The organism is Rhizobium sp. SG570 (assembly GCF_012275345.1).
In the GTDB taxonomy this organism is placed as follows: Bacteria; Pseudomonadota; Alphaproteobacteria; order Rhizobiales; family Rhizobiaceae; genus Rhizobium; species Rhizobium lusitanum.
The window spans coordinates 109854-166189 of sequence record NZ_JAAZQI010000002.1 but is presented as its reverse complement, the minus strand read 5'-3'; the positions used below and the strand labels follow the sequence as shown (position 1 = coordinate 166189).

The following is a 56336-nucleotide window of genomic DNA, read 5'->3' as shown; positions in this document are numbered from 1 at the left end:
CAAGGCCAAGCCGATCATCGACATTGCCGTCGGCGTTCGGCGCTTCGAGGACGGCCTTGCCTGTATCGAGCCGATGGCATCCATTGGCTATGACTATGCCGGCAGCAATATTGTCCCCGACGATCACATTTTCGGCCGCGATGTCGCCGGGGATACCCGCACCCACCTGGTTCACGTCGTCGAACACGGCGGCACGAATTGGCGCCATTTCATCGTATTTCGCGACCACTTACGCAAGCGCCCGGATATTGCTCACGCCTATGAGGCTTTGAAGGTGGAGCTTGCGTCAAAATATGCCGACAACCGCGCGGCCTACACCGCGGCGAAGAAGGACTTCATCGACAAGATTCTGGCGGAGGCTGAATGAGCCTGGTTGCCGCTTCCCGGAACGGGAGCGGCAAAAGCGTCACGCCTTTTTCTCCCAGCGGCCGTCCTGGGTCTGCTGCCAATAGGTGAGGCTATGCCCCTCGCCTTTCAGACGCTTCCATTGGGCGCGCGCGCTTTCCAGCTGCTCCTGATCGTATCCGTCGAACATCAACACGACGCGCTGGTACGACTCGACGTCCGTGGCTTCTGCACCATCGATAAAGAATCGTACGCTGGCATTGTTGATGTTGTCGGGCGAGACCGTCAGCAGCACCGGCTGCCGGTCCGCCATTTCGCTTTCATCCGTGCCGTGCGGCAGGAAGCTGTCCTCGCGGTAGGTCCAGAGATGGGCATCGAGGAGATCGCGCCGCGCCCGCTCAAGCATCTGGACAGCAACCTGCCAGCCGCGCTCAACGCTTTTGTCGATCAGCGGCGGCAGGGCGTCCTCAAGTTTCGATTCCGTCAGGTGATAGAAGAGAACGTCGGTCATATCGCCTCTTCTATCTCACAAGGCCAGCCTGGTCACGATTCGTAGTTCGCACGGACCAGCTCGTCGAGCAGGCGCACGCCGAAACCGGAGCCCCAGGATTGATTGATCTCATCCTGAACCGAGCCCATCGCCGTTCCGGCGATATCGAGATGCGCCCATGGCGTTTCCCCGACGAAGCGCTTGAGGAACTGGGCGGCGGTGATCGAGCCGGCATGGCGGCCGCCGGTATTCTTCATATCGGCGAATTTGCTGTCGATCATCTTGTCGTAGTCCTTGCCGAGCGGCATGCGCCACAGGCGCTCATCGGTAACGAGACCAGCAGCTGTCAGCTCGTTCGCCAGCTTGTCGTCGTTGCTGAACAGGCCGGCTTGCAGATTGCCGAGGGCGACCAGGATCGCGCCGGTCAGGGTCGCCAGATTGATCATGAATTGCGGCTTGAAGCGATCGTTGGTGTACCAGAGCGCATCGCAGAGAACGAGCCGGCCTTCGGCGTCGGTGTTGATGATTTCGATCGTCTGGCCGGACATGGAGGTGACGATGTCGCCCGGCCGCTGGGCGTTGCCGTCAGGCATATTCTCGACGAGGCCGATGACGCCGATCGCGTTGACCTTGGCGCCACGGGCGGCGAGCGCGTGCATCAGGCCGGTGACGGCTGCGGCCCCGCCCATGTCACCCTTCATGTCCTCCATGCCGGCGGCCGGCTTGATGGAAATGCCGCCGGTGTCGAAGACGACGCCCTTGCCGATGAAGGCGACCGGCTTGTCTTTCGACTTGCCGCCCTTCCAGTGCATGATCACCAGGCGCGGCGGCCGGGCTGAGCCCTGCGCGACGCCGAGCAGCGCGCCCATGCCGAGCCGGCGCATCTCGCGCTCGGTCAGGATCTCGACCTCGACGCCGAGCTTTTCCAGCTCCTTCGCCTTGGCGGCAAACTCGACGGGACCGAGGACATTCGGCGGCTCGTTGACGAGATCACGCGCGAGAATCACGCCGCCGGCAATAGCCTCTGAAGCCGCGAAAAGCTTTTTGGCGGCAGCGGCCTCCTGGGTGACGATCGTGACCTTGACGGGCTTGCGGGCGCCAGCCTTCTCGTCGTCATCACCCTTCTTCGTTTTGTAGGTGTCGAAGCTATAAGCGCGCAGCAACATGCCCAACGCGAAATCCGCGGCCTCCCTGGCTCCGACCTTGATGGCCGGGGCATCGAGGAAGATGGCCACCTTCTCCACATTGCGGATTTTGGCCGCAGCACTGCCGCCGAGCTTCAGCCAGTCATGAACGCTCAGGTTCGTCGCCTTGCCGGTGCCGATGACGACGATCCTGTCGACCGGCGCGGCTTCGGGAGCGATAATATCAAGGCTGTTCAATGCCTTGGCCTTGAAGCCGGAAATGGGCGCGGCCTTGGCGAAAACATGAGCCGGATCGGCGCTCTCGGCACCCGCAGGCAGCTCACTATCGGTGTCTTTCAGGAGAATGGCCAGACCACCACTAAGGCGGACCGACTTGGCGAAGGAAATCTCGAATTTCACAGACATTTCGGCTCCGATTACCATGCGTATTACAAGAATAATTTCGGTGGTCATCATTCAAGGTTTGCCTAGGCAATACAAGCCTTTGGCAAAGCGTTCCCCGAAGAAACGGACTTCGCCGCTTCAAATCCCTGTCATTTAGCGCAGCTAGGCTCGGCGCATTGGTGTTTTCGCCGCCATCGGGCGGCGTCATTCTTTGCCGGAAAGCCACCTTGATCATAGACTTCAACAGCCTCGACCGCGAAGACCGCTTTCCTGAAAACCTGCGCCCGCGCACGGCGGGTGACACCTTCATCGCGCTCTTCTGTCTCTGGTGGATGCTGCTGGGTCTGTTCTCGCTCTTTCCGCAGATCGACCTCGCGGTCGCGAACGCGTTCTTCCTGCCCAAGCAATGCCTCGCCCTTGCCAGGCCCGATCAGATCTGCGGCATTTTCCCTTATGGTGACGATCAGCATCTGCGCCTGCTGCGGGAGGTGTTTTTCCAGCTCCCCTATATCTCGGCCGTCATCCTCTGTTGGATGCTGCTCCAGTGCTGGCAGCACCACGGTGCAACCTTCAACACGCTCAGAGCCCGCAACCTCAAGATCGCGCTCGGCTCGTTGCTGCTTGGTCCGGTCCTGATCGTCAATCTCTGGCTGAAAGCCTTTTCGGGCCGTCCCCGCCCCAGGCAAACCGATCTGTTCGGCGGCACGCTCGATTTCGTGCATGCGGGATCCTTCGCCGGCAAATGTGTCAGCAACTGCTCGTTCATCTCGGGTGAAGCAGCAGCCGCGGGTTGGCTGTTCTGCTTGATCTTCATCATCCCGCAACCGCTTCGTAGGGCCGTCGCCCTGCCGATCGCGACCGTCTCTGTCGTCATTCCGGCGCTCAGAGTGGCTTTCGGCGGCCACTACCTGTCCGATGCCGTCCTTGGCTGGCTCTCCTCGCTTGTCATATTCGCCGCGCTGCTGGCATTATCCCAAACGACACACAACAGAAGAATCTCGGAAAATTAACGATTTTTTTGCGAGTTGGTTGTCGCCAAAAAAACGCAAACAGCGTAGATGAGGATGAATCTCTGTCGGCTCGCTCGACGGGCGTTGCGTTTAAGGGCCGGCATGAAGTTATTCGAAACCTATATCGTACGGCGTGTCGGTATGATGTTCCTGGTGGCGTTGCTGCCAGTGCTCGCTATTATCTGGACGACCCAGGTGCTGCAGCGCATCAATCTCGTGACCGACAGCGGCCAGTCGATCGGGTCGTTCGCAAAGCTTGCGACCCTTATCCTGCCCACGATCATTCCGATCGTTCTGCCTTTCGCATTGGTCATCGGCATCACGCAGACGCTGACGGCGATGAACAGCGATTCGGAGCTTACGGTCATGGAAGCGGCCGGTGCGAGACGAAGCATCATCATCCGCCCGATCATGATTCTTGCCATAGCGATCAGTGTTTTCTCCTTCTTCGTTGATAATGTGGTTGAGCCCAAGGCTCGCGTCGCTGCCCGCCAGATGGTCGCGGAGGCCTATGCCGACCTTCTTTCCACCGTCATCGAAGAGAAGAACTTCCGGCGTATCGAGGATGGTCTTTACGTACAGATCAGCCAGCGCTTGTCGGGACGTATTCTAAAGGGGCTGTTCGTCGTTGACTCCCGCGATCCTGCCTTCGATCTCATCTATTATGCGAAGGAAGGCGCTGTCGATCCGAGCGGCACGTCGCTTTTGATGAAGGACGGCGAAGTCCATCGCAAAACAGCCGATGGCGATGTCTCGATCATAAACTTCGATTCCTATTCCTTCGATCTCTCCGACATGACGCAGAGCCGTGGCCAGGCGACCGTGCGCGCCAGCGACCGTGACCTCGGCTTCCTGTTGAATCCGGATCCGAACGACGCGGACTACAAGGCCAAACCTACCGGCTACCGGGCAGAATTGCACAGGCGCCTCAACGACTGGGCTCTTCCCGCCATATTCGCGCTGATATCGCTCGTCATCGCCGGCGACGCTCGGTCGCATCGCGAAGCACGTCTGCATCCCATGGTGTCGGCGCTGACCATAGCTTTTGCGCTGCGCTGGGCGGATTTCTATGCGGCCAACCAAATCGAGAATGCGCCTAAGTTCATTGGCGTTCTCTACGGCATCAACATCATCTCGGCTCTCATCGCGATCGTGCTGCTGTTCAGAAACCGGAAGATGACGATGCCGGTCTCGATCCGCAACCGGCTCAGCAACTGGAGACAGAAAGTCCAGGATCGCATGCCTGCAACACCCGGCAATTCCAACGGGAGCGGCGCATGATCTTCGGCACACTCGGGCGCTACTTCTTCACTCGCTACATCGTGACGACGTTCTGGTTTTTCCTGGGTGTCATCTCGATCGTCTATCTCGTCGATTTCAGTGAGACCGCCGGCCGACTCGCGGGACTGCCCGGGTATACCGTTCCCCTCGGTTTGGTGATGACGATGGTCAGGTTGCCGTTCATTCTGCAGCAGACCGTGCCGTTCATCGCCCTCTTCGTCGGCATGACGGTGCTGATCGCACTCAACCGGCGCCGCGAACTGGTGATAGCGCGCGCCGCCGGCATCTCGGTCTGGCAATTCATGATGCCGTTCATAATGGGCGCTTTCTGCGTCGGCCTGCTGACCATGTTCGCCCTCAATCCGGTGGCGGCATGGGGCCAGCGACAGGCTGAGACGATGGAAGCCGACCTGCGCGGCGACCCGTCCTATCACAATACACTTTCGGTACCGTGGCTGCGCCAGTCGAACGGCAAAGACGATGTGATCATTGGCGCCAAGGCCGTCCTGAACAATGGAACGACGTTGATGACCGTCGTCTTTATCCACTTCGATTCACAGGGAAATATCGTTCTCCGGCAGGATGCGCAGTCGGCAAAGTTGGAAGATGGTTACTGGCTTCTTAACAATGTCGTCGAACGGCGGCCGGGCGAAATCCCTGACCACAAGAGCTCGGTACAAGTCCGTACGAATCTGAAACAGGATTTCGTCTCACAGCGCCTTGCACAGCCGGAAACCATTGCTTTTTATGATCTTTCTAATCGAATAAAGGTCGCACGCTCCTTCGGCATATCGACCAATGCACTCCAAACCCAATTTCACTCGCTGCTATCGCAACCATTCCTTCTGGTGGCAATGACATTGATCGCAGCAACAGTCTCGTTAAAATTCAGTAGATTCAACCAATCGCGCTCCGTGATTCTGGGTGGAATCCTCTCAGGCTTCGTGCTTTATGTTGTCACCGTGCTTGTAAAGGCATTCGGGAGCAGCGGAGTGGTTCCTCCCTTCGTGGCGACATGGATACCCGTGATCGTCGCATTGGCATTCGGAGCAACGATCCTGCTTCATCAGGAGGACGGCTAAGTGGCGGCAGGCAACCGCAAGAGTATCAGGAAGTTTGTGGGTGCCCTCGTTACGGGCACGGCCGCAAGCGCGTATATCATGAGCCCTGTCGCAGTTTATGCCCAGGCCAACAACAACAATGGCGGTACTGGCGCCGTAACCGCTCCTATCCAGGTCAAGGTACCGGAGGGCTCTAAGCTTGTCCTCTCGTCCAATGAATTAGTCTATAACAAGGACGCGCAGATCGTCACCGCCAGCGGTGCCGTTCAGATCAACTATGGCGGCTATAGAATGGTCGCCCAGAGGGTTGAATATAATCAGAAATCCGGACGGATGACGGCCATCGGCAATGTCGAGCTGATCATGCCGGACGGCAATCGCATGTACGGTGACAAAATGGATGTCACCGACAGCTTCTCGGACGGCTTCGTCAACTCGCTGCGCATCGAAATGCCTGACAACACCCGCATGGTCGCCGAAAAGGGCGAGCGCGTCGGCGGCAATCAGTTGATTCTGACAAAGGGCGTCTATACGGCCTGTATGGCCTGCTCCCAGGAGGGCCGGGCGCCACTATGGCAGGTCAAGGCACGGCGCGTTGTCCAGAACGGCGTGACGCATACCGTGCGTCTCGAGCATGCCCGTTTCGAGCTGTTCGGCCTGCCGATCGCCTATGTCCCGTGGATCGAAGTTCCCGACAATACGGTGAAGCGCAAATCCGGCTTCCTGTTTCCGTCGGTAAGCGTCTCGCAGCACCTCGGTGTTGGCGTGAAGGTTCCATATTATTACGTCATATCGCCCAGCATGGATGCGACGGTCAGCGCCACAGGCTACACCGGCCAAGGCCTGCTGCTCGAGGGCGAGTTCCGTCAGCGCTTTGAAAACGGCACGCATGTCCTGCGTGTCGCCGGCATCAGTCAGATGGATCCCGGCTCATTCACCGCAGGGACCAGCGATGCCGAGCACAAGACGCGCGGCATGATCAGCTCCAAGGCGGACTTCAAGATCAATCCCCGCTGGACGTTCGGCTGGGATGTCACGGCGCAGAGCGACAACAATTTCTCGCGTACATATGGGCTCGAGGGTCTCAGCCAGAGCACCCATACCAACGACATCTACCTGACCGGTCTCGGAAAGCGCAATTATTTCGATATGCGCGCTTTCTATTACGACATCCAGGATGCCGACAACAACAGCACTGCGGAAAAGCAGCAAGCCGTCGTTTATCCGAGCATCGACTATCATTACGTCGATCCGAAGTCGGTCTATGGCGGCGAGTTGTCGGCGACGATGAATCTCACGCATCTGTCGCGTGACAAGGCCTCTGTGCTCGACAACGTCAACAACCTTGGCGACGCCAGCCTGAACGACCGCTTCCTTGGTCTTTCCGGAAGCGACACGCGCCTCAGCACCGAAGTGCAGTGGCAGCGCACCTTCACCACCGATGGAGGCCTTGTGCTGACACCGTTGGCAGCCGCGCGTGGGGACGTCTACGGCCTCGGCATGGATTCGCCTACCGGCCAATATTCCGGCAACTACGACACCAGCGATTACGCGACGCGTGGCATGGTGACGGCCGGCCTCGAAGCCAAGTACCCGTTCCTCATCACGACGAGCAACAGCACGCATGTGTTCGAGCCGATCGCGCAGATTTATGTGCGCCCGGACGAGCAACTTGCCGGCCAGCTGCCCAACGAGGATGCCCAGAGCTTCGTTTTCGACGCAACGAACCTGTTCGACCGTGACAAGTTCTCCGGCTTCGACCGTATAGAAGGCGGCACGCGCGCCAACGTCGGTTGGCGCTACACGGGCAGCTTCGACAACGGCTACAAGTTGCAGCACATCTTCGGCCAGTCGTACCAGCTTGCCGGTCGCAACTCCTTCGCAACCCCCGATCTGGCGGGTGTCGGCGCAGATTCGGGACTTGAAACAACCCGTTCCGACTATGTCACGATGTTCGGCCTGACGACGCCGCAGGGCATCTCACTGTCGACATCCTATCGCTTCGACGAGAAGAACTTCGCGTTCCGCCGCGGCGACACATCGGTCGGTTTTGCGAACGATATATTCCAGACGAATTTGATCTACACCCATATTACTGCTCAGCCGCAATATGGTTTCACGAGCGATCAGGATGAAATCCAGACGCGCGCGCAGATCAAGTTCAAGGAATACTGGTCGGTCTTCGGGACGGTAAGCTACGATATCAACAACAGCCAGGTCACCCGTCAGGGCATAGGCCTGTCTTACGAGGACGAATGCACGATCCTCAGCATTTCGTTCCTGAACAAGAAGGACACGACCGATCAGTCGGCAAGCAATTGGTCCGTCGGTGCCCGGCTGACCTTCCGCACGCTCGGGGACGTCAATCTCGGTAGCGTCCAAGACGCAACGTTCTGATATCTAGGAAAATTGCAAAGAGCCGGCTTCACAGCCGGCTCTTTCATTTTGAAACGGATCATCATTCCTCGCGTCATTGTTTCGCCGCAAGGATTTTGCAATTCATCGCGCTTGATGTAGACATGTGGCGCAAAGTTGCCTTATGGCGCCAATGGCGTTCCGATTTGGCACATGCCGACAAGAAAGACCTTTGGGAAGGGGTAGTTGATGTTTTCTGGAAAGACACCGATGCGCGCTCTGCTGTTCGGAGCCGCGGCCCTGGTTATGGCAAGCTTCGCCGTACCGAGCAGCGATGTTGCTTTCGCGGCAAGTGAGGTAAAGGTCGTTGTCAACAACCAGGTCATTACATCAGGCGACATTGCGAAGCGCGTCAACTTCCTCAAGTTGCAGCGCCAGAAGGGCGATCTTGCCAAAATGGCGAAAGAGCAGCTCATCGATGAGACGCTGAAGCGTGCGGAAATAGCGCGTCTGCGCATGTCGGTGTCTACGACGGAGGTCGACGCTGCCTTTGGTCGTTTCGCCGCCAGCAACAAGATGTCGCCACAGCAGCTCAGCCAGATCCTCGACAAGATGGGCGTGGGCGTCGACCACTTCAAATCCTACATTGCCATTTCCATGAGCTGGCCGCGCGTGGTGAATGCCCGCTTCGGTTCGAGCAACCGCATATCGAACGACGACCTCGTGACCCGCATGACGGAAAACAAGTCGAAGCCGGTCACGACCGAATACTTCCTGAAGCAGGTCATTTTCGTCGTTCCGACGGCGAAGCGGAACGCGATCCTGAATTCGCGCAAGGCCGAGGCTGAGGCGTCGCGCTCCAAATTCCCAGGTTGCGATCAGGCGAAGGTGTTTGCTGCGACCATGCGCGATGTTTCCGTTCAGGATCTCGGCCGCGTTCTGGCACCGGAAGTTCCGGAAATCTGGAAACCGTTGCTCGAAAAAGCCTCGGGCAATACGACAAGCTCCGTCGTGACGGACCGCGGTGTCGAATATATCGCGATCTGCTCGCAGCGTCAGGTGAATGATGACGTCGCAGCCGCGGCCGTCTTCCGTGCCGAGGATATCGGCAAGAACAATGCCAAGGGCGTCAACCCCAACGACAAGAAGTACATGGACGAACTGCGCTCCAAGGCGCAGATTGTCGATCGCTGACCGCTGCCTATGCCCTCGCGCTCTTCCATGCCCCTGGCGCTGACGCAAGGGGATCCGGCAGGCATAGGCCCCGATATCACGCTGGCCGCCTGGCTCCGCCGCGGCGAGCTTGGTTTGCCGCCCTTCCTGTTTCTCGGTGATGCGGGCGTTCTCGCGGCGCGAGCCTCCCAGCTAGGTCTCGACGTGCCTTTGCAAGAGGCCGACCCCGCTACCGCCTGCGATGTTTTCCATGATGCCCTGCCGATCCTGCCGATCGAGGCCGGTATGAATGTTATCGCCGGTCAGCCGCACGTCGGCACGGCAAAGGGAACGATCGCCGCTATTGAAATGGCCGTCTCCCTCAGCATGAGCGGCAAGACTTCCGCTGTTGTCACGAACCCGATCGCCAAGTCCGTACTCTATGACGCCGGCTTCGGCTTTCCGGGCCATACGGAGTTCCTGGCGGATCTCGCAACGCGCGCGACCGGCAAACGGGTCATGCCCGTCATGCTTCTGGCCGGTCCCAAGCTCCGTGCCATTCCGGTCACGATTCATATTCCACTGAAGGACGTGCCGCAGGCACTGACGTCCGATCTCATCATCGAGACCTGCAGAATTACCGATCACGATCTGCGCAGCCGCTTCGGCATCTCCAAGCCGCGGCTGGCGGTTGCGGGCCTCAACCCGCATGCCGGCGAAAACGGCGCCCTCGGCAAGGAGGATGACGACATCATCCGTCCGGCGATCGACGTTCTTCGCAGCGAGGGGATCGATGCCTTCGGCCCCCTTCCCGCGGATACGATGTTCCATGACGAGGCCCGCCGCCGATACGACGTCGCCATCTGCATGTATCACGATCAGGCCCTGATCCCGGCCAAGGCGCTCGGCTTCGACGATTCCGTCAATGTCACGCTCGGGCTGCCGTTCGTCCGCACCTCGCCGGACCACGGCACGGCCTTCGGCATTGCCGGCAAGGGGATCGCCAAGGAGGACAGCCTGGTGGCCGCTCTGAGGCTCGCCAACGAGATCAGCGGCAAGACTGGAAGCGATCACTGATGGCTGCACTTGACGGCTTGCCGCCTCTTCGCGACGTGATCCAGCGTCATGGCCTCGATGCGCGCAAGGCGCTTGGCCAGAATTTCCTTCTCGATCTGAACCTGACCCAGAAGGTCGCGCGCACCGCCGGCTCGCTTGAAGGCGTTACCGTATTCGAGGTTGGGCCAGGGCCTGGCGGGCTGACGCGCGCCATTCTGGCGCTTGGCGCCGCCAAGGTTATCGCCGTCGAGCGCGATTCACGCTGCCTGCCGGCGCTTGCTGAGATCGCCGATCACTATCCTGGCCGGCTTGACGTGATCGAGGGCGATGCCCTGAAGACGGATTTCGCTGCAATGGCACCGGAAGGTCCTGTCAAGATTATCGCCAACCTGCCCTACAATGTCGGCACCCAGCTGCTGGTCAACTGGCTTCTGCCGGCGCACTGGCCGCCCTTCTGGCAGTCGCTGACCCTGATGTTCCAGAAGGAGGTCGGCCAGCGGATCGTTGCGCAGGCAGATGATAATCATTATGGCCGGCTTGGCGTTCTCTGCGGCTGGCGCACGGAGGCGCACATGGCCTTCGACATATCTCCACAGGCCTTCACGCCGCCGCCAAAGGTGACGTCTTCGGTGGTGCATCTGACGCCGAGGGAAAATCCCATCCCCTGTGCCGTCGACAAACTGGAAAAGATAACGCAAGCCGCTTTCGGCCAACGCCGTAAAATGCTGCGTCAGAGCCTGAAGCCGCTCGGCGGCGAAGCGTTGCTGCTGAAGGCCGATATCGATCCGCAACGGCGTGCCGAGACGCTCTCCGTCGAAGAGTTTTGCCGATTGGCAAACTGCCTTTGATCGGATCAGAGCTTCCGATCAGCCTCAGCGCTTCGGCGTTTCTTCCAGCAAATCTCGAACGAAATCGAACATGCCGTGCCGGCGATCGCGGCGCAGGCGCTCGGCCTTGACGATCGACTGCACGGCGTCGAAGGCGACGTTAAGGTCATCGTTGACGATGACGTAGTCGTATTCGCGCCAATGCGCGATCTCGGCGCGGGAATTGGCGAGACGCATGGCGATGACCTCTTCCGAATCCTCGGCGCGGCGATGCAGGCGCGATTGCAGCTCCGTCATCGTTGGGGGCAGCACGAAGATGGAGACGACGTCCGCCGGCATCTTTTCCTGCAGTTGCTGGGCGCCCTGCCAGTCGATGTCGAAAAGCATGTCACGCCCTTCGGCCATCGCCGTCTCCACCGGTTCGCGCGGCGTGCCATAAAAATTGCCATGCACCTCGGCCCATTCGAGCAGCGAGTCGGAATCGCGAAGTCGCTCGAACTCGCGCTGCGAAACGAAATGATAATGCACACCTTCAATTTCGCTCGGCCGGCGCTGCCGCGTCGTGACGCTGACGGAGAGGCTTACCTGCTTATCCTTGTCCAGCAGGGTACGCGCGATCGTCGATTTGCCTGCACCGGATGGCGAGGAAATCGCGAGCATCAGCCCCCGGCGGGCAATCGGAATGGATGTGGATGTCGCCGGCTTCATAGCCTACTCCAAATTCTGGACCTGTTCGCGGAACTGATCGATGACCACCTTCAGTTCGATGCCGGCTGCGGTAACCGCGGCGGTATTCGACTTCGAACAGATGGTATTCGATTCCCGGTTAAATTCCTGTGCAAGAAAATCGAGCTTGCGGCCGACGGGGCCGCCTTTGGAAAGGAGATCGCGCGCCGCCGCCACATGAGCCTTCAGGCGGTCGATCTCCTCGCGAAGATCGGCCCTGGTGGCGAGAAGGGCAGCCTCGGCATGCAGCCTGTCGCGATCGAGGCCCGACGAGCCGTCCAGAAGCGTGGCAACCTGTGCCGCCAGCCTCACGGCGATCTCCCGCGGTGAGCGCGAGGGATCTTGCTCGACCACAGCTGTCAGCGCCTCGATGGTTGCGACCTGACCGAGCAGGATCTGGCCAAGCGCCCGGCCTTCCCGTCCGCGCATGTCGCTGAGATCGCCAAGGGCCTCCTCAAGACCGGAGATGATGTCGGCGTCGCGTGCCGCAAGCACTTCTTCGCCTTCTTCAGCCTCCTTGAACTCGACAAGCCCACGAACAGCCATGAGGCTATCCAGCCTCAGAGGCGCGGGATCGACGATGCCGGCAAGCTGATCGCGCAGCGCCAGCACGGCCGCCAGCGCCTCCTGGTTCACCACGACCTCCACCCGGCTTTCCTCGACGGATAGCGACAGGCCGACCTGCAGGTTGCCGCGCGAAAACCGGTCGGCAATCAGCTTGCGGACATCGGTTTCCAAACGCTCCAGTCCTGGCGGCAACCGCAGGCGGACATCCAGCCCCTTGCCGTTCACCGACCGCAATTCCCATGCCCAGCGACTGCGCCCGCTCGTACCTTCACGCCGGGCAAAACCCGTCATGGACTGCAATGCCATGCAAGCCTCCGATAATTCCTATCCATAATCCGCTGAAAATCATCGGATTATGGACCAATGTAAAGTGAATCCGCACCACCGCTTCAATGAAGCCATGGCGCAGCAAGGATCAGTTCGTCTTCTTTTTCTGCTGGGTGCCCGAACCGGTAGTGGTTGCGGCAGCGTCATCGGGCTGACCGTCAACCGCGATGGTGCTCGGATCTTCACCCTTTTCGGCGGCAAGCTTGCGCCAGCGCTTGACGTTGGCGTTGTGCTCTTCCAGCGTCGCGGCGAAGACATGGCCGCCCGTGCCATCCGCCACGAAGTAGAGATCCTGGCTCTTCCAGGGGTTGGCGACGGCTTCCAGTGCATCCTTGCCGGGATTTGCGATCGGCGTCGGCGGCAGGCCCTTGATGATGTAAGTGTTATAAGGCGTCTCTTTCTTCAGATCCGACTGGTAGATCGGGCGATCGGAAGGCTTCCCCTCCCCGCCGAAGAGACCATAGATGATCGTCGGATCCGACTGCAGGCGCATGCCCTTGCCGAGACGGTTCAGGAAGACGGAAGCGACATGGGCGCGCTCATCCGCCAGACCGGTTTCCTTCTCGACGATGGAGGCCAGCGTGACGAAATCCTGCTTGTTCGCCAGCTGCAGGTTCGGGTCGCGCTTATCCCAGATCTGCTCGACCAGCTTGTCCTGCGCGGCCGCCATCTGCTGGATAATTTCCGTGCGCTTGGTGCCGCGCGTGAACTTGTAGGTGTCGGGCCTCAGGCTGCCCTCCCCCGGCAGTGCCGATGGCAAGTCACCTTCGAGCACGGGATCGGCCTGCAGCTTGTTGAAGATCTGCCGCACGGTCAGACCCTCGGGCAAGGTGACCGAATAGAGGATGGATTTGCCCGATTTCAGCAGTTCCATGATGTCCTTCATGGAAGCGCTCGCCTTGATCTCGTATTCGCCGGCCCGCAAGGTTTCGCCGTCATGCAGATAAGTGGTCGTCAGCCAACGGAAGATGCGCTGGTCGCTGATGATGTTATTGGATTCGAGACGATTGGCTATTTCGTTCAAACCCGCGCCGTTACGGACGATGAAATTCGTATTGGTCGTCAGCGGGCCTGGGCTCTGGTAAACAGAGAAAGCATAATACGTGCCTGCTACGGCCGCGACGACGACGAAAATCGCCAACGTCATCAGGAAGTTCAGGAAGATCACCATCTGGCTGCGGGCTTTGCGTGAACGCTTCGGCGGATCCGGAACACGCTCCGGACGCAGGGCTTCGCTTGCCGATTTCGGTATGATCGGCCCCTTCTGTCCGTTCGGAGTTCCGTTGCTCTGGTTCGTATCGCTCACCGGCAATCCCTTCCTTTTCGTGATTGCCTGCTCTTTGGCCAAGCAATGCGGCAAAAAACAGGTTCAGAGGATAAGGCGGAGCCGTATGAAGCTTCGCCTTCGACCGATCAGACATTACCGCGGCGCATCCCCGGGATGCATGGGGCGCGATAAAATTCGAGGACAGCGCGCAGGCTTGCCGAAGAGCATTCCCGCTTTCGCAGTTACGCGCTGTTATTATGCCTCATAACGGCGCAGGACAAGCGATGCGTTCGTGCCGCCGAACCCGAAGGAGTTGGACAGTGCGACATTGACGTCCCGCTTGCGGGCCTTGTGCGGAACAAGATCGATGGCGGTCTCGCGTTCCGGATTGTCGAGATTGAGCGTTGGCGGAACGATATTGTCGCGAATGGCGAGTGTGGCGAAGATCGCCTCGATCGCACCGGCGGCCCCGAGCAGATGGCCTGTCGCCGACTTGGTGGACGACATGGAGATGCTGGACGCGGCATCGCCGACCAGCCGCTCGACGGCGCCGAGTTCGATCGTGTCGGCCATGGTCGAGGTGCCATGTGCATTGATATAGTCGACATCCGCCGGCGTCAGACCGGCGCGCTTCAAAGCCGATGTCATGCAGCGGAATGCACCCTCGCCGTCCGCAGACGGAGCGGTGATGTGATAGGCGTCGCCGGAAAGGCCGTATCCCACAACTTCGGCGTAGATCTTGGCGCCGCGGGCCTTGGCGTGTTCCAACTCTTCCAGAACAACGACGCCAGCGCCCTCGCCCATCACGAAGCCGTCACGGTCGCGGTCATAGGGGCGCGAAGCTCTCTGCGGGTCGTCATTATATTCCGTCGACAGCGCCTTGCAGGCGGCAAAGCCGGCAAGCGAGATACGGCAGACCGGAGCTTCGGCGCCGCCCGCGACCATGACATCGGCATCGCCCAGCATGATCAGGCGGGCCGCATCGCCGATGGCATGCGCACCGGTCGAGCAGGCCGTGACGACGGCGTGGTTCGGGCCGCGCAGCTTATGACGGATGGAGACCTGGCCGGAAACGAGATTGATGAGACGCCCGGGAATGAAGAAGGGCGAGATGCGGCGCGGGCCTTTGTCGCGCAGCGTATAGCCGGCCTCGACGATACCTTCGAGGCCGCCGATGCCGGAGCCGATCATGACGCCGGTCGCGATCTGGTCCTCGTCCGTGGCCGGGTGCCATTCGGCGTCTGCCAGCGCCATATCGGCAGCTGCCATGCCATAGATGATGAAGGGGTCGACCTTGCGCTGCTCCTTCGGCTCCATCCAGTCGTCAGCATTGAAAGTGCCGTCGGTGCCGTCGCCAAACGGAATGCGGCATGCGATCTTCGCGGCGAGATCCTCGACCTCGAATTCGGTCACGAGGCGCGCGCCGTTGTGCCCGGCGATCAAACGCGACCAGGACACCTCCGTGCCGCAGCCCAAAGGTGATACCATGCCGGTACCCGTGATAACGACACGTCTCATCGCCCTCAGACCCCCGTCTTCTTATGATGATATGCGTATAAATATGGTGCGCCCGACGTCGCGGGACGAAATAGGGCGGACTCTTGAGCCCGCCCATTCAAAAAGTACGAAAGATTAGGCCTGAGCCTTCTCAATGAACTTTACCGCGTCGCCGACCGTCAGGATCGAGTCAGCAGCGTCATCGGGGATTTCAACGCCGAATTCTTCTTCGAAGGCCATGACCAGTTCGACCGTGTCGAGCGAGTCCGCACCCAGATCGTCGATGAAGCTTGCGCTTTCAACGACCTTGTCGGCGTCAACGCCAAGATGATCAACAACAATTTTCTTTACGCGTTCTGCGATATCGCTCATGTCGGTTTCCTCGACCTTATGTCCTGATCAGAATGCCCTGTGACATCCCTACCCTAATTCAAGCCTGCAGCACCTGTTCTGGCGCCGCTGGCAAACCCGTACAACCCGGCGCTGAGATCCGGCCGAGCCGCCAAAAGCGCGGCGCCGTCCGTCTGCATTTTCGGGACGACTGTTCACAGTCATGGCCCGCTTAACACGGTTTAAGTCCGTCGCAAAGCCAGAAAATAGCCGGCTCCGGGTTGCTCAACATGCTATTGGAAGGAAAGTTCCCTCCAATAGCAATTCCCTTTAGATCATTGCCATGCCGCCGTTGACGTGGATCGTCTGGCCGGTGACGTAGCTGGCTTCGGAGGACGCAAGATAGGCGACCGCGGAAGCGACTTCCGCGCCGTTGCCCATGCGCTTCATGGGAATGGCACCCATGATGGCTTCCTTCTGCTTGTCGTTCAGCTTGCCGGTCATGGCGCTCTCGATGAAGCCGGGGGCGACACAGTTGACGGTGACGTTGCGGCTCGCGATTTCCTGCGCCAGCGACTTGGTGAAGCCGATCATGCCGGCCTTCGAGGCACAATAATTGGCCTGGCCGGGATTGCCTGTCACGCCGACGACGGAGGTGATGTTGATGATGCGGCCATAGCGGCGGCGCATCATCGGATGGGTCAGCTCGCGTGTCAGCCGGAAGACGGCGGTGAGATTGACTTCCAGTACGGCATCCCAGTCCTCGTCGCTCATGCGCACGAACAGGCCGTCCTTGGTGATGCCGGCATTGTTGACGAGAATATCGACGCCGCCGAGCTCTTCTTCGGCCTTGGCACCGAGCGCCTTGACCTCGTCGCGATCCGACAGATTGGCCGGGAAGATCTTGACGCGGTCGCCCAGCTCGGCGGCCAATGCCTCCAGTCTCTCGACGCGCGTGCCATGCAGGCCGACAATGGCGCCCTGCTTGTGCAGGAGCCGGGCGATCTCTTCGCCGATGCCGCCGGATGAGCCGGTTACCAGGGCCTTGCGGCCGGTCAAATCAAGCATGTTTGTCCCTCGTTCCTTAATCTCTGTCAGCCGAGCAATACGCCAAGCGCCGTGTCGATATCAGCAGCATTGTTGACGGCGATGCCGTTGACCGATTTGTCGATGCGACGCGCCAGGCCCGTCAGCACCTTGCCGGCGCCAATTTCATATAATGTTGTCACATTGTTGGCAGCAAACCATTCCACCGTCTCGCGCCAGCGCACCTGGCCGGTGACCTGCTCGACGAGCAGCCTGGCGATCTCTTCGGCATCGGTCACCGGAGCGGCCTTGACATTGGCGATGACGGGCACGACCGGATTGGCCTTGGCAACGCCGGCCAGCGCCTCGCGCATCGCCTCTGCGGCCGGCGCCATCAGCGCGGAATGGAAGGGGGCGGAAACCGGCAGGAGGATGGCGCGCTTGGCGCCCTTGGCGGTTGCCAGCTCGGCTGCCTTCTCGACGGGCGCCTTCTCGCCGGAAATAACGATCTGGCCGCCGCCATTGTCGTTGGCGATCTGACAGGCGCCCAGCGCGGAAGCTTCGGCACAGACGGCGGCGACATCGGCATGTTCGAGCCCGATGATCGCAGCCATGGCGCCGACGCCAACGGGGACTGCCGCCTGCATGGCGTTGCCGCGAATGCGCAGCAGCCGCGCTGTATCGGCGAGCGAGAAGGTGCCGGCGGCGCAGAGCGCCGAATATTCGCCGAGCGAGTGGCCGGCGACATAGGAGACCTTGCTCTTCAGATCTAGGCCGCGGGCCTGCAGAACACGAATGACGGCGAGCGACACGGCCATCAGCGCCGGCTGCGCATTGGCCGTCAGCGTCAGTCTGTCTTCCGGGCCATTGAAGATGACGTCGGAGAGCTTTTCACCGAGCGCTTCATCAACTTCCTCGAAGACGGCGCGCGCTTCGGCGAAATTGTCGGCAAGGTCCTTGCCCATGCCGACGGCCTGGCTGCCCTGGCCGGGAAATGTGAAAGCAACAGTCATTATCAAGCGTCCTTTTGGGGTCGTTTCGCTTCCCAATGACATTGTTTGCGGCGGAGTCAATAGCGTAAACCCCGCAGCCAACGGCTTTTGCGCTCGCGGGACGCAGCGATTTTCTTCTTGCGCTCGCTCAATTCACGCCTAAATTCTCGCAACTCTCTTCATCATGAATTTCCCCTATCTCCAAGGTTTTCCCATGAAATATAAGAATTTAGGCCGCACCGATATTTCCGTTTCGCAAATTTGCCTGGGCACGATGACCTGGGGCACGCAGAATAGCGAAGCCGAAGCGCATGATCAGATGGATTACGCTCTCCATAAAGGCGTCAATTTCTTCGACACCGCCGAAATGTATCCGACGACGCCCGTCGGCGCGGAGACCCAAGGCCGTACCGAGGAGTATATCGGCACCTGGTTCGAAAAGACCGGCAAGCGCAAGGACGTCGTGCTCGCCACCAAGGTCGCCGGCCCTGGGCGCGACTATCTGCGCGGCGGCCAGGGCGCGGATGCCCCCAATATCCGCGCGGCGATCGACAGCAGCCTGAAGCGGCTGAAAACCGATTATATCGACCTCTATCAAGTTCATTGGCCGAACCGCGGCCATTTCCACTTCCGTCAGAACTGGCGCTACAACCCCTTTACGCAGGACCGCGAGAAGGCCGTCGCCGATATCACCGAGATCCTGGAGACGATGGGCGAGATGGTGAAGGCCGGCAAGATCCGCGCCCTCGGCCTTTCCAACGAGACGACCTGGGGCATCCAGAAATATCTGACGATTTCCGAACAAAAGGGCCTGCCGCGCGTCGTCTCCACGCAGAACGAATACAATCTGCTCTACCGGCATTTCGATCTCGATCTGGCCGAGCTTTCGCATCATGAGGATGTCGGCCTGCTCGCCTATTCGCCGCTCGCCGGCGGCATCCTCAGTGGCAAATATGTCGGCGGTGCGCGGCCTGCCGGCTCGCGCGGCTCGATCAACCACGACATCGGCGGCCGCCTGCAGCCGCTGCAGGAACCCGCGGTCAAGGCTTACCTCGAGATCGCCGCCAAGCACGATCTCGACCCGTCCAAGCTGGCGCTCGCCTATTGCCTCACCAAGCCGTTCATGACGTCAGTGATCATCGGCGCCACGACGATGGCGCAGCTCGAGACCGATATCGCCGCAGCTTACGTGACCTTGCCCGCGGAGGTACTGGCCGAGATCGAGCAGGTCCACCGGAAGTATCCGATGCCGATGTGAGGCGTAGCAAATGGACAGACCGTGGCGGCCGGAAGAAGCGGCCGTTACGGGTGGTCTATTGCACGATCTTTTGGCGAGAGCATCAATTCGGAGCCATGCGCTTCACGCAACTCGTCATGCCCCTGCCCGCGATCCGAGGCCTTGTGGAGCAGGATCGATCTGTAGTCTGCGGAATGTCGCCCTTCGATCAGCGTGACGTCGGCATTCCCCGGATTGTCCGAGCGCTCGAACCAATCGACGGGACAATGCAGGAAATTCATTTCAAAGGCCCGGTTGGTGACGCCATGGCCGACGATGATGACATTGTTCTTTCCGTTTTCGGCGTCGTGCATTACGGTTTGTAGAAACAGGCGAACACGTTGGGCAACATCCGCCCGGCTCTCGCCGTCAGGCGGCCGCGCATAGAACTTGCCGCTATTGTTGCGCAGCCTCGCCCACTTCTCGAACTCGTCGGGAAATTTCCGTTTCTGTTCGGCATGATCGTAGATTTCGGTGAAAAGCCCGAAATCCTGCTCACGCAACAGATAGTCCTCCCGAATGTCCCCGATCAGCTCGGCGGGCAGAACCTCCAGCAAGGCATCCTTGCTCTGTCGTGTCCTCAAGAACGGCGAATGCCAGATGCTCAGCTTGCGCAATTCGGCGCTCGGCAATGCCTTCAGATAGGCGGCGATGGCCCGTCCCGCCTCCAGCACCTGCCGATAACCCCACTCGGTCAATGGCACATTGTGATCGCCGAACTGCCGGTAGGCCTGCTCATCGATGTTGCCGAGGGATTCGCCGTGGCGGACGAGAAAGATGCGCATGAACAGTCCGTGTTGGCCGAAATTGATGTATGCCATCATGACGGGAGAGCGGGCTGCATGCAATGCGACGGGACACCGGCATGCGAATTGACCTGATGGCTGCTGCCTTTGCACAAAACAACCCAATTTCGCCCCTCCTATTGCCTTTCCCGCAAAAATCCGTATAAGCCGCCCTGTTCGCAACCCGGTCTTCTGGCTGGTGGCTGAACGGAGGGCCGGTTTTCTTTTGGGAAAATCGTCGGAACGGAAGCGTTCCAGCCTCCCGTGTCTCCGCTCTCGACCGTCTCGGAAACGCTTTTCTTGCTTGGGGTTATCCCTCTCAGGAGCAGTCGTTGAGGCTTAGCCGCTAGAGCCCGGGTTCAGATCAACGCAAGAAAGGCAAAGCTATCCATGGCTCTTTATGAACATGTATTCCTTGCTCGACAGGATATCTCCACTCAGCAGGTCGACGCCCTCGTAGAACAGTACAAGGGTGTCATCGAAGCTAACGGCGGTAAAGTCGGGCGTATCGAAAACTGGGGCCTCAAGTCCCTCACCTATCGCATCAAGAAGAACCGCAAGGCTCATTACGCCCTGATGGACATCGATGCGCCGGCCGCTGCGGTCCAGGAAATGGAACGCCAGATGCGCATCAGCGAAGACGTCCTGCGTTACATGACGATCGCTGTTGAAAAGCATGAAGAAGGCCCGTCGGCCATGATGCAGAAGCGCGACCGTGACGACCGTCCGCGCCGCGATGGCGACCGTCCGGAGCGTAGCTTCGGCGACCGTGACCGTGGTCCGCGCCCGGATCGTGGTGACCGCGACGACCGTCCGCGCCGTCCGCGCGAAGACCGCGTATAAGGAGATTTTGAACAATGTCTGAAGTTTCCTCCGCACCGGTCCGCCGTCCGTTCCATCGCCGCCGCAAGACCTGCCCGTTCTCGGGCGCCAATGCGCCGCGCATCGACTACAAGGACGTCCGTCTCCTGCAGCGCTATATTTCCGAGCGCGGCAAGATCGTTCCTTCCCGCATCACGGCCGTTTCCCAGAAGAAGCAGCGCGAACTCGCCCAGGCGATCAAGCGCGCCCGTTTCCTCGGCCTGCTGCCCTACGTCCTCGCCTAATAAGCGCCGACGCTGATATGATTTGAGGGAAGGCAGTCATGCCTTCCCTTGCCCTTTTCGCGGTGGGCGCGGATCGGGACCTTGAAACCCCATGTTGGGGACGGCTTTCAGAACCGAGGTTCGGAAGCATCCTCTAACTGCTCGATACGAAGCAGGACAGCGACGTGAAACAGTTGAGTGCAAAAGAGCTTGGTATCGGCGCGCTTGCCGGTCTGACCGCCGCCCTACTCGTGTATGGCGCGACTACTCAGCCTTTGCTGTTTATTCTGTTCGGCGCGCTTTCCGCCCTCCCTATCCTGCTCGTCGGCCTCGGCTGGGGCAACGTGGCCGTTGTCGTCGCTGTCGTGGTGGCAAGTGTCATCGGCGCCGTCTGGCAGTCGATGTATTTCGGGGTATTTACACTTGTACTGACGCTGATACCTGCCTGGCTCAGCCATCTCGCCAATCTGGCGCGTCCCGCTTCCGAGCTCGGGGGCCCGGACCACCTGATGGCCTGGTATCCGCTCTCCGACATCATGCTGCATCTCTGCGGCCTCACGGCGGTAACTGTCATCATCGCCGGCGCGATCATGGGCTACAACGCCGATCTGGTCGGCCAGGTGGTGGACGCCTACGTCAGCGCGGTGAACCAGCAATCCCCCGACCTTCAACTCGATCCGATTGCGATCGCGAAGATGAAGTCGCTGATGCTCTACATGATCCCAGTCGTCTGGGGCATGATCTGGGTCATGATGTTGCTGGCCGCCTATTATGTGGCGATCCGCATCGTTGCAGCCTCGAGGCATAATCTGCGCCCGAGGGAGGATATCCCCTCATCACTGCGCATGAACCGCAACGCGATCTTCGTCTTTCTCGTGGCGATCGTCGCCATGTTCCTCGGCGGCGTGGTTGGCCTGATTGCCGCCGCCGTCCTCGGCGGCTTCGGCGCGGGCTTCATCACTTCCGGCTTTGCGTCGCTGCATTACCGGACGCGCGGCAAGGACTGGCGCATACCCGTGCTTGTCCTCTGCTATCTGGCATCTTTCCTGCTGACGCTGCCGCTCCTCATCATCCTTGTTCTCGGCCTCTACGATACCCGCAAGGCGATATCGCTCACTCCGAACAAGAATGCCGACACATCCAAACCAACAGACACGAAAATCTGACATCGAAAGGAACAAGAAAATGCAAGTCATTCTTCTCGAGCGCATCTCCAAGCTCGGCCAGATGGGCGAAACCGTCAAGGTTCGCGACGGCTTTGCCCGTAACTACCTGCTGCCGCTCGGCAAGGCGCTCCGCGCCAATGCCGCCAACAAGGCCCGCTTCGAAGCCGAGCGCGCCACGCTCGAAGCCCGTAACCTGGAGCGCAAGAGCGAAGCACAGAAGGTCGCAGACGTTCTCGGCGGCAAGTCCTTCATCGTCGTTCGTTCGGCTGGCGAAACCGGCCAGCTCTACGGTTCGGTCGCCGCCCGTGACGTCGTCGAAATCCTCGCCGCCGAAGGCTTCAACATCGGCCGTAGCCAGGTTCACATGAACACGCCGATCAAGGCCATCGGCCTGCACGATGTTGCGATCGGGCTTCACGCAGAAGTCGAAATCAAGATCGAGCTCAACGTTGCCCGTTCCGCTGAAGAAGCCGAGCGTCAGTCCAAGGGCGAGACCCTCACCTCCGCAGACGCCATCTACGGCGTTGACGAAGACGCCCTGCGTCCGGAAGACTTCTTCGATCCGGAAGCCGACGGCAATGCCGAAGAAGACGACGCATAATTTCCAGTCCATTGCTGGATGTGAGAAAGCCCGGATCGGACGATCCGGGCTTTCTTTTTGCGTTGGTGTGGGTTCATGCCCTGGCGCCGATATAGGCTCTCAGGGCCTTCGGCTCATCGGTTTGAATGGCGGAGACGCCGGCATCGATCAGGCGTCCCCATATCGCGTCCGGATCCTTGAGCGCGGCGGTATCGGTAAAACCGGCGCATGAGACCGAATCGAGCGTGTTGACCCAGAGAGCGATGCCGCGCTCCTGAAAAAGCGCCGCTTGCCCGACGACCTGCTCCAGCCGGTCAAAATAGATTTCGCACAGGAACGGGTTCAGCTTGAAGAGAAGGTCGAGCTGGGAAGCCGCATCCGCTGCGTTCAGCCGCGTTTTGGCCATGAAGGGAACGCCATGTGGTTCCACCTTTTCGCGGATCCATGAAAGATCCTGATGGTTCCTCAAGTCTCCCCAGAAGTCGACCTGCTGGTCAACGCCCATCGATCGGGCGCAGGCGATGACGTCGGGGATCATCTCCCGGTGCTTGACGTCAAGATGGATGAAAATGCGATCCCGCGTCAGGTCAAAGACTTCCTTCAGGCTCGGTAGTCTTTCGCCCGTGAACTCATTCGTCGCGCCGCCATCGCGATTGCGCAATTTCAGGCTCGACAATTGCTGCAGCGTCAGCGTCTCCGGCTCGCGGTTAAGACCCGCCATTCGCTCGAGCGTGTCGTCGTGCAACAGGAAGAGCTCGCCGTCGCTGCTGCGCCGGATGTCGATTTCAACCACCTCGTAGCCAGCCGATATGGCTCTTTCGATCGCCAGGAGGCTGTTCTCTGGCGCGGCGCGCCACACGCCGCGATGGACGACGATCGCGCAGGATCGATCTGGATCGGCGATGTGATCGACATAGGAAGGCATAGGCGAAACCACGAACTTGTTCTCCTTCAATTCTCGAAGGCATGAGGAACTGCCGAATCGGCAGATCCCGCCTACCAAGCCTCTTCAATCACACCATTGCTGATATGAGATGACGGGAGATTCGCGGAAATGCGGAAGCATTCTAGTCGTCGTTGATGCCCACCTCCGGCTGGGAGTTCTTATCGACCGAAACGACCACGGACATCCCAGGCGCCAGTTGGTCCGCTAAGGGTTGCCCCTGATCGATCTTGACTCTGACGCCGATGCGCTGGGCGACCTTGGTGAAATTGCCGGTGGCATTGTCCGGCTTGATGACGGCGAATTCAGACCCAGCCGCCGGCGAGAAGCGCTGGATATGGCCCTTGATCTCGCGGTGTCCGAGCGCGTCGACGGAAATCGTGACGGGCTGATCGAGCTTCATGCCGTCGAGCTGGGTCTCCTTGAAATTGGCGATCACCCAGATATCCTTCGGCACCAGACCCATGAGCTGCGTTCCGGCCGTCACATATTGGCCGAGGCGCACGCCGACCTCGCCGACGCGGCCGTCCTGCGGCGCAACAATGGTCGCATTCTGAAGATCGATATCGGCGAGCTGCACGGCGGCTTCCGCGCCGCTGACACCGGCCTCCAGCGAGGCGCGGTTGACGATGATCGTCGTCAGGTTCTGTTGCGATACGTCAAGGGCCGCCTTCGCCTGGTTGACGGCTGCTTGCGCCTGCTGCAGCGTCGCCTGCGCCTGCTCGGAATCGCTTGTCGTGGACACGCCCTTGGCCACCAGCGTCGTCACGCGCTCCCAGGCGAGCTGGGCGCGCTTCAGCGCGGCGTTGGCGCTGTCGATCTGCGCCTGGCTGGAGACGATGCCGGCCTTGGCGGCCTGCTCCTGCTGTTGCGAATTGGCGAGCGCCGCCTTCTGCCCGTCGAGCGTCGCATGCGCCTCCGCCACCTTCTGCCGATAGATACGGTCATCGATCTTGGTCAGAACGTCGCCCTGCTTGACGAGCTTGTAGTCCTTGATCGGCACGTCGGTGATATAGCCGCTGACCTGCGGGCTGATGGTCGTGACATAGCCCTTGACATAGGCGTCGTCGGTGGTTTCGACCGAGCTTCTGAACGGTGGCAGGTGCCAAGCATAAAGCACTAGCATAACGCCGCCGATGCCGGCAAGAACCGCAATGACTTCGATTGGAGAGCGAACGAGCCTCGACATGGAGCTATTTCATATCCTCAAGGGTTGGATGCCATGGCCTGCGGCCGATCTTCAGCGAGCCGAGTTTTGACGAAGCGGAAGAATACATGCAGCGAAAGCCCGGCAAGCGAGACAAAGGCGATCACTGCCGCAACAAGAAAAGCATCACCATAGGCGAGCATGTTGGCCTCACGGCTCACCTGCGCGCCGAGCAGCGCCAGCCCCTCTCCCTTGAGGATTGCACTGTCGCCGATCACCTTGCCGTAAGATGATGAAAGCTGGCTGACGCGTTCGGCCACATGCGGATCGGTCAGCAGCACCCGCTCGGTCAACACGGCGGAATGAAATTTCTCGCGAATGATGATCAGCGTGCCGTAGAACGCCGAACCGATCAGACCGCCGACGCTTTGCGTGAAGGTGAAAATGACGAAGAAGGTCACCAGATAGGCGGGCCCCTTCGACAGAGCCGCCTTGAAGCCCACCGACATGGATGGCGGCAGGAAAAGTGCTGCGCCGGCGGCCACCATCGCCTGACTGAGATACATTTGTTCTGGCCGCGTCAGGTTGGTCACCTGCGAATCGATGAGGGAACCGACCCCCATCAGAGCAAGCGCGACGAACTGGATCTGCCAGCTTAACCCGTAGGTCATCAAGACAGCGCAGATGAGCCCGCCGATGACCGAAAATACCAGGATGATCCAGTACAGCATGGAGAGCTGGTCGTAGAGCAGCCCGACAGCATTCTGATAGAATGTCACGACGACCGAAGTCTGCTCGGCGGCAATCAGGCGAAATACCAGCAGGATGCCGGTCAGGTGCAGCATCTCCGGCCGCAACAGCCAGCGAACATCGATGAGCGGTGTCGATCTTCTTAGATCGACGACGACAGCAGCGGTCAGCGAAGCAATGCCGATCGCCAGCACGATACCGAGCCAAGGCACCTCCAGCCACCAGTAGAGGCGACCGACCGACAGAACCACCGCCAGACAGCCGAAACCGATGGCAACCAGCAGGTAGCTGAAAATATCGCCGAGAACGATGACCTTGACGCGCGGCGGCGGCGTCAGCGGCAGCAGATAGATGATCGGCATGACAAGCAGCGCCAGAGCCATTTCGAGAGTATAGAGGCCGCGCCATTCGCCATAGTCGAGAAGCGAGGGCGACACGAGGCGAGTGATCGGCGCCGCCAGCAGCGTGTTCGTCATCGCCAGGCTGACGCCAACGGTCATCTTCTTGGCCGGCTCGAACGCTTCCAGCATGTAGAGGAAGCCGAGCGTCGACAGTGGCGCGCCGGCGATGCCGCTCAAGAAACGGACGACGATCGCCGAATGCAGATCGGAAACGAAGAGATTGAGCATCGAAGCAACGATGAAACCGAGAATGCTGACTTCGGCGAAATTACGGACCCCGTATTGCAGCCGAATCTTCACTAGCGCGATGGCGAGACTGACGTTCGGCGCCATGTAGGCGGCCGAAAGCCATGCCGATTCTGTGGTCGTGGCGGCGATGGTTCCCTGGATCTGGGTCAGATTGGCGAAGGCGAGGTTGAGGCCCAGGCCCTGCGTCAGGAAGAACATGACGGATGCGGCTATATAGAGCGGCACTTTCCAGCCCGGCATGGGCGGTGGAGCGGCAGGGACGGCGTTGGCTTCCACTTTGGGGACCGGGCCTGGCTCGCCGCTCATACATTACCTCATGACTTGCCCACATTCTGAAGATTGGCCGTCATGGCGCGGATAACTTTAAGCGCCATGCCGATATCCTCGTCCGAAATCCCTTCCAAAATATCCGCGCGCACACCGGTGGCAAGAGCCTCGACCTCGGCAGCGACGACTTTTCCGGATTCCGTCATGAATATCTGCTTGGCGCGACGATCTGATGGTACGGCGCGGCGCTCGATGAAACCTTGTCCCTCCATGGCATCGAGGATGCGCACGAGCGTTGGCGTCTCGAGCTCAAGTTCGTCGGCGAGCTCCCGCTGATTGATCCCGTCACGACGCGAGAGCCTATGGAAAACCCTTGCCCGAGCGAGCGTCATTCCATGTTCACGCACCAGCGCATCGAATGCCGCTCTCAACTTACGATTGAAAGAGGAAACTTCATCGAAAAGCTCACGTCTTGATGGCGCACCGGACATTTATTGCAACTTTATATTATTAGCAGCCTACCCTATTCAGGCAATAACCGGATTTTCTTATCTTTTCAAGCATCATAGCCGCACAAGTTGATGCGCCTGGCGAAATACCCGGTTAAAATCACCCATGGATAACTTGCATAAGTGATTCGTGTGTCGGGCCTTGCGTTGCAAAGTGGCGACAAGGGATTTTTTATACGGCCGAAACTTGTCCCTGTGGACGAGTGGAACAATGTTGATAGCGGGGCCTGATTTGCCCTCGTTCACCAAAGCGACGTATTTGCACGGTTGACCATGACAACGCTTCATCGCAAACCATTCGATACTCCAAAGTACGAAGAGATGGAAAATGAACGAAGCTGCGCGCAAGCTCGCCGCCATTGCTCCCGCCGAACAGCACTATCGCGAAGCCCCTAACAATATCGAGGCGGAGCAGGCTCTTCTCGGCGCCATCCTCGTCAACAATGATGCCTATTATCGCGTCTCGGATTTTCTGAAGCCCATCCACCTCTACGAGCCGCTGCACCGGAAGATCTTCGAAGTCGCCGGCGACATCATTCGCATGGGCAAGACCGCCAATCCGGTGACCATCAAGAGCTTCGTGCCGGCGGAGGAGAAGGTCGGCGACATGACGGTCGCGCAATATCTCGCGCGCCTCGCCGTCGAAGCCGTGTCGATCATCAATGCCGAGGATTACGGCCGTGCCATCTACGACCTGGCGCTGCGCCGGGCGTTGATCACCATCGGCGAGGACATGGTCAACATCGCCTACGACGCGCCGCTGGACATGCCGCCGCAGACGCAGATCGAGGATACTGAGCGCCGGTTGTTCGAACTCGCCGAAAACGGCCGCTACGACGGCGGCTTCCAGGCCTTCAACGACGCCGTGGCGCTGGCAATCGACATGGCGGCCGTGGCCAAGGAGCGCGACGGCGGCCTGTCCGGCATTTCCACGGGCATTCACTCGCTCGACAGCAAAATGGGCGGCCTGCAGCGGTCCGACTTGATCATCCTCGCCGGCCGTCCCGGTATGGGCAAGACGTCGCTCGCCACCAATATCGCCTACAATATCGCCGCCTCCTTCGAAGGCGAGGTGCAACCGGACGGCTCCACCAAGGCGAAGAATGGCGGTGTCGTCGGCTTCTATTCGCTGGAAATGTCGTCGGAACAGCTCGCCACCCGTATCATTTCCGAGCAGACGGAAGTCTCCTCGTCGAAGATCCGCCGCGGCGATATCAACGATGCGGATTTCGAGAAGCTCGTGGCATGCTCGATGATGATGCAGAAGGTGCCGCTCTTCATCGACCAGACCGGCGGTATCTCCATCGCCCAGCTTGCCGCTCGCGCCCGCCGGCTGAAGCGCCAGCGCGGCCTCGACGTACTGGTCGTCGACTACATCCAGCTCATGACCGGCTCCAAGAAGTCGGGGGAAAACCGCGTCCAGGAAATCACCGAAATCACCACGGGTCTGAAGGCGCTCGGCAAGGAACTCAACGTTCCGATCATCGCGCTATCCCAGCTCTCGCGTGCCGTCGAAAGCCGTGACGATAAGCGGCCGCAGCTTTCTGACCTTCGCGAATCCGGCTCGATCGAGCAGGACGCCGACGTGGTGCTCTTCGTCTTCCGCGAGGAATATTACGTGAAGAACCAGGAGCCCCGCGATCCGGCCGATCCGAAATATGCCGAATGGGAAGCCCTGTTCGACCGCGTGAAGGGGACGGCCGACGTCATCATCGCCAAGCAGCGTCACGGCCCCACAGGCACGGTGAAGCTCGCCTTCCAGTCGGAATTCACGCGCTTCGCCGATCTCGCCGATTCCTCCTTCCTTCAATATGAAGAGCACTGACAAAGGCGGCAGGCGGCACGCATATGTGCCGCAGCACTTTTTCTTTTCATCGATGATCACTATCCTGGCCGGAGCCAAATCATCTCCGGCCATTTTTTCGCTAAGGCGGCTCCATGACAGACAATTTCGATGACTATGACGCTTTCGCTTCCGCCGGCTTGCGGCTGACGGTGGATCTCGGCGCGCTTGTCGAAAACTGGCGCGAGATGGCCCGCCGCTCAGGCAGCGCCCGCACCGCTGCCGTCGTCAAGGCAGATGCCTATGGGCTCGGGATCGAGGATATCGGCGAAACCCTCTATTCGGCCGGCGCCCGTGATTTCTTCGTCGCGACCGCTGACGAAGGCGCAACGCTCCGACTCTACGCGCCCGAGGCGCGCATCTTCGTGCTTTGCGGCATCTGGCCGGGGATGGAGCGGATATTCTTCGAGAACGATCTCGTACCCATCATCGCGTCAGAGGAGCAACTGACCTTCTGGATGTCGGTGCTTTCGGACTATGGCGACTATCCTTGCGCGCTGCAGGTCGACACCGGCTTCAACCGGCTCGGCCTACCGATGGAGGACGCACTGGCACTCGCCGACGACGTCTCGCGGCCTGCGAGCTTCTCGCCGGTGCTTGTCATGAGCCATCTTGCCTGTGGCGACGATCCGTCGAATGCGATGAACCGGCAGCAGCTGGACGCCTTCCGCAAGGTCAGCGCGGCCTTCGAGGGGATAGAGGCGAGCCTTGCCAATTCGGCCGGCATATTTCTTGGGCCGGAGTATCATTTCGATCTTACCCGCCCCGGTATCGCCACTTATGGCGCCGAGGCCGTTCCCGGCATGGCCAATCCGATGCGGCCGGTGGCGACGGCAGAAGCCAGGATCATCCAGACACGCTCCGTCAGGGCCGGCGAAACGGTGAGCTACGGCCGCGCGCTTCAGCTGACGCGCGACAGCCGGCTGGCGATCGTCTCGGCCGGCTATGCCGATGGTTACATGCGCAGCCAGTCAAGCGCCGGTGTGCCGCTGCGCCAGGCGGGCATTGCCGGAGGCCAGGGCTTCATTGCCGGGCACAAGGTGCCCGTTGCCGGCCGCATCACCATGGACCTCACCATCTTCGACGTGACCGACCTGCCGGACCATCTGGTTCGCGCCGGCGACTATATCGAGCTATTCGGCAGCAATATCCCGGTTGATGATGCGGCCAGAGCCGCCGGCACGATCGGCTACGAGATGCTGACGAGCATGGGGCTGCGGCACGAGCGGCGCTATATCTCGGAAGAGACCGAGGAATAGCGCTATCTTCCTGTTTCTCGCATTCCGGACGGAAAACCGCTGCGCACTTTCCTGGAAATACTCTAACGCGCGCTAATCGCCAGGCGCACGCCAAGAGCGACGAACAGCGCGCCCAATCCGCGATCGAGCCACAGCCCGACGCTGCGATTGCGCCGCAGCGCCTCAGTGAGCCGACCGCCGAGAAGGATGAGCGGCGGCTCGATGAACGCAGCCACGACGATGATCAGGCTGCCATGCAGCAGGAGCTGCGCCCAGACTGGGCCGGCGCCCTCGACGACGAACTGCGGCAGGAAGGCGAGAAAGAAGATCGCGACCTTGGGGTTGAGCAGCGAAACCAGAATGCCCTGCCGGTAGATGCGGCCCGAGGACAGTGTCTTGCCGGCGTCCTTGATCCATGCGGCGTCACCCTTGGAGCGCAATGCCTGTATGCCAAGCCAGATCAGATAGGCAGCCCCGATCCACTTTATCGTCGAGAAGGCGAGCGCCGAGGCGGCCAGGATCGCCGACAGTCCCGCCGCCGCCATCAGCACATGCAGGCACGCGCCGCTCCATATGCCGAACAAGGCGGCGAAACCGGAGCGCATGCCGCTTCTGATCGTGTGACCGAGAATGAAGGCGATATCCGGCCCCGGCGAGAGGTTGAGCAGCGTCGCGGCGGTCAGAAAAGCGATCCAGTGCGCAAGCGAATAGTCAAACATCGGTCATCATCCCTAAAAACCCGGCATAAAGGCTGACACGATCGGCGTTGATACGGAAATCATTAGTTTTGATGGGCCGCGAAAGACATTATCTGTCAGCCGATCGCGATTCGCTTCGAAGAGCGGAGCATTTGAACTTTGAGACCAGCATCCGATGGCTAAGGGCCGTACACAATTCATCTGCCAGAACTGCGGCACGATCCACAATCGCTGGGCGGGCAAATGCGATAGCTGCGGCGCATGGAATACCATCGTCGAGGAAGATCCGATGGGCGGGATCGGCGGCGGTCCGACAAAGACGCCCAGGAAAGGGCGACCGGTGACGCTGACCTCGCTTTCCGGCGAGATCGAGGAAGCACCGCGCATCTTCACGGGCATTTCAGAGCTTGACCGTGCCACAGGGGGCGGTTTCGTGCGCGGCTCGGCCGTCCTCGTCGGCGGCGATCCCGGCATCGGTAAGTCGACGCTGCTGATGCAGGCCGCGGCGGCGCTCGCCCGCCAAGGGCACAAGGTCGTCTACGTCTCGGGCGAAGAGGCCGTGGCGCAGGTTCGCCTTCGCGCGCAGCGGCTGCAAGCGGCCGATACCGACGTGATGCTGGCGGCGGAGACCAATGTCGAAGATATCCTGGCGACGCTTGCCGAAGGCAAACGGCCGGACCTCGTCATTATCGATTCCATTCAGACGCTGTGGAGCGAACTTGCCGAATCCGCTCCCGGCACCGTCACGCAGGTGCGCACCGGCGTGCAGGCGATGATCCGCTTCGCCAAGCAGACGGGTGCTGCGATGGTGCTTGTCGGCCATGTCACGAAGGACGGCCAGATCGCCGGCCCGCGCGTCGTCGAGCACATGGTCGACGCCGTCCTCTATTTCGAGGGCGATCGCGGCCATCACTATCGCATCCTGCGCACAGTCAAGAATCGCTTCGGCCCGACCGACGAGATCGGCGTTTTCGAAATGTCCGACATGGGCCTGCGCGATGTGGCGAACCCGTCCGAGCTTTTCCTCGGTGAACGCAATTCGAAATCGCCGGGAGCCGCCGTCTTTGCGGGCATGGAGGGCACGCGACCGATCCTGGTCGAAGTACAGGCGCTGGTCGCCGCAACATCGCTCGGCACACCGCGGCGCGCCGTGGTCGGCTGGGATTCGGCGCGGCTGTCGATGATTCTCGCGGTGCTGGAGGCGCATTGCGGCGTTCGGCTCGGCCAGCACGATGTTTATCTCAATGTCGCCGGCGGTTACCGCATTTCTGAGCCGGCTGCCGACCTTGCCGTCGCCTCTGCACTGGTTTCCTCTCTGGCTGGTCTTGCCCTTCCTGCAGATTGCGTCTATTTCGGCGAAGTCAGCCTGTCGGGCGCCGTCCGGCCGGTTGCGCACACCGCCCAGCGTCTCAAGGAAGCCGAGAAGCTGGGATTTTCTACGGCCCTCCTGCCTGCCGCTTCCGCCGACCTGCCGAAGGTCAATGGCGGACGCTGGAGTGAGGTTGAAAGCCTGCCGGACCTGGTGGCGCGCATAGCCGGATCGAAAGGTGCGCTTAAGCGTGCGGAAGATGAAGACTGAGCCTTACTTCAGCCGTCCTTGACGTAGAAGAGGCTCATACTGAGGCCGATGCCCGCCAACATGGCGTGGCAAGTCTTGAAGTGGATTATACATGCCCATTACGATTTTCGACGGTATTGTTATCGGCGTTCTTCTGTTCTCCGCCGTTCTGGCCATGGTCCGCGGGTTTTCCCGCGAAATTCTTTCGATCGTCAGCTGGGGTGGCTCGGCCGTCGCCGCTTACTATCTCTATCCCCTGCTCGTTCCCTATGCGCTGCAATACAAGGCCGACACCAAGATCGCGACGATCGCTTCGGCCGGCGTCATCTTCCTGCTGGCGCTGATCATCATTTCCTTCATCACCATCCGGATCGCCGATTTCATCATCGACAGCCGCATCGGCGCACTCGACCGGACACTCGGCTTCCTGTTCGGGGCGGCTCGCGGCCTGCTGCTGATGGTTGTCGTGGTGGCCTTCTGGAACTGGCTCGTAGCACCCGCCGCCCGTCCGGACTGGGTCAACAACGCCAAGTCGAAGCCCTTCCTCGATTCGATGGTTGAGAAGCTGAAGTCGGCACTTCCTGACAACATCCAGGCGATGCTGCCGCCCGAGATCATCAACAAGATCGCACCCAATCAGCAACAGCAGACGCAGCCCCAGCAGGGTGGCGACAACGGTGCGACGAACGATACCGCGCCGCCCGACGATGCACCGGCGCCACAGACAAATAATTGACAATGCGTTTACAGGCTTGACCCGCCGCGTGATAATCGCCATGTGAGCGGCATGAAACTGGAAGATCCGGCCCGATGTATTTTCCGGCCGGATTTTCAGCTATTGTAGTATCCAGTCGTGACGCCGCCCGATCCGCCCACGTTGAGAGCAAAGGCCCGCAGCCATGAACCATTCCCTTTCCATCGAGAATGATATCGACGGCGACACGCTGCACGAGGAATGCGGCGTATTCGGCATTCTGGGACACCCCGACGCGGCAACGCTGACGGCGCTCGGCCTGCATGCCCTGCAACATCGCGGCCAGGAAGCCGCCGGCATCGTCTCCTTCGACGGCCAGCGCTTTCATTCGGAGCGGCGGATGGGTCTCGTCGGCGATCACTATACCGATCCTGCCACGCTTGCCCGCCTGCCCGGCGACCGCTCGATGGGCCATGTGCGTTACTCGACGACGGGCGAAACCATCCTTCGCAACGTGCAGCCGCTGTTCGCCGAGCTGGAAGTCGGCGGCATCGCGATCGCTCACAACGGCAATTTCACCAACGGCCTGACCATGCGCCGGCAGTTGATCGCCGACGGTGCGATCTTTCAGGCTACGTCAGACACCGAAGTCGTCCTCCATCTCATTGCCCGCTCCAAGCAGGCCTCCTCCTCCGACCGCTTCATCGATGCGATCCGCCAGATGGAAGGCGGCTATTCGATGCTCGCCATGACGCGCACCAAATTGATCGCGGCGCGCGACCCCATCGGCATCCGGCCGCTGGTCATGGGCGAACTCGACGGTAAACCGATCTTCTGTTCGGAAACCTGTGCCCTCGACATCATCGGCGCCAAATACGTCCGCGACATCGAAAACGGCGAAGTCGTCATCTGCGAGATCCAGCCGGACGGCTCGATCACCATCGATGCCCGCAAGCCGGAAGTCTCCAAGCCCGAGCGGCTCTGCCTGTTCGAATATGTCTATTTCGCCCGTCCCGATTCCGTGGTCGGCGGCCGCAACGTCTATGTCACCCGCCGGAACATGGGCATCAACCTTGCCAGGGAAGCCCCCGTCGAGGCCGATGTCGTCGTCCCCGTGCCGGATGGCGGCACGCCGGCGGCTATCGGGTACGCGCAGGAAAGCGGCATCCCCTTCGAACTCGGCATCATCCGCAACCACTATGTCGGCCGCACCTTCATCGAGCCAACACAGCAGATCCGCGCTTTCGGCGTCAAGCTCAAGCACTCCGCCAATCGCGCCATCATCGAGGGCAAGCGCGTCATTCTCGTGGATGATTCCATCGTGCGCGGCACGACCTCGGTCAAGATCGTGCAGATGATCCGCGAGGCTGGCGCCCGCGAAGTGCATATCCGCGTCGCCAGCCCGATGATCTTTTATCCGGACTTCTACGGCATCGATACGCCGGACGCTGAAAAGCTGCTTGCCAATCAGTATGGCAGCCTGAAGGCCATGTGCGATTTCATCGGCGCCGATTCCCTTGAATTCCTGTCGATTGATGGACTCTACAGATCCGTCGGCGGCGAGCCGCGCGACAGTGCGCAACCGCAGTTCACCGATCACTATTTCACCGGTGACTATCCGACGCGCCTGCTCGACCGGGAAAGCACAAGCAACGTGCGCAAGCTCTCCATGCTTGCCAGCAACGGCTGACCCCCGGTAACGGCTGACAAGGGGCGTTTCTTGCCCCTTTCCTCCCCATAGCATTCGGATCAAGACAGCATGAGCGTCAACCTCAAGGACAAGATCGCCCTCGTTACCGGCGCGTCGCGCGGTATCGGCTATTTCACGGCACTGGAACTCGCCAAGGCTGGCGCGCACGTGATTGCCTGCGCCCGCACGGTCGGCGGACTTGAGGAGCTGGACGACGCCATCAAGGCCGCCGGTGGGTCTGCGACGCTCGTGCCTTTCGACCTCGCCGACATGAACGCCATCGATGCGCTCGGCGGGTCGATCTTCGAACGCTGGGGCAAGCTCGATATCCTCGTCGCCAATGCCGGGGTGCTCGGCGTGATCTCGCCGATCGGCCATATCGAGGCGAAAGTCTTCGAGAAGGTGATGACCGTCAACGTCACAGCCACCTGGCGGCTGATCCGCTCCGTCGAACCGCTGCTGATGCGCTCCGATGCGGGACGCGCCGTTATCTTGTCGTCGGCCGCCGCCCATCGCTGCCGGCCGTTCTGGGGCGCCTATTCCGCATCCAAGGCTGCTGTCGAGGCACTGGCGCGGACCTGGGCCGGCGAAACCCAGAGCACGCCGCTGCGCATCACCAGCGTCGATCCGGGCGCGACCCGCACCGCCATGCGCGCCCAGGCCATGCCCGGCGAAGATCCGGATACGCTGCCGCATCCCCGCGACGTCGCCAAGGCGATCCTGCCGCTCACAGGCGCCGACGTCACCGAAACCGGCAAGCTCTTCGTCGTGCGCGAGAACAAGCTCGTCGACTACCGGATGCCGGAGTAAAAAAGAACTTCTCCCCGTACGGGAGAGGCTCCCTCCCCACTTGACCAAATTCATCCGGCGCGCGATAAAGCCTGCCATGAAAACGGTTATCTGCATTATCTGCCGGAAAATTATTCACTAGCGTTTCGCTGGTCTGGCCGTTTTCGTCTCCCAAAATCCAAGATGACAAACGTTCCGGCCGGCCGGTGACGATTTTTTTCGGATCCATGCCTTTGGGAGAGTGAAATGGGCGCCGCGCCGCAACTGAAATTCTACAACACGCTGACACGCGAAAAAGTCGATTTCCAGCCGATCGACCGCGAGAACGTCCGCATGTATGTCTGCGGCCCCACGGTCTATGACTTCGCCCATATCGGCAATGCCCGCCCCGCCATCGTCTTCGATGTGCTGTTCCGGCTGCTGCGGCAGGTTTATGGCGAGAGCCACGTGACCTACGTGCGCAACATCACCGATGTTGACGACAAGATCAACGCACGGGCGCTACGCGACCATCCCGGCCTGCCGCTCAACGAGGCGATCCGCCTGGTGACGGAAAAGACCGAGACGCAGTATTTTCAGGATACGACCGCGCTCGGCTGCCTGGAGCCGAGCGTGCAGCCGCGGGCGACTGACAACATCGCCCAGATGATCGATATCATCGAGAAGCTGATCGCCAGAGGCCACGCCTATCAGGCGGCCGGCGAAGTGCTGTTCGACACCAAGTCGATGGCCGATTACGGTCAGCTTTCGAAGCGCAATCTAGATGAGCAGCAGGCGGGTGCCCGCATCGCTGTCGACGAACACAAGAAAAGCCCCGGCGATTTCGTGCTGTGGAAGCTCTCCGACGCGAACGAGCCCGGCTGGGAAAGCCCCTGGGGCCGTGGCCGTCCGGGCTGGCACATCGAGTGCTCGGCCATGAGCGGGCGCTATCTTGGCGATGTCTTCGACATTCATGGCGGCGGGCTGGATCTGATCTTCCCGCATCACGAGAACGAAATTGCCCAGTCGCGTTGCGCGCACGGCACGCATACGATGGCGAACGTCTGGATGCATAACGGCTTCCTGCAGGTCGAAGGCCGCAAGATGTCGAAATCGGAAGGCAACTTCGTCACCATCCATGAGCTGCTGCAGACGGAAAAACTCGGCGGCCGGACCTGGCCGGGCGAAGTGCTGAGGCTCGCCATGCTGATGACGCATTACCGAGAGCCGATCGACTTCTCCGTTAAGCGTCTGGAGGAAGCCGAGCGGCTGATCGCCAAATGGCCGGCAGCGGATGTCAGTGGTACGGCACCTGATGCGACGGTTCTCGCCGCCCTTGCCGACGACCTCAACACCGTCGCCGCCGTTCAGGCGCTGCATGCTTTGGCCCAAGCCGCCAATGCCGATGCGAGCCTCCTGCCTGTCTTTGCAGCGAGCGCCGCCCTTCTCGGCCTGCTACCGAAGAAGGCGGAAGTCGATGAAGCCGTCGCTTCCGAGATCGATGCCAAGGTGCGGCAGCGGTTGGAACTGCTGAAGGCGAAGAATTTCGCCGAAGCGGATAGGATCCGTGACGACCTTCTGGCAAGGGGCATCCAGCTGAAGGATGGCAAGGATCCGGCAACGGGCGAGCGCATCACGACTTGGGAGGTCAAGCGGTGAGTGCAACCTACACAGGTGGCTGCCAATGCGGTGCGGTTCGCTTCCGGGTGCGGGGCGAACTGAAGGATGCGTCGATCTGTCATTGCCGCATGTGTCAGAAAGCCTTCGGCGCCTATTACGCACCGCTGGTCTCGACGCGCGGCGCGGAGCTCACTTGGACACGCGGGGAACGGAAAACGTTCCAGTCTTCCAACTACGTCAAGCGCGGTTTCTGCGGGGACTGCGGCACACCGCTGACCTATGAGGCGCCGGATGGTGTGGCGGTGGCGGCGGGCGCCTTCGACGATCCCTCGCAGCTGCCGCCCGTCGTGCAATACGGAACGGAAGCCAAGATCGATTTCGTCGACCGGCTGCATCTGCTGCCGGGCCATCGGACGGAAGAAGACGCAGAGCAGGCGCCCTTCGTGCTGGAGCTTGTGTCGTACCAGCACCCGGACCACGATACGGCAGCATGGCCAGCGGAGACCGGTCAATGACGATGACTGCGGGATATAGCGGTGGATGCCAATGCGGCGCGGTTCGCTATCGCACCGCCGGCGCGCTCGGCTATCCGCATCTCTGCCATTGCCGCATGTGCCAGAAATCATCGGGCAACTACGCCCTCCCGCTTGGCAGCGCCCAACGCGCCGATTTCGAGCTGACGCGCGGCGAACCTTCATGGTTTCATTCGTCCGATCTCGTGCGCCGTGGCTTTTGCGGCACCTGCGGCACGCCTTTGTTCTATGATATTCCGGGTACGGCTTTCATCAATGTCACGCTTGGCTCGCTGGATGAGCCGATGGCGGTCCAGCCTGTCGCGCAATCGAACCTTGCGGCAAAGATGCCCTGGTTCCATGCGCTGGATGTGCTGCCGATGGAACCGGATGAAGATGGCTCCGATCGCGCGTCGTCGATCCGGCTATCCAACCACCAACATCCCGATCACGATACCTCAACCTGGCCCCAGGAGAAGCGCCATGACTGAAGTCACCAGAAGCGGAGGATGCCAATGCGGCGCGGTGCGGTTTCGCATTCGCGGCGAGCTCGGTCGCCCGTCGATCTGCCATTGCCGCATGTGCCAGAAACAGTTCGGCAGCTTCTTCTCCGCCCTTGTCACGGCACCGAACGATGGTCTTGAATGGACACGTGGCGAGCCGACCTATTTCCAATCTTCCGTCAACATCGATCGCGGCTTCTGCAGGAATTGCGGCACGCCGATGACCTATCGCCATCCTGGTGGCCTGGAGATTGCCATCGGCGCCTTCGACGAGCGCGATGATCTCGCGCCGCAGATCCAGGTGAACCATGCCTCGCGCCTGCCCTGGGTAGAGACCATCTTCGAAAAGCCCGTGCTCCAGGATCCTGATTTCTATGCCCAGCAGGAGCGGATCATTTCCTTCCAGCATCCCGATCACGATACGGACGTCTGGCCGGCCGGGGGACTGAAAATATGACGGAGATCCTGCGGACGTTCTATCCGGAAATCGAACCCTATGCCTCCGGCCATCTCGATGTCGGCGATGGGCATGTCATCTACTGGGAGCGTGTGGGAACGCCCGGCGCCAAGCCGGCGGTCTTTCTGCATGGCGGTCCGGGCGGCGGCATCTCGCCGAGCCATCGCCGCGTGTTCGATCCGGCGCTTTACGACGTGACCCTGTTCGACCAGCGAGGCTGCGGACGGTCGACGCCGCATGCCGGCCTCGAAGCCAACACGACCTGGCATCTGGTTGATGATATCGAGCGGCTTCGCGAAATGGCCGGCGTGGAGAAATGGCTTGTTTTCGGCGGTTCCTGGGGCTCGACGCTGGCGCTCGCCTATTCAGAAACGCATCCGGAACGCGTTTCGGAACTGGTCGTGCGCGGCATCTACACCCTGACGAGAGCCGAGCTCGACTGGTATTATCAGTTCGGGGTCTCGGAGATGTTTCCGGACAAGTGGGAGCGCTTCGTGGCGCCGATCCCGCCGGACGAGCGCCATGAGATGATGGCGGCCTACCACCGCCTGCTGACGCATCCCGATAAGGCAGCCCGCCTGGAGGCCGCCAAGGCATGGTCGATCTGGGAAGGCGAAACGATCACGCTGCTGCCGGAACCGTCCGTCAGCGTGCAGTTCGAGGACGCGGAATATGCGCATGCATTCGCGCGCATCGAGAACCACTTCTTCGTCAATGCCGGCTGGCTGGAAGAAGGTCAGCTCCTGCGCGATGCGCACAAACTGAAGGACATTCCCGGCGTCATCGTTCATGGCCGTTACGACATGCCCTGCCCGGCGAGATATGCCTGGGCGCTGCACAAGGCCTGGCCGAAGGCGGAGTTTCATCTGATCGAGGGCGCGGGCCACGCCTCTTCCGAGCCGGGTATCCTGGATCAGTTGATCCGTGCGACGGACAAGTTTGCCGGGAAAGTGTAATGCCGAGTAAGCCCCCTCTCCCCGCACGCGGGGAGAGAGAACGACCTCACAAGCCCCTTCGCCCCGTGTAAACGGGGAGAAGGTGGACTCGAACGGTTTGGCAAAGCGAAACCGAGAGAGGACGAATGAGGGGCACCCACCATCAAACCGGCTCGCCGGAGGAAACAGTATGACACGCGAAAAAATCTATCTCTTCGACACGACGCTCCGCGATGGCCAGCAGACGCCCGGCATCGATTTCTCCGTCGAGGATAAGATTGCCATTGCAACCATGCTGGACGAGTTCGGCCTGGACTACGTCGAGGGCGGCTATCCCGGCGCCAATCCGACCGATACGGCCTTCTTCGACGAGAAGCGCACGAAATCGGCCTCTTTCGTCGCCTTCGGCATGACCAAGCGCGCCGGCATTTCTGCCTCCAACGATCCCGGCCTTGCCAGCCTCTTGCAGGCGAAGGCGGACGCGATCTGTTTCGTGGCCAAGAGCTGGGACTATCACGTCAAGGTGGCGCTCGGCTGTACCAACGAGGAAAATCTCGAAAGCATCGCCGAAAGCGTCAACGCTGCCGTCAACGCCAGCAAGGAAGCCCTTGTTGACTGCGAGCACTTCTTCGATGGCTACAAGGCCAATCCGACCTATGCACTCGCTTGCGCCAAGACCGCCTATGAGGCGGGTGCGCGCTGGGTGGTGCTCTGCGACACCAATGGCGGCTCGCAGCCGCCGGAAATCCGCGCCATCGTCGAAGCCGTCATCGCCTGTGGCGTTCCGGGGCACTGTCTTGGTATCCATGCCCATAACGACACCGGTCAGGCGGTTGCCAATTCGCTTGCCGCCGTCGAGGCCGGCGTGCGGCAGATCCAGGGAACGCTGAACGGTATCGGCGAGCGCTGCGGCAACGCCAATCTGATCACATTGATCCCGACGCTGGCGCTGAAGCGGGCCTATAGCGAGCGATTCGAAACGACGATCGATGCCGAGCGGCTCGTCGGGCTCACCAGTCTTTCGCACGCCTTCGATGAGTTGCTGAATCGCTCGCCGGACCACCAGGCTCCCTATGTCGGTGCTTCCGCCTTTGCCACCAAGGCCGGCATCCATGCCTCGGCCCTGCTCAAGGATCCGCGAACCTACGAACATGTGCCGCCGGAAAGCGTCGGCAATTTCCGTAAGGTCATGGTTTCCGACCAGGGCGGCAAGTCGAACTTCATCAATGCCCTGAAGCGGCGCGGCATCGAAGTCGGCAAGGACGACCCCAAGCTCGACCAGCTGATCCAGATCGTCAAGGAACGGGAAGCCACAGGCTACGCTTACGAAGGCGCCGATGCCAGCTTCGAGCTGCTGGCGCGCCGCACGCTCGGCACCATTCCGGAGTTCTTCGCGATCGACGGCTTCCGCGTGATGGTCGAGCGTCGCTTCGATTCCCACGGCCGGGTGAAGATCGTCTCGGAAGCGGTGGTCAAGATCATCATCGACGGCCAGACCATCATGTCGGTCGCCGAAGGCGATGGCCCGGTGAACGCGCTCGACCTGGCGCTGCGCAAGAATTTCGGCAAATACCAGCACGAGATCGATGATCTGGAACTGGCCGACTTCAAGGTGCGTATCCTCAACGGCGGCACGGAGGCCGTGACCCGCGTCCTGATCGAATCCACCGACAGCGACGGCGTGCGCTGGTGGACAGTCGGCGTTTCGGAAAACATCATCGACGCCTCGTTCCAGGCACTGATGGATTCCGTCATCTACAAGCTGATGAAGAACCGTCATATGGCGGGCAGAATCGCGGCGGAGTAATCCGCCGCCTATCAAAAACCTTGACGATGCCGTCAAGGAAATGAATTAGCCACGTCACCCGCATTGGAGTAATCCCGTCTCAAAGAACAGAATATGGCGGGAAACATTCATGGCCACCGATACGGTCGCCCCTGAGATCAAGAATGAAGACAGTGCACGCGGGTTCGGCTTCGTGCTGACGGCCTACCTCATGTGGGGCGTTCTGCCGCTCTACATGAAGGCGCTCGGGCACATCCCGGCGATGGAGGTCATCGCTCACCGTATCCTCTGGTCCATTCCCGTCGCGGGCGCAGTGCTATTGGCGCTCGGCCGCATGGGCGACGTGAAGGCGGCGCTCAGCAATCCGCGCACGGTCGCGATGGCGTCGCTGACCGCGACGCTTGTGACCATCAACTGGGGGACCTATGTCTGGGCGATCGGCGCCGGTCATTCGCTCGATGCGGCGCTCGGCTACTTCATCAACCCGCTGTTCAGCATCGCGCTCGGCTCATTGCTTCTGAAGGAAAAGATGGCGCCGGCGCAGATCGTCGCGATCGGACTGGCTGCGGCAGCCGTCGTCATCCTCACCATCAAGGCGGGAACCCTGCCCTGGGTCGCGTTAACGCTGACCTTCTCCTGGGGCTTCTACGGCTTCTTCCGCAAAACGCTGCCGGTTGGCGCCAATCAGGGCTTCTTCCTCGAAGTGCTGCTTCTCTGCATTCCGGCGACGCTCTACATCGTCTATCTGGAGGCGCGCGGCGAAGGCCATCTCTATCGAACGGGCCTTACCGATACCGCGCTGCTGCTTGGATGCGGCCTGATCACCGCCCTGCCGTTGATGATCTTTGCGAACGGCGCGAAGCTCCTCAAGTTGTCCACCGTCGGAATCATGCAATACATCGTGCCGACGATGGTTTTCCTGATTGCCGTCTTCCTGTTCAAGGAACCCTTCGGGACGACACAGATGATCGCCTTCTCGCTGATCTGGGCCGGCCTGGCGCTTTACAGCTGGTCGATGTTGAGGCGGAGCCGCACACGCTGACGGAATTGGCGGCTGTTACTGGCGCCCTTCAGAGCTTGGAAATGACCGCCTCTTCACCGCCGCGGTCGCCTTGCGTTTCAGCAGCGTGCTTGCGGATGGCCGGAATGATGTCGGCGATCTTGTCGATGACCAGCGGCTGGACACGATGGGCGGTGTGAACGAAGCCCTCCTCCGTCATGTGGCGGATGAGCTCCATCATCGGATCCCAGAAACCATTGATATTGGCGAAAACCATCGGCTTTTCATGACGGCCGAGCTGGCCCCAGGTCATGATCTCGACGATCTCCTCCAAAGTGCCGATACCGCCAGGCAGCGCCACGAAGGCGTCGGCGCGCTCGAACATGCCATGTTTGCGCGCATGCATGTCTGGCGTTATGATGAGTTCGTCCAGTTGGCCGAGCGAATGGCGCGTCGCTTCCATGTCGACCAGAAATTCCGGAATGATGCCCGTGACCTGACCGCCGTGCGAGAGCACACCGCTTGCGACAGCGCCCATGATGCCCTTCGTTCCGCCGCCATAGATCAGGCGCAGGCCGTTCTCGGCTATGCTTTTGCCCAGCTCGCGGCCGGCAGCCATGTAGGAAGAATCGCGCCCCGGCCTTGAGCCGCAATAAACGCAAATGGATCGAATTGGCGCAGAATCGTCAGTCATGGATGCAAACAACTATGCTGCAAATGCTCAGTCAAGATTTTTCGAAGGAAAACTTGTGCCCGGACATGCGAAAATGGCTTAGAAAGCTTGTAAAAACAGGCGAAATCGCTAGCAATTTCAGGAGTTGCGACGACTTCGCCGCCTGGAGATAAATAATGATGAAGAACCGTGCCGGTTGGCTGGCTCTGTTGGTGCTGATAATTGCGACCATACTGATGGTCTTTTTCGTGATGCCGCGCATCAACGGGGACAAGAAGCCGATAGGCGATGCGGTCAATCAGGCCAGCAACACGGTGAAGAATACGATCGAGGATAGTGCGCAAAAGGCTGCCGAGACAGCTCAGTCGACACAGAATGCGGTGTCGAACGCCGCCAACACGGCCGATCTCGCCAAAAAGCTTACCGATCTGACGGGTGCCGCGACGGCGTCGCTTGCCGACCTCAAGACTCTGTTCAAGGATGGCACGACGCCGAGCCAGGATATTTTCGCAGCCGCGAAGACGAAGGCGATCACGGCGCTTCAGTCGATCGTCGCTTTTGCGCTTCCCGCCGGCACGGATCAGACGGCGACCGGCCTCGTCACAAAGGTACAGGATGGCGCGAACAAGGCGCTCGCCATTGTCCAGTCGCTTCCCGACAACGCGGCCGAGGCCAGCGCTGCAATCGACAAGGCATTGGCGGCGCTGACCGGCGGCGCTGCACCAACGACCGAGGCAGCGACGAAATCCCTGGTCCCGTCGTTCGACGTGCTGCGCGTAGAACCCGATGGATCCACCGTCATCGCCGGCTCGGCCGAGCCGAACGCCAAGCTGGAGATCGTCGATGGCGAAAAGGTCGTGACCACGACCAACGTCGGCCCCAGCGGCGACTTTGCCGCGGTACTCGACAATCCGTTGCCGCCCGGCGATCACGAGCTGGTGCTGCGCGCGACCGGCAAGGACGGCAAGCCGGTCAACTCCGAGGAAGTGGCCACCGTTTCCGTCCCGAAGGATGATTCGACACAGCTTCTCGCCATGGTGTCGAAGCCGGGCACTGCCAGCCGTATCATCACGGCTCCCTCGGCCAAGCAGGGCCGCGTGACTGCCGCCGAGCAGAATGCGCCGACAGCCAATGCTCAGGGCAATGCATCCGACGCCAAGCCGCAACAGGACGGTAGCGCCGTGGCATCCGCCAACCCCGCTGCGGGCACGCCTGCGACGACGGATGGGCAGCCGGATGTCCTGGTCAACGCCGTGGAAATCGAAAACGACCATATCTTCGTTGCCGGCACCACGAAGCCCCACGCCAAGGTGCGCGCCTATGCCGACGACAAGTTGATCGGAGAGATCGCGGCCGGTGGCGACGGGCATTTCGTCGTCGATGGCGTGATGCCGCTCGCTGTCGGCGACCACAAGATTCGCGTCGACGTGCTCGACAGCGCAGGCAAGGTCGTTGTGCGCACCAGCGTCAATTTCACCCGCCCCGAAGGCAATCAGGTGACCGTTGCCGCGCAGACGCCGGCTGCGACCGGCGCCCAGACGCAGTCGGTGGCCGCCGCGATGGTGCCGCTCGACGAGGGCGAGCTTGCCAAGCTCAGAGAAGGTGCCGGCAAGGCTTTCGCACTGTTGAAGGGCCTGTTTACTGACGGCAAGCAGCCGAATGTGGAACAGCTTGCCGCTGCACGCTCCGGCACGGAGATCGCGCTGAAGTCGCTTTCGGAATTCCGGCCGGCCATTGGCGCCAGCGCGGACCTGAAGAAGGCTGCTGCCGACGCTTCGGCCGCCGCCCTCAAGGCGCTTGCCGTATTGCAGGCTCTTCCGAAGGATCCGAAGTCGGTCGGCGATGGGCTACCCAATCTCGAACACATGATCGCGGCCATCACCGCGCCGGCACAGACGGCACCGACCCAGCCGAATACGGAGGTCTCGTCGAACGAGAGCGGTCCGAAGACACTGGAGCAGGCTCCGCTCTCGCAGGATGCCAACGCCGTCATCATCCGTCGCGGCGATACACTGTGGCAAATATCACGCCGTATCTATGGCGCCGGCGTGCGCTACACGACGATCTATCTGGCCAACGAGGACAAGATCAACAATCCGGACCGGATCCTTCCCGGACAGGTCTTCGGCCTTCCGAAGGACGCGCTTCCCAACGCCGAAGAGCTTCATCGCAAGCGGCTTTCGGGCGAGCATCTCTAGAGCAATTCCAGGAAACGTGCGCAGCGGTTTTCCGTCCGGAATTGCGTAAAAACAGTAGCCTGGAGCTCCCTCGACAAGGTCATGCATCGGCCAGGCGCGATCAACGCCTGGCCGATGCTTTTACGCGGCATAAAAATAGTATAAGCGTCGCGCAACCCTCATCGCCTTCGCGTGACGGCCGCGCTTTTGCATGCGAAGGCAATCCCAGCCGGGCCGCCCCAGTGGTCGTCAACGTCCGGCTGCCTCGATTATTCGCCGGAGACGGACATGGCAGACCGCAAGAAAACCATATCGGCGGATTCCAGCAATCCATTGAATACGATCATCAATCTCTGGCCCTATATGTGGCCGGCCGGACGCATGGACCTGAAGATGCGTGTCGTCTGGGCGACCGTCTTCCTGTTGGTCTCGAAATTCTTCCTGCTGCTGGTTCCCTATTTCTTCAAATGGTCCGTCGACGCCTTGAACGGCAAGCTCGACATGCAGGGCATCCTGCCGGCCTTCATGGTCGGCGCCATCGCACTCATCGTCGCCACGAACGCTACACGTCTCATACAGCTGGGCCTCAACCAGCTTCGCGATGCGCTGTTTGCAAGCGTCGGCCAGTATGCGGTTCGCCAGCTCGCCTACCGGACCTTCGTGCACATACACGAACTGTCGCTACGCTTCCATCTGGAGCGCAAGACAGGCGGCCTTTCGCGCGTCATCGAGCGCGGCACCAAGGGCATCGAAACCATCGTCCGCTTCACCATCCTCAATACGTTTCCGACATTCATCGAATTCCTGCTGACCGCCATCATCTTCTGGCGCGGCTACGGCTTTTCCTATCTCGCCGTGACGGCGGTCACGGTCTGGCTCTACATCTGGTTCACCGTCAAGGCGAGCGACTGGCGCATTTCCATCCGCCGCACGATGAACGACAGCGACACGGACGCCAATACGAAGGCGATCGATTCGCTTCTGAATTTCGAGACCGTCAAGTATTTCGGCAACGAGGAGATGGAGGCCAGGCGTTTCGATCAGTCGATGGCGAAGTATGAAAAGGCCGCGACGGGCGTCTGGACATCGCTTGGCTGGCTGAACTTCGGCCAGGGCGTGATCTTCGGCCTCGGCTCGACGGTCATGATGGTCATCTCCGGCTTGTCCGTTCTCAACGGGCACCAGACCGTCGGCGACTTCGTCTTCATCAATGCCATGCTGCTGCAGCTTTCCGTGCCGTTGAATTTCATCGGTTTCGTGTACCGCGAAATCCGCCAGGGCCTGACTGATATCGAGGAAATGTTCGACCTGCTGGAGGTCAAGCCCGAGGTGACAGACGCTGACGACGCAAAGGACCTTATTATCGGCAACGGCGCCATCTCGTTCAAGGATGTGCATTTCGCATACGATGCTGCCCGACCGATCCTGAAGGGTATTTCCTTCGAGGTGCCCGCCGGCAAGACAGTCGCCGTGGTCGGTCCGTCGGGCGCGGGAAAATCGACCCTGTCGCGCCTTCTCTACCGCTTCTACGACGTGCAAAGCGGCACGATCACCATCGACGGCCAGGACCTGCGCACGGTGACGCAGAAGAGCCTGCGCAAAGTGATCGGCATGGTGCCGCAGGACACGGTGCTTTTCAACGACACCATCGCCTACAACATCCGCTACGGTCGGCCGGGCGCGAGCGACGCCGAGGTGGCGGCGGCGACGGAGATCGCCCAAATCGGCGATTTCATCCGCCATCTGCCCGACGGCTTCGAGACGAAGGTCGGAGAGCGCGGCCTCAAACTGTCAGGGGGAGAGAAGCAGCGCGTCGCGATTGCCCGCACCGTTCTAAAAGCGCCGCCGGTACTGATCCTCGACGAGGCGACCTCGGCGCTGGACACGACGACCGAGCGCGAGATCCAGGCGGCCCTCGATGTCGTTTCGAAGAACCGCACCACGCTGGTCATCGCCCATCGCCTTTCGACCGTGATCGGCGCTGACGAGATCATCGTGCTGAAAAGCGGCGTGATCGCCGAGCGCGGCACGCATGCGGACCTGCTCTCCCAGAATGGGCTCTACGCCTCCATGTGGAACCGTCAACGCGAGGCCACGCAGGCAGAGGAGCTTCTGAAGCAGGTGCGCGAAAACGACGACCTGGGCGTGGTCAACCGGCTGGCGCCGGCAAGCTGAGCGGAGGCGCGGCATAAGGACCGCTCCGACAGGTCGTCCCAGGAAATATTGCTCGGAAAGATTACGCATGGACAGCTGTCATGGATTTGAGATGACAGCTTGCTAGGTACGGTTCTCATTTCAAGGGAGCCCCGAATGCGTAATTTCGCCAAAGCTTTAACATTGCTGCTCGTTGTCGGCGTTGCCTCGCCGGTTTTCGCCGAGGATGCCAAGCCGTTCACGGATGCCAAGGAGATCAATCTCCTCAATCTGCTGCCGCCGCCGCCCGCCAATGATTCGGCGCAGATGAAGGCCGAGCTGGGCGAAATCCTGACCATCCAGGTTACCCGCACACCGGAAATGGCGGCACGCGCCGTGGCCGATGCGGAAGAGAATGTCTGGCGCTTCTCCGATGTCATCGACAATCCGAAGTTCACCAAGGAGAATCTGCCGAAATTCTCCGCATTCTTCGATCGCATCGTCGAGACGGAAGGCGCCGTCGTCGATCCGGCCAAGGATGTCTGGAAGCGCCCGCGCCCGCATCTCTACAGCGATCTCGTAAAGCCGATCGTACCGCTCTCCAAGTCCGGCTCCTATCCGTCCGGCCACACCACGGTCGGCACGCTGATGGGCATCGTGCTCTCGAACATGGTGCCGGAGAAGCGTCCCGTCATCATGGCCCGCGCCTGGGAATACGGCCATAACCGCATCGTCGGCGGCATTCACTATGCATCCGACATCGAAGCCGGCCGCATCGCCGGCACCGTCATCGCTGAAACCATCATGGCTCATGACGACTACAAGAGCGAATACGAGGGCGCCAAGGCGGAACTGCGCGCCGCTCTCGGCCTCTGATCCCTACTTCACGACAGCATCGCATCCCCAAGCCGCCCGATCGTCTCCGGCGGCTTGCCTTTTGCGCATACCGAGCCTGGCGCATATTTGCCCCTTCCCGCCACCAGCACGTCCCGCCACGACTGCTAAAATTATGCGGTTTACGGTCGGATGATTTCGCGCGTATACGCGAGAAGCTTTGCGATATGGGAGGTTCGATGATGACTGATGGGGTAACTTACACGAAAGACGATCTCGCCCGGCGTATTGCCGAAGTGGCAAGCCTGCAGGGTGAATTCACACTCCGTTCGGGTCAGATCTCCAACCGGTATTTCGACAAGTATCGCTTCGAAGGCACACCTTCTCTTCTAAAGCCGCTGGCCCGCGCCATGGCTGAGCTCATCCCGGCCGAAACCGAGATTCTGGCGGGCCTGGAACTGGGCGGCATTCCGCTTGTAACAGCAATCTCGCTCGAGATCGGCCTCCCCGCAGCGTTTGTTCGCAAGGAAGCGAAGACCTATGGGACATGCCGGGCCATCGAGGGACAGAATGTTTCGGGTCGCCGCGTCACTTTCATCGAGGATGTCATTACGACGGGCGGCGCAGTGAAAGACGCCTATCGCCTGGCGCTCGGCGAGCATGCACACATCCTTGCCGTCGTCTGCGCCATCTGGCGCGGGGATGGCGCGCCGACAATCCAAGGCCTTCCAGAACTCTCTGTCCTTCCAGTCTTTACGAAGGCGGATCTGGAAAACGCCAGGTAGTGGAGGCCGCAGAAGAGAGCGGGATTGCATTGGGGGCGAGCGTGCGAGAGCATTGCTCATGACGGCATTTGCCTGTAGTCACCGTCGACTGGTAATCAGAGCAAGACCGCTTATCTTGTTCTCATCTTTTGACCGGCATCATCTCGTTCCGCAACCGGGGTTCGGTTTTCGCGAGGGTGCCCTTAACGGAGTAGGCTTTAGATGAGCTTGTTGAACAGCGTGCGCAACGTCATCGTTCCGGTGCATAAGGAAGGCTATCCCTTCGTTGCAGGTTTCTTCGTCGCGTCGCTGGTGCTCGGCTGGATCTTCAAGCCGCTCTTCTGGATCGGCCTGATCCTGACGCTCTGGTGCGCCTATTTCTTCCGCGATCCCGAGCGCATGACGCCCCAGGACGACGACCTCGCCGTATCGCCGGCCGACGGCAAGGTTTCCGGCGTGCAGATGGTCACACCGCCGGCTGAGCTCAACCTTGGCACCGAGCCGATGCTGCGTGTCTCGATCTTCATGAACGTCTTCGACTGCCACGTGAACCGTTCGCCGATGCGCGGGCGCATCACCAATATCGCCTATCGCCAGGGCAGCTTCCTCAATGCGGAACTGGACAAGGCCAGCGAGCAGAACGAGCGAAACGGCCTCGTCATCGAAACGAAACACGGCGAAATCGGTGTCGTGCAGATCGCCGGTCTCGTCGCCCGCCGCATCCTTTGTTTCGTGAACCCGAACGAGCCGCTGGACGCGGGCGAGCGCATCGGCCTGATCCGCTTCGGCTCACGCCTCGACGTCTTCCTGCCCGAGGGTGCTTCGCCGCGCGTGGCCGTCGGCCAAAGGGCGATCGCTGGCGAAACCGTGATTGCCGAATTCGGCTCGCCCAAGGGCCCGACCGTTAGCCGTCGCAGCTGAGCCCCAGAGAAACGAACGAAATGAAGACGCCTTTTCCGCCTTTCGAGCCGCATGGATCCAATGACGAAGCGCGCGGGCCGCGCCTGCGGGAAATTCCCCTGCGGCTGATTGTGCCGAACATGATCACCGTGCTGGCGATCTGCGCGGGACTGACGGGTATCCGCCTCGCTTTCGAAAACCGCTACGAGCTTGCCGTGGTCGCCGTGCTGGTTGCGGCCTTCCTCGACGGCGTGGACGGACGTGTGGCACGTCTGATGAAGGCCACTTCAAAATTCGGCGCACAGATGGATTCGCTGGCCGATATCGTCAACTTCGGTGTTGCGCCGGCGCTGGTCGTCTATGTCTTTCTGCTCGATCAGGCCCACTCGCTCGGCTGGATCGCCGCCTTGATCTACGCCATCGCCGCCGCCTTGCGGCTCGCTCGCTTCAACGTCATGACCGAGCGCGAACACAAGGCGTCCTGGCAATCGGAATATTTCGTCGGCGTCCCCGCGCCTGCCGGCGCCATGCTGGTGCTGCTGCCCGTCTATCTCGGCTTCCTCGGGCTGACGCCGGACAGGACTTTCGCCTATTGGGGTGCCGCCTACACCGTGCTCATCGGCTTTCTGCTGGTCAGCCGCCTGCCCGTCTGGTCCGGCAAGACGGAAGGCAGCCGCATCCGGCGCGACCTCGTATTGCCGATCATGCTCGCCCTTGTCGTCTATGTGGCGCTGTTGATGAGCTATACATGGCATGTCATGGTCGTGACCGTCATCGTCTACCTGCTGTCCCTGCCACTCGGCGCGCGCTCCTGGGCGAAGAAATACGGCACCTACACCATCAACGGACCGGGCGACCCCGACGTCGACGATTCCAACGACGATATCGGCCGGCATATTTAGCCGGCACGCGAGGCATGCCGAGGCCGGTGCTCCCGTGACGCCATCGTGCGCAACCGCAAGTTTGTAAGCTCCCCTTAGCAATCAAGAGAGCCAGAACAGCCACCGGGCGGTATTGGGGGTACGCGCAGCCGGGCCTTTTAACGGAATATTAGCATCTCATCAGGATGGATTTCACACGAAGATTCGATGCTAATCTCGCGAAATGTGGTCATTGTTTACAAAAGCTGATTGGAAAACGCCTTCGATTTGTCATGATTTACGACGAGACAGCGATACACGACAGTGAATCGGAAAATGCTCCGGGGAGCATTGGTGAGGAGTTAATCATGACGCAGAAGAAAGACGAAGCGGCACAACCGCAGGCAAAGATCGATCCCAGCATGCTGTATCGGCCGCTCGGCCTGAAAGCCGTTCTTGCGGCCCATCTGATGCTGAAGTCCAAGCCTCTCAAGAAGAAAATCGCCTGAGGTCGACAATCGCCGGCCGGCTGCCAAACTGCATGGCTCGGCGACATATCCCGACACCGGTCGCCGAATGGCGGCCGTCAGAGAAGGCTTAGCTGGCCATCCTCGGGATCCGTTTTCTTCGGCGGCTTTTTCACGGGCTCGACCGTTACCGGCGTGTGCAGGTCCGGCCCCATGTTGGCGACCTTGTTAACCCGATCCGAAACCGGAATAGCTTCGAAAAAATCCTCCTGAACCGGTGTCATCAGATCGAGGACATCTCGCGGCTCCTGCGTCTTGCAATCGAGCCAGCGGGCAAAATCCTCCGGCTTGATGACCACGGGCATGCGATCATGGATCGGGCGCATGGCGCTGTTTGCCGCGGTCGTCAGAATGGCACCAGTATCCACTTCCGAGCCGTCGGCCGACGACCAGGTTTCCATCAGCCCGGCAAAGGCGATGACGCCGCCCGCGCGCGGCCGGATCCAATAGGCCTGCGACTTCTCACCGCTTTCCTTGGACGGGCGATGCCATTCGTAAAAGCCCGACGCCGGAACGAGGATGCGGCGGTGGCGCATGGCGGCGCGGAAGGATGCCTTGCCGATTGCCGTTTCGGCGCGCGCATTGATCAGAAGCGGAAACTCCTTCGGGTCCTTCACCCAGCCGGGCATGAAGCCCCAGCGCACCAAAAGGGCGCGGCGATCCGGCAGATTGCTGCCGGGCTGCTGCCTCTCACCGGATATGACGACGAGGATCGGCTGTGTCGGGGCGATATTGTAACGCGCCGGAAAATCGTCGCGCAGCAGGACGCCCAGCGCCTCGCCCACATAGTCCGCCGTCGATGTCAAAGCAAAGCGTCCGCACATGGGGCTTGTTTTGCACCCGGAAAGCGCCGGGTCAAGCGGAAGGTCAGCCGCGTGGACCGAAGAGAATGATCGCCGCACCGGCAAGGCAGATGGCCGCGCCGGAAATATCCCAGCGGTCCGGCAGCCGCCCCTCCGCCAGCCAGAGCCACAGGATGGAAGCAACGATATAGACACCGCCATAGGCGGCGAAGGTACGCCCGGCGGCCTCGCTCGGCACCAGTGCCAGCAGCCACGCAAAGAGTGCCAACGACACAAGACCCGGCGCAAGCCACCAGATTGGCTTTGCCAGCCGGAGCCAGGCCCAGAAGGCGAAACAGCCGGCAATTTCGGCCAAGGCCGCGAGAGCATACAGTCCGTAGATCATTCCCATGGTCGCCCGCACATTCGGCGCATACGAATCGCCGCCCCTGTCGGCAGCGAGTTAAAGGGCTTTCCCGGAGGACAGCAAGGCTCGGTTCCTGTAGAGGTGTAGACGTCTCATCATGCGAATATGAAACGATCCCATGACGTCCTTTCCCCGCCCCGCCTCCTCCGCCATCCTCGAACGCGACGGCCGATTCCTGCTTGTCCTGCGCAGCAACCCGCCATCTGCCGACATGTATGCTTTTCCGGGCGGCAGGGCCGAAGACGGCGAAACGCCGGCGGAAGCGGCCCTGCGCGAATTCAAGGAAGAGACAGGCATAAGCGCACGCAATCCTCGCCTGTTCGAAACCTATGATCTGCGCTCCCATGCGGCGGACGGAACGCTGACGAGCCATTTCCTGCTGTCGGTCTTCCTCGTCGATGCCGACAGGGAAGCCATTGCGGAAGCCGCTGACGATGCCGCAGCCATCGGCTGGTATTCGCTGGAGGAGGTCCGAACCCTGCCGGTTCCGGCCAGCGTGCTCGAATGCGTGGAAAGGATTGCGGCGACTGGTAGGCAGCCCCAGCCGCGATATTAACGATGCGAGGCAATAACGGGTTGGAAAGCGCACACTATGCCTTGTTCACGTCATGCTTGTCCGCTCAACTGAATACATGATTCACAACCGTCTTGGCCGACCGCTTCTGATTTGCTTTGTGCTCGCCGCCGCGCTTCCGACCGCGGCGCAACCTGTCGCGAGCGCGCCACAGGCACAGACGCCCGACACCGCAGTCGCCGAACGACCCACGCCCTATGATGAGCAACTGTCCCGGCTCGCCGAAATCCTCGGCTCGATCGATTATTTGCGCAATCTTTGCGCAGCATCGGAAGACGGATGGCGGGGAGATATGCAGCAGCTGCTTGACACCGAAACCAAGGGCGAGCCGAAAAGGAAGGAAAAATTGACCGCCGCGTTCAACCGTGGGTATAGGTCCTTTGCATCGGTTTACACGAATTGCACGCCGCAGGCCCTCGTTGCCGAGGAGCGATACCGTAACGAAGGTGCAACACTGGCGACAGAAATCACCGCCCGCTTTGGAAATTAACGATTTATTAACCCCTTTTCGCACCCAGCCGTGTCGTTTTAGGAAAAGGCTGATAAAGTTGTTAAGCAAGTGGTAAGGACATGAACGTCTCGAGGAAAGAATCAATGGAAACCAGCCTGAACGAAATCGACGACATGATCGTCCATGAAAAAATGCAGGCAGCGCTGGAATACCAGAACGAGGCTTGGGCTGACGGCATGGCTGATGGTATCGAGCCCGAGATCATCGCCGACGCCGCCATCGCGCATGCCATTCGCGAGACTATCCGCATACAGGGTGAGCAGGGCGCGGAAGCCTTGCTCGAATCGCTTCGGGAACGCATGCTCGCTGGGGAATTCTCTCCGAACCGTACCCTGCAATAGTAACCAGAGATTGTTCATGCATATGTTTCCGGGCAATGAGTGTCGCCGTTCCATTGCCTCGTTTACAGCCGTAACCATGATTGCCGGTTCCGTTGCCTTGCCGTTGCCGGCACTAGCCTTCTCGCAGCTCAATCCACCAGCTTCCCAACCGAACGCTCCAGGCGCCTCCGCTCAGCAGAAGAACCAGAAACCTGTCGAGCAAGCGCTGGAAGCGCCGTCCACTACGCTCCCGACGCCGGATCCGCTGGTCAACAAGCAAGCCGACCAGGGCAATGGCGATGCAGCAAGCGCAAACAAGTCGGTCGAGTTCCTCTTCGACATCAACAAGGCGCCGGAGCCGGTGCGAAAGCTCCGTGAGGCGATCGTGGAGGCGGCAGCCTCAGGCGATCTCGAGCGCCTGCGCCCGCTGATGAATATCGGTGGCGGTCTCAAGCAGACCCAGGTCACCGCCGACGACCCCGGCGAGGATCCGATCAAGACCCTGCACGACCTTTCGGGCGATCCGGACGGCATCGAAATCCTGTCCATCCTCCTCGACATCATGTCGACCGGCTTTGCCCATGTCGGCCAGGGTACGCCGGACGAAATCTATGTCTGGCCCTACTTCGCGCAGAAAGACATCAAGACGCTCTCCACCCCGGAAAAGGTCGACCTGATGCGCATCGTCACGGCGGGCGACTACGCCGATATGCTGGAATTTGGCGGCTACAATTTCTATCGAGTCGGCATCACGCCGGACGGCAAGTGGAAATTTTTCACGTCGGGCGAATGATCCGGTCGGAGAACTTGCGGTTCCCGGTCGAAGGCCCTACCTCTGGATCATAGCCCAAATCAGCGGATCCATCATGCCAGCCGTATTCCTGAGAGACCGTTCCTTCATCCGCGTTGCCGGCGCCGAGGCGGAACCGTTCCTGCACAATCTCATCACCACCGATCTCGTCTCGCTCGGCGCCGACGAAGCGCGCCCCGGGGCGCTGCTGACGCCGCAGGGCAAGATCCTGTTCGACTTCATGATCTGGCGAGATGGCTCCGGCTTTCTGCTCGAGACAGACACGGCACAGCGCGATGGCCTTCTGAAGCGGCTCACCATGTACCGGCTGCGCGCCAAGGTCGATTTCGGCGTCGAAGATATTCAAGGCGTTACCGTCGCCTGGGCGGACAAGGCAACGGACGGCCCCAAGGATAGCCGCTTCGCCAAGGCAGGCATCACGCTGACGCGCACATCAGGCCAACATGGGGACGATGCCGAGACGCTTTATGACGCGCTGCGCATCGCCAACGGCGTTGCCGTTTCCGGCCGCGATTTCGCATTGCAGGACGCGTTTCCGCACGATGTGCTGCTGGACCTCAACGGCGGCCTGGGCTTCCGCAAGGGCTGCTATGTCGGCCAGGAGGTGGTCTCCCGCATGCAGCATCGCGGCACGGCGCGCAGGCGCGTCGTCATCGTGAGCGGCAATGCCGACCTGCCCGCCTCCGGCACGGAACTCACCGTCGGCAGCAAGCCTGTGGGCACGCTCGGTTCGACCGCAGGCAGCAAGGGTCTTGCCATCGTCCGCATCGACCGCGCGGGCGAAGCCATGGCAGCAGGAACACCCATCCGGGCTGATGATACCGACGTCTCGGTATCGCTGCCTGCTTGGTCCGGCCTCTCCTTCCCTTCCCAGGCCGACGAGGCTTCGGCATGACATCGGCCAAGACTGCGCGCGCCTGGCAGCGCATGCTATCGGGACGGAGGCTCGACCTGCTCGATCCGTCGCCGCTCGACGTCGAGATCAGCGATATCGCCCATGGGCTTGCCCGCGTTGCGCGCTGGAACGGCCAGACCTATGGCGATCATGCCTTTTCAGTAGCGCAGCACAGCCTCGTCGTCGAAGCGATCTTTCGTCATCTGAACCCGGCGACGCCGGACGAATTGCTGGCGGCGCTGCTGCATGACGCACCGGAATATGTCATCGGCGATATGATCTCGCCGTTCAAGTCGGTGGTCGGCGGCGACTACAAGGCGGTGGAGAAACGGCTCGAAGCGGCGATCTATCGTCGTTTTGCCCTGCCCCCGCATTGCGCGCCGCAGCTGAAGGAAAAGATCAAGAAGGCCGATACGGTCTCGGCCTATTTCGAGGCGACACTGCTTGCCGGCTTCACGCCGGAGGAGGCGCGCAAGTTCTTCGGTCAACCCCGCGACATCACCCGCGAGATGCTGCCGATCGAACCCATGCCGGCAATCGAGGCGCAGCGGCTGTTCCTAAGGCGCTTCGAGGCGATCGAGGCCGAGCGCACGTCGATGAGGATCGGTGCGTGACGACGATCGTCGTATCGCCGCTGGCACGCATCGCCGAAATGGCCGTTCGCCATCATGCGCGCGAAATGATCAGCCTGATGGCCAAGGAGCATGCCTTTCACCGCCCGGCCGTCATCAAGGCGGAACGTCATCTGCTGCTCAACATGAACGATATCAGCTTTGCCGGCACCGGCGATCTCATCGCCCCGCAGGAGGCGCATGTTCGCGCCATCATCGATTTTGCAGCGGAATGGGAT

At 60.6% G+C, this 56336-nt stretch carries 58 protein-coding genes (2 of these 58 cut by a window edge); 40 read left to right on the top strand and 18 right to left on the bottom strand.

Going from position 1 to position 56336, the window contains the following annotated elements:
• Nucleotides 1-367 carry the 3' portion of a GrpB family protein gene (locus FHT28_RS04585; RefSeq protein ID WP_037193997.1) on the top strand. 179 nt of this gene lie to the left of the window's left edge, so the window shows 367 of its 546 coding nt (coding positions 180-546); the start codon falls outside the window, past its left edge; it ends in the stop codon at nt 365-367.
• A 39-nt stretch (nt 368-406) separates the two neighbouring features.
• Here FHT28_RS04585 and FHT28_RS04580 read toward each other — a convergent pair whose 3' ends face one another.
• Both FHT28_RS04580 and FHT28_RS04575 read right to left on the bottom strand, forming a co-directional pair.
• Nucleotides 407-856, bottom strand: coding sequence for a DNA polymerase III subunit chi (locus tag FHT28_RS04580; RefSeq protein ID WP_168595703.1), 450 nt, complete (start codon nt 854-856; stop codon nt 407-409).
• A 32-nt stretch (nt 857-888) separates the two neighbouring features.
• Nucleotides 889-2385, bottom strand: coding sequence for a leucyl aminopeptidase (locus tag FHT28_RS04575; protein ID WP_092573000.1), 1497 nt, complete (start codon nt 2383-2385; stop codon nt 889-891).
• Nucleotides 2386-2591: 206 nt separating this feature from the next.
• On the opposite strand from FHT28_RS04575, the gene FHT28_RS04570 reads away from it, so the two are divergent.
• The 7 genes from FHT28_RS04570 (at nt 2592) to rsmA (ending at nt 11127) form a co-directional block, all read left to right on the top strand.
• The gene (locus FHT28_RS04570) at nt 2592-3374 is read left to right on the top strand and encodes a phosphatase PAP2 family protein (RefSeq protein WP_092572808.1); all 783 of its coding nucleotides are present in this window, start codon (nt 2592-2594) and stop codon (nt 3372-3374) included.
• Nucleotides 3375-3476: 102 nt separating this feature from the next.
• Nucleotides 3477-4655, top strand: a complete 1179-nt coding sequence (locus FHT28_RS04565; protein WP_168595702.1) for an LptF/LptG family permease — start codon at nt 3477-3479, stop codon at nt 4653-4655.
• The gene (lptG, locus tag FHT28_RS04560) at nt 4652-5737 is read left to right on the top strand and encodes an LPS export ABC transporter permease LptG (RefSeq protein WP_047552874.1); all 1086 of its coding nucleotides are present in this window, start codon (nt 4652-4654) and stop codon (nt 5735-5737) included. Before FHT28_RS04565 ends, lptG begins: the two co-directional genes overlap by 4 nt.
• Complete coding sequence (locus FHT28_RS04555) at nt 5738-8113, top strand: LPS-assembly protein LptD (RefSeq protein WP_037193989.1); 2376 nt, start codon at nt 5738-5740, stop codon at nt 8111-8113.
• A 207-nt stretch (nt 8114-8320) separates the two neighbouring features.
• Nucleotides 8321-9265 (top strand): peptidylprolyl isomerase, encoded by a 945-nt coding sequence (locus FHT28_RS04550; RefSeq protein ID WP_037193987.1) that lies wholly within the window; start codon nt 8321-8323, stop codon nt 9263-9265.
• 9 nt (nt 9266-9274) lie between these two features.
• The gene (gene pdxA, locus FHT28_RS04545) at nt 9275-10300 is read left to right on the top strand and encodes a 4-hydroxythreonine-4-phosphate dehydrogenase PdxA (RefSeq protein ID WP_047552871.1); all 1026 of its coding nucleotides are present in this window, start codon (nt 9275-9277) and stop codon (nt 10298-10300) included.
• Entirely contained in the window at nt 10300-11127 is an 828-nt protein-coding gene (gene rsmA, locus FHT28_RS04540; RefSeq protein WP_037193983.1) for a 16S rRNA (adenine(1518)-N(6)/adenine(1519)-N(6))-dimethyltransferase RsmA, read from the top strand. Before pdxA ends, rsmA begins: the two co-directional genes overlap by 1 nt.
• 24 nt (nt 11128-11151) lie before the next feature.
• Here rsmA and gmk read toward each other — a convergent pair whose 3' ends face one another.
• The 7 genes from gmk to fabD form a co-directional block, all read right to left on the bottom strand.
• Entirely contained in the window at nt 11152-11814 is a 663-nt protein-coding gene (gene gmk, locus FHT28_RS04535) for a guanylate kinase (RefSeq protein ID WP_034507754.1), read from the bottom strand.
• A 3-nt stretch (nt 11815-11817) separates the two neighbouring features.
• Complete coding sequence (locus FHT28_RS04530; protein ID WP_037193980.1) at nt 11818-12705, bottom strand: YicC/YloC family endoribonuclease; 888 nt, start codon at nt 12703-12705, stop codon at nt 11818-11820.
• Nucleotides 12706-12814: 109 nt separating this feature from the next.
• Nucleotides 12815-14032 (bottom strand): endolytic transglycosylase MltG, encoded by a 1218-nt coding sequence (mltG, locus tag FHT28_RS04525; protein ID WP_037194404.1) that lies wholly within the window; start codon nt 14030-14032, stop codon nt 12815-12817.
• A gap of 216 nt (nt 14033-14248) precedes the next feature.
• The gene (gene fabF / locus FHT28_RS04520; RefSeq protein ID WP_037193978.1) at nt 14249-15511 is read right to left on the bottom strand and encodes a beta-ketoacyl-ACP synthase II; all 1263 of its coding nucleotides are present in this window, start codon (nt 15509-15511) and stop codon (nt 14249-14251) included.
• Nucleotides 15512-15625: 114 nt separating this feature from the next.
• Nucleotides 15626-15862 carry an acyl carrier protein gene (locus FHT28_RS04515; RefSeq protein ID WP_004122114.1) on the bottom strand — a complete coding sequence of 79 codons (237 nt, stop codon included), beginning with the start codon at nt 15860-15862 and terminating at the stop codon, nt 15626-15628.
• Nucleotides 15863-16150: 288 nt separating this feature from the next.
• Nucleotides 16151-16888 (bottom strand): 3-oxoacyl-[acyl-carrier-protein] reductase, encoded by a 738-nt coding sequence (fabG, locus tag FHT28_RS04510; RefSeq protein WP_037193973.1) that lies wholly within the window; start codon nt 16886-16888, stop codon nt 16151-16153.
• Nucleotides 16889-16914: 26 nt separating this feature from the next.
• Nucleotides 16915-17859, bottom strand: a complete 945-nt coding sequence (gene fabD / locus FHT28_RS04505; protein WP_037193971.1) for an ACP S-malonyltransferase — start codon at nt 17857-17859, stop codon at nt 16915-16917.
• Nucleotides 17860-18052: 193 nt separating this feature from the next.
• On the opposite strand from fabD, the gene FHT28_RS04500 reads away from it, so the two are divergent.
• Entirely contained in the window at nt 18053-19096 is a 1044-nt protein-coding gene (locus FHT28_RS04500; protein WP_168595701.1) for an aldo/keto reductase, read from the top strand.
• Nucleotides 19097-19140: 44 nt separating this feature from the next.
• On the opposite strand, the gene FHT28_RS04495 is transcribed toward FHT28_RS04500, so the two are convergent.
• Nucleotides 19141-19899 carry a phosphoglycerate mutase family protein gene (locus tag FHT28_RS04495; RefSeq protein ID WP_168595700.1) on the bottom strand — a complete coding sequence of 253 codons (759 nt, stop codon included), beginning with the start codon at nt 19897-19899 and terminating at the stop codon, nt 19141-19143.
• 390 nt (nt 19900-20289) lie between these two features.
• Between FHT28_RS04495 and rpsF the strand changes: the two genes are divergently transcribed.
• The 4 genes from rpsF to rplI all read left to right on the top strand — a co-directional run bounded on the left by rpsF (nt 20290) and on the right by rplI (nt 22751).
• Nucleotides 20290-20742 carry a 30S ribosomal protein S6 gene (gene rpsF, locus FHT28_RS04490; RefSeq protein WP_037193968.1) on the top strand — a complete coding sequence of 151 codons (453 nt, stop codon included), beginning with the start codon at nt 20290-20292 and terminating at the stop codon, nt 20740-20742.
• Between the two features lie 14 nt (nt 20743-20756).
• Nucleotides 20757-21005 carry a 30S ribosomal protein S18 gene (gene rpsR, locus FHT28_RS04485; RefSeq protein WP_034507767.1) on the top strand — a complete coding sequence of 83 codons (249 nt, stop codon included), beginning with the start codon at nt 20757-20759 and terminating at the stop codon, nt 21003-21005.
• A gap of 164 nt (nt 21006-21169) precedes the next feature.
• Complete coding sequence (locus FHT28_RS04480; protein WP_168595699.1) at nt 21170-22150, top strand: DUF2232 domain-containing protein; 981 nt, start codon at nt 21170-21172, stop codon at nt 22148-22150.
• 19 nt (nt 22151-22169) lie between these two features.
• Nucleotides 22170-22751 (top strand): 50S ribosomal protein L9, encoded by a 582-nt coding sequence (rplI, locus tag FHT28_RS04475; RefSeq protein WP_037193962.1) that lies wholly within the window; start codon nt 22170-22172, stop codon nt 22749-22751.
• Between the two features lie 73 nt (nt 22752-22824).
• On the opposite strand, the gene FHT28_RS04470 is transcribed toward rplI, so the two are convergent.
• The 4 genes from FHT28_RS04470 to FHT28_RS04455 form a co-directional block, all read right to left on the bottom strand.
• Nucleotides 22825-23667 carry a glycerophosphodiester phosphodiesterase family protein gene (locus tag FHT28_RS04470; protein ID WP_348644967.1) on the bottom strand — a complete coding sequence of 281 codons (843 nt, stop codon included), beginning with the start codon at nt 23665-23667 and terminating at the stop codon, nt 22825-22827.
• A 130-nt stretch (nt 23668-23797) separates the two neighbouring features.
• Nucleotides 23798-24862, bottom strand: coding sequence for an HlyD family secretion protein (locus FHT28_RS04465; protein WP_168595698.1), 1065 nt, complete (start codon nt 24860-24862; stop codon nt 23798-23800).
• A gap of 17 nt (nt 24863-24879) precedes the next feature.
• Nucleotides 24880-26526, bottom strand: a complete 1647-nt coding sequence (locus FHT28_RS04460; RefSeq protein ID WP_168595697.1) for an MFS transporter — start codon at nt 26524-26526, stop codon at nt 24880-24882.
• Nucleotides 26527-26534: 8 nt separating this feature from the next.
• Nucleotides 26535-26978, bottom strand: coding sequence for a MarR family transcriptional regulator (locus FHT28_RS04455; RefSeq protein WP_037193953.1), 444 nt, complete (start codon nt 26976-26978; stop codon nt 26535-26537).
• A 346-nt stretch (nt 26979-27324) separates the two neighbouring features.
• Between FHT28_RS04455 and FHT28_RS04450 the strand changes: the two genes are divergently transcribed.
• Together FHT28_RS04450 and alr are read left to right on the top strand one after the other, a co-directional pair.
• A complete protein-coding gene (locus tag FHT28_RS04450; RefSeq protein WP_037193951.1) occupies nt 27325-28821 on the top strand; it encodes a replicative DNA helicase in 1497 nt (498 codons plus the stop codon).
• A 113-nt stretch (nt 28822-28934) separates the two neighbouring features.
• A complete protein-coding gene (gene alr, locus FHT28_RS04445) occupies nt 28935-30098 on the top strand; it encodes an alanine racemase (protein ID WP_092572815.1) in 1164 nt (387 codons plus the stop codon).
• Between the two features lie 62 nt (nt 30099-30160).
• Here alr and FHT28_RS04440 read toward each other — a convergent pair whose 3' ends face one another.
• Nucleotides 30161-30796: a LysE family translocator gene (locus FHT28_RS04440; protein WP_047552858.1), complete on the bottom strand. Its 636-nt coding sequence runs from the start codon at nt 30794-30796 to the stop codon at nt 30161-30163.
• 154 nt (nt 30797-30950) lie between these two features.
• On the opposite strand from FHT28_RS04440, the gene radA reads away from it, so the two are divergent.
• From radA to rarD, 11 genes are all read left to right on the top strand, one after another.
• Nucleotides 30951-32354: a DNA repair protein RadA gene (radA, locus tag FHT28_RS04435; RefSeq protein WP_037193945.1), complete on the top strand. Its 1404-nt coding sequence runs from the start codon at nt 30951-30953 to the stop codon at nt 32352-32354.
• 91 nt (nt 32355-32445) lie between these two features.
• Entirely contained in the window at nt 32446-33069 is a 624-nt protein-coding gene (locus FHT28_RS04430; protein WP_037193943.1) for a CvpA family protein, read from the top strand.
• A 163-nt stretch (nt 33070-33232) separates the two neighbouring features.
• A complete protein-coding gene (purF, locus tag FHT28_RS04425; RefSeq protein ID WP_168595696.1) occupies nt 33233-34717 on the top strand; it encodes an amidophosphoribosyltransferase in 1485 nt (494 codons plus the stop codon).
• Between the two features lie 69 nt (nt 34718-34786).
• Complete coding sequence (locus tag FHT28_RS04420) at nt 34787-35527, top strand: SDR family NAD(P)-dependent oxidoreductase (RefSeq protein WP_047552853.1); 741 nt, start codon at nt 34787-34789, stop codon at nt 35525-35527.
• Nucleotides 35528-35752: 225 nt separating this feature from the next.
• Nucleotides 35753-37144: a cysteine--tRNA ligase gene (gene cysS, locus FHT28_RS04415; protein WP_168595695.1), complete on the top strand. Its 1392-nt coding sequence runs from the start codon at nt 35753-35755 to the stop codon at nt 37142-37144.
• Complete coding sequence (locus FHT28_RS04410; RefSeq protein WP_047552847.1) at nt 37141-37620, top strand: GFA family protein; 480 nt, start codon at nt 37141-37143, stop codon at nt 37618-37620. The genes cysS and FHT28_RS04410 overlap by 4 nt, the downstream gene beginning before the upstream one ends.
• The gene (locus tag FHT28_RS04405; protein ID WP_168595694.1) at nt 37617-38108 is read left to right on the top strand and encodes a GFA family protein; all 492 of its coding nucleotides are present in this window, start codon (nt 37617-37619) and stop codon (nt 38106-38108) included. The genes FHT28_RS04410 and FHT28_RS04405 overlap by 4 nt, the downstream gene beginning before the upstream one ends.
• Entirely contained in the window at nt 38101-38577 is a 477-nt protein-coding gene (locus FHT28_RS04400) for a GFA family protein (RefSeq protein ID WP_037193930.1), read from the top strand. The genes FHT28_RS04405 and FHT28_RS04400 overlap by 8 nt, the downstream gene beginning before the upstream one ends.
• Nucleotides 38574-39533: a prolyl aminopeptidase gene (pip, locus tag FHT28_RS04395; RefSeq protein ID WP_047552841.1), complete on the top strand. Its 960-nt coding sequence runs from the start codon at nt 38574-38576 to the stop codon at nt 39531-39533. The genes FHT28_RS04400 and pip overlap by 4 nt, the downstream gene beginning before the upstream one ends.
• Before the next feature lie 169 nt (nt 39534-39702).
• Entirely contained in the window at nt 39703-41319 is a 1617-nt protein-coding gene (gene cimA, locus FHT28_RS04390; RefSeq protein ID WP_168595693.1) for a citramalate synthase, read from the top strand.
• Nucleotides 41320-41428: 109 nt separating this feature from the next.
• Entirely contained in the window at nt 41429-42340 is a 912-nt protein-coding gene (rarD, locus tag FHT28_RS04385) for an EamA family transporter RarD (RefSeq protein ID WP_037193924.1), read from the top strand.
• A 28-nt stretch (nt 42341-42368) separates the two neighbouring features.
• Here rarD and FHT28_RS04380 read toward each other — a convergent pair whose 3' ends face one another.
• The gene (locus FHT28_RS04380) at nt 42369-42992 is read right to left on the bottom strand and encodes a TIGR00730 family Rossman fold protein (RefSeq protein WP_037194398.1); all 624 of its coding nucleotides are present in this window, start codon (nt 42990-42992) and stop codon (nt 42369-42371) included.
• Nucleotides 42993-43147: 155 nt separating this feature from the next.
• On the opposite strand from FHT28_RS04380, the gene FHT28_RS04375 reads away from it, so the two are divergent.
• The 7 genes from FHT28_RS04375 (at nt 43148) to FHT28_RS04345 (ending at nt 51148) form a co-directional block, all read left to right on the top strand.
• Nucleotides 43148-45169, top strand: coding sequence for a LysM peptidoglycan-binding domain-containing protein (locus tag FHT28_RS04375; protein ID WP_168595692.1), 2022 nt, complete (start codon nt 43148-43150; stop codon nt 45167-45169).
• Between the two features lie 267 nt (nt 45170-45436).
• Nucleotides 45437-47323: an ABC transporter ATP-binding protein/permease gene (locus FHT28_RS04370; protein WP_168595691.1), complete on the top strand. Its 1887-nt coding sequence runs from the start codon at nt 45437-45439 to the stop codon at nt 47321-47323.
• Between the two features lie 135 nt (nt 47324-47458).
• Complete coding sequence (locus tag FHT28_RS04365) at nt 47459-48157, top strand: phosphatase PAP2 family protein (protein ID WP_168595690.1); 699 nt, start codon at nt 47459-47461, stop codon at nt 48155-48157.
• Nucleotides 48158-48357: 200 nt separating this feature from the next.
• A complete protein-coding gene (gene pyrE / locus FHT28_RS04360) occupies nt 48358-48900 on the top strand; it encodes an orotate phosphoribosyltransferase (protein WP_168595689.1) in 543 nt (180 codons plus the stop codon).
• A 201-nt stretch (nt 48901-49101) separates the two neighbouring features.
• A complete protein-coding gene (locus FHT28_RS04355; RefSeq protein ID WP_047552826.1) occupies nt 49102-49800 on the top strand; it encodes a phosphatidylserine decarboxylase in 699 nt (232 codons plus the stop codon).
• Nucleotides 49801-49820: 20 nt separating this feature from the next.
• Nucleotides 49821-50681 (top strand): CDP-diacylglycerol--serine O-phosphatidyltransferase, encoded by an 861-nt coding sequence (gene pssA / locus FHT28_RS04350; protein ID WP_047639164.1) that lies wholly within the window; start codon nt 49821-49823, stop codon nt 50679-50681.
• A 326-nt stretch (nt 50682-51007) separates the two neighbouring features.
• Complete coding sequence (locus FHT28_RS04345; protein ID WP_167669519.1) at nt 51008-51148, top strand: hypothetical protein; 141 nt, start codon at nt 51008-51010, stop codon at nt 51146-51148.
• Between the two features lie 77 nt (nt 51149-51225).
• On the opposite strand, the gene FHT28_RS04340 is transcribed toward FHT28_RS04345, so the two are convergent.
• On the bottom strand, nt 51226-51990 hold the full coding sequence (locus tag FHT28_RS04340) for an SOS response-associated peptidase (RefSeq protein ID WP_168595688.1): 765 nt from the start codon (nt 51988-51990) through the stop codon (nt 51226-51228).
• A gap of 43 nt (nt 51991-52033) precedes the next feature.
• Nucleotides 52034-52354 (bottom strand): YnfA family protein, encoded by a 321-nt coding sequence (locus tag FHT28_RS04335; RefSeq protein WP_047639162.1) that lies wholly within the window; start codon nt 52352-52354, stop codon nt 52034-52036.
• A 139-nt stretch (nt 52355-52493) separates the two neighbouring features.
• Here FHT28_RS04335 and FHT28_RS04330 point away from each other — a divergent pair, with 139 nt between their 5' ends.
• The 7 genes from FHT28_RS04330 to FHT28_RS04300 form a co-directional block, all read left to right on the top strand.
• Entirely contained in the window at nt 52494-52931 is a 438-nt protein-coding gene (locus tag FHT28_RS04330) for an NUDIX domain-containing protein (protein ID WP_037193906.1), read from the top strand.
• Between the two features lie 76 nt (nt 52932-53007).
• Nucleotides 53008-53439, top strand: coding sequence for a TIGR02301 family protein (locus FHT28_RS04325; protein ID WP_112440542.1), 432 nt, complete (start codon nt 53008-53010; stop codon nt 53437-53439).
• 104 nt (nt 53440-53543) lie between these two features.
• Entirely contained in the window at nt 53544-53801 is a 258-nt protein-coding gene (locus FHT28_RS04320; RefSeq protein ID WP_034507811.1) for a hypothetical protein, read from the top strand.
• A 16-nt stretch (nt 53802-53817) separates the two neighbouring features.
• A complete protein-coding gene (locus tag FHT28_RS04315) occupies nt 53818-54573 on the top strand; it encodes a hypothetical protein (protein WP_168595687.1) in 756 nt (251 codons plus the stop codon).
• 73 nt (nt 54574-54646) lie between these two features.
• Nucleotides 54647-55486, top strand: a complete 840-nt coding sequence (locus FHT28_RS04310; RefSeq protein ID WP_037193898.1) for a folate-binding protein YgfZ — start codon at nt 54647-54649, stop codon at nt 55484-55486.
• Nucleotides 55483-56100, top strand: a complete 618-nt coding sequence (locus FHT28_RS04305; protein ID WP_037193896.1) for an HD family hydrolase — start codon at nt 55483-55485, stop codon at nt 56098-56100. Before FHT28_RS04310 ends, FHT28_RS04305 begins: the two co-directional genes overlap by 4 nt.
• A protein-coding gene (locus tag FHT28_RS04300; RefSeq protein ID WP_092572828.1) for a tyrosine phosphatase family protein crosses the window boundary here: on the top strand, nt 56097-56336 show its 5' portion. The gene runs 294 nt beyond the window's last position; 240 of the gene's 534 nt are visible here — the first part of the coding sequence; its start codon is at nt 56097-56099; the stop codon falls past the right edge of the window. Before FHT28_RS04305 ends, FHT28_RS04300 begins: the two co-directional genes overlap by 4 nt.

What these genes read in the sequence shown, in the direction of transcription:
- FHT28_RS04580 (WP_168595703.1), bottom strand. Translation starts at nt 856, where the DNA reads ATGACCGACGTTCTCTTCTATCACCTGACGGAATCGAAACTTGAGGAC.
- FHT28_RS04575 (WP_092573000.1), bottom strand. Translation starts at nt 2,385, where the DNA reads ATGTCTGTGAAATTCGAGATTTCCTTCGCCAAGTCGGTCCGCCTTAGT.
- FHT28_RS04565 (WP_168595702.1), top strand. Translation starts at nt 3,477, where the DNA reads ATGAAGTTATTCGAAACCTATATCGTACGGCGTGTCGGTATGATGTTC.
- lptG (WP_047552874.1), top strand. Translation starts at nt 4,652, where the DNA reads ATGATCTTCGGCACACTCGGGCGCTACTTCTTCACTCGCTACATCGTG.
- FHT28_RS04550 (WP_037193987.1), top strand. Translation starts at nt 8,321, where the DNA reads ATGTTTTCTGGAAAGACACCGATGCGCGCTCTGCTGTTCGGAGCCGCG.
- pdxA (WP_047552871.1), top strand. Translation starts at nt 9,275, where the DNA reads ATGCCCTCGCGCTCTTCCATGCCCCTGGCGCTGACGCAAGGGGATCCG.
- rsmA (WP_037193983.1), top strand. Translation starts at nt 10,300, where the DNA reads ATGGCTGCACTTGACGGCTTGCCGCCTCTTCGCGACGTGATCCAGCGT.
- gmk (WP_034507754.1), bottom strand. Translation starts at nt 11,814, where the DNA reads ATGAAGCCGGCGACATCCACATCCATTCCGATTGCCCGCCGGGGGCTG.
- FHT28_RS04530 (WP_037193980.1), bottom strand. Translation starts at nt 12,705, where the DNA reads ATGGCATTGCAGTCCATGACGGGTTTTGCCCGGCGTGAAGGTACGAGC.
- fabF (WP_037193978.1), bottom strand. Translation starts at nt 15,511, where the DNA reads ATGAGACGTGTCGTTATCACGGGTACCGGCATGGTATCACCTTTGGGC.
- FHT28_RS04515 (WP_004122114.1), bottom strand. Translation starts at nt 15,862, where the DNA reads ATGAGCGATATCGCAGAACGCGTAAAGAAAATTGTTGTTGATCATCTT.
- fabG (WP_037193973.1), bottom strand. Translation starts at nt 16,888, where the DNA reads ATGCTTGATTTGACCGGCCGCAAGGCCCTGGTAACCGGCTCATCCGGC.
- fabD (WP_037193971.1), bottom strand. Translation starts at nt 17,859, where the DNA reads ATGACTGTTGCTTTCACATTTCCCGGCCAGGGCAGCCAGGCCGTCGGC.
- FHT28_RS04500 (WP_168595701.1), top strand. Translation starts at nt 18,053, where the DNA reads ATGAAATATAAGAATTTAGGCCGCACCGATATTTCCGTTTCGCAAATT.
- FHT28_RS04495 (WP_168595700.1), bottom strand. Translation starts at nt 19,899, where the DNA reads ATGCGCATCTTTCTCGTCCGCCACGGCGAATCCCTCGGCAACATCGAT.
- rpsF (WP_037193968.1), top strand. Translation starts at nt 20,290, where the DNA reads ATGGCTCTTTATGAACATGTATTCCTTGCTCGACAGGATATCTCCACT.
- rpsR (WP_034507767.1), top strand. Translation starts at nt 20,757, where the DNA reads ATGTCTGAAGTTTCCTCCGCACCGGTCCGCCGTCCGTTCCATCGCCGC.
- rplI (WP_037193962.1), top strand. Translation starts at nt 22,170, where the DNA reads ATGCAAGTCATTCTTCTCGAGCGCATCTCCAAGCTCGGCCAGATGGGC.
- FHT28_RS04465 (WP_168595698.1), bottom strand. Translation starts at nt 24,862, where the DNA reads ATGTCGAGGCTCGTTCGCTCTCCAATCGAAGTCATTGCGGTTCTTGCC.
- FHT28_RS04460 (WP_168595697.1), bottom strand. Translation starts at nt 26,526, where the DNA reads ATGAGCGGCGAGCCAGGCCCGGTCCCCAAAGTGGAAGCCAACGCCGTC.
- FHT28_RS04455 (WP_037193953.1), bottom strand. Translation starts at nt 26,978, where the DNA reads ATGTCCGGTGCGCCATCAAGACGTGAGCTTTTCGATGAAGTTTCCTCT.
- FHT28_RS04450 (WP_037193951.1), top strand. Translation starts at nt 27,325, where the DNA reads ATGAACGAAGCTGCGCGCAAGCTCGCCGCCATTGCTCCCGCCGAACAG.
- alr (WP_092572815.1), top strand. Translation starts at nt 28,935, where the DNA reads ATGACAGACAATTTCGATGACTATGACGCTTTCGCTTCCGCCGGCTTG.
- FHT28_RS04440 (WP_047552858.1), bottom strand. Translation starts at nt 30,796, where the DNA reads ATGTTTGACTATTCGCTTGCGCACTGGATCGCTTTTCTGACCGCCGCG.
- radA (WP_037193945.1), top strand. Translation starts at nt 30,951, where the DNA reads ATGGCTAAGGGCCGTACACAATTCATCTGCCAGAACTGCGGCACGATC.
- FHT28_RS04430 (WP_037193943.1), top strand. Translation starts at nt 32,446, where the DNA reads ATGCCCATTACGATTTTCGACGGTATTGTTATCGGCGTTCTTCTGTTC.
- purF (WP_168595696.1), top strand. Translation starts at nt 33,233, where the DNA reads ATGAACCATTCCCTTTCCATCGAGAATGATATCGACGGCGACACGCTG.
- FHT28_RS04420 (WP_047552853.1), top strand. Translation starts at nt 34,787, where the DNA reads ATGAGCGTCAACCTCAAGGACAAGATCGCCCTCGTTACCGGCGCGTCG.
- cysS (WP_168595695.1), top strand. Translation starts at nt 35,753, where the DNA reads ATGGGCGCCGCGCCGCAACTGAAATTCTACAACACGCTGACACGCGAA.
- FHT28_RS04405 (WP_168595694.1), top strand. Translation starts at nt 37,617, where the DNA reads ATGACGATGACTGCGGGATATAGCGGTGGATGCCAATGCGGCGCGGTT.
- FHT28_RS04400 (WP_037193930.1), top strand. Translation starts at nt 38,101, where the DNA reads ATGACTGAAGTCACCAGAAGCGGAGGATGCCAATGCGGCGCGGTGCGG.
- pip (WP_047552841.1), top strand. Translation starts at nt 38,574, where the DNA reads ATGACGGAGATCCTGCGGACGTTCTATCCGGAAATCGAACCCTATGCC.
- cimA (WP_168595693.1), top strand. Translation starts at nt 39,703, where the DNA reads ATGACACGCGAAAAAATCTATCTCTTCGACACGACGCTCCGCGATGGC.
- rarD (WP_037193924.1), top strand. Translation starts at nt 41,429, where the DNA reads ATGGCCACCGATACGGTCGCCCCTGAGATCAAGAATGAAGACAGTGCA.
- FHT28_RS04380 (WP_037194398.1), bottom strand. Translation starts at nt 42,992, where the DNA reads ATGACTGACGATTCTGCGCCAATTCGATCCATTTGCGTTTATTGCGGC.
- FHT28_RS04375 (WP_168595692.1), top strand. Translation starts at nt 43,148, where the DNA reads ATGATGAAGAACCGTGCCGGTTGGCTGGCTCTGTTGGTGCTGATAATT.
- FHT28_RS04370 (WP_168595691.1), top strand. Translation starts at nt 45,437, where the DNA reads ATGGCAGACCGCAAGAAAACCATATCGGCGGATTCCAGCAATCCATTG.
- FHT28_RS04365 (WP_168595690.1), top strand. Translation starts at nt 47,459, where the DNA reads ATGCGTAATTTCGCCAAAGCTTTAACATTGCTGCTCGTTGTCGGCGTT.
- pyrE (WP_168595689.1), top strand. Translation starts at nt 48,358, where the DNA reads ATGACTGATGGGGTAACTTACACGAAAGACGATCTCGCCCGGCGTATT.
- FHT28_RS04355 (WP_047552826.1), top strand. Translation starts at nt 49,102, where the DNA reads ATGAGCTTGTTGAACAGCGTGCGCAACGTCATCGTTCCGGTGCATAAG.
- pssA (WP_047639164.1), top strand. Translation starts at nt 49,821, where the DNA reads ATGAAGACGCCTTTTCCGCCTTTCGAGCCGCATGGATCCAATGACGAA.
- FHT28_RS04345 (WP_167669519.1), top strand. Translation starts at nt 51,008, where the DNA reads ATGACGCAGAAGAAAGACGAAGCGGCACAACCGCAGGCAAAGATCGAT.
- FHT28_RS04340 (WP_168595688.1), bottom strand. Translation starts at nt 51,990, where the DNA reads ATGTGCGGACGCTTTGCTTTGACATCGACGGCGGACTATGTGGGCGAG.
- FHT28_RS04335 (WP_047639162.1), bottom strand. Translation starts at nt 52,354, where the DNA reads ATGATCTACGGACTGTATGCTCTCGCGGCCTTGGCCGAAATTGCCGGC.
- FHT28_RS04330 (WP_037193906.1), top strand. Translation starts at nt 52,494, where the DNA reads ATGACGTCCTTTCCCCGCCCCGCCTCCTCCGCCATCCTCGAACGCGAC.
- FHT28_RS04325 (WP_112440542.1), top strand. Translation starts at nt 53,008, where the DNA reads ATGATTCACAACCGTCTTGGCCGACCGCTTCTGATTTGCTTTGTGCTC.
- FHT28_RS04320 (WP_034507811.1), top strand. Translation starts at nt 53,544, where the DNA reads ATGGAAACCAGCCTGAACGAAATCGACGACATGATCGTCCATGAAAAA.
- FHT28_RS04315 (WP_168595687.1), top strand. Translation starts at nt 53,818, where the DNA reads ATGCATATGTTTCCGGGCAATGAGTGTCGCCGTTCCATTGCCTCGTTT.
- FHT28_RS04310 (WP_037193898.1), top strand. Translation starts at nt 54,647, where the DNA reads ATGCCAGCCGTATTCCTGAGAGACCGTTCCTTCATCCGCGTTGCCGGC.
- FHT28_RS04305 (WP_037193896.1), top strand. Translation starts at nt 55,483, where the DNA reads ATGACATCGGCCAAGACTGCGCGCGCCTGGCAGCGCATGCTATCGGGA.